Raw genomic sequence first — 42,473 nt, 5'->3', positions numbered from 1 at the left:
TTTTTGTGGTGATTACATTATACACGAAATAGGGGGGTCATTGCTATTTTATTTGTAAAAGTGGATATAACCCTTGAAAATAAAAGGTTTTAAATAAAAATAGGGCTGTAAAACTTTACAGTACCATCAATCAGATGGAGGGTGTGAGATGAAAACCTTATATATAGAATGTAATATGGGAGCGGCAGGTGATATGCTTATGTCGGCGCTGCTGGAGCTGCTGCCTGAACCGGAGGAGTTTATTGACAAAATGAACAACCTGGGTATTCCCGGCGTCCGCTTAGAAAAAAAGATATCCGTTAAATGTGGTATTACAGGCACACATGTTTCGGTATATGTAGGAGATGCAAAAGAGGAAAGCTATGACATATCTCCCGGCCATGTCCCCGTACACTCACATCATGAACATGCACAAAACCATGGCGCACACAGTCATACGCATACACATCATGAACATGGCCACGCCAGTTTGGAGAAGATACAAAGCCTTCTGAACTCCCTGCCTGTATCGGATAAGGTAAAAGAAGATGCTGTAGCAGTGTACAGCCTGATCGCAGAGGCGGAAGCTAAGGCACACGGAAAACCCGTGGAAAACATTCATTTTCATGAGGTGGGGACTATGGATGCAGTGGCCGATGTTGTCGGTGTCTGTATGTTGCTGGATATACTTGCCCCTCAGAAAATTATTGTTTCCCCGGTACATACCGGAAGCGGTCAGGTCAGATGCATGCATGGTATTCTGCCGGTCCCTGCCCCGGCAACTGCATATATTCTCCGGGGTGTACCGACTTATGGAGGGGAGATTCATGGGGAACTTTGCACACCCACCGGCGCTGCCCTCCTCAGACATTTTGCAGATGAGTTCGGCAGCAGGCCGGTTATGGTGACCGATAAAATTGGATATGGGATGGGGAACAAGGACTTTCCCATTGCCAACTGTGTACGTGTTTTCTGCGGCGAAACAAATCAGCAAAATACAGATATTGTTGAGATTGACTGCAATCTTGATGATATAACAGGCGAACAGCTTGGCTTCGCTCTCGAAACCTTAATAGAAAAAGGAGCACTGGATGTATATACGGTACCAATCCAGATGAAAAAAAGTCGTCCGGGATACAAACTGGTATGCCTGTGCAAACCGGCTGATGAAGAGTCAATGGTACAGTTAATCTTACAACATACGACTACCCTTGGAGTGAGATGCAGCAACCGGCGCAGATATACGATGGAACGTCATATTGAAAAAATGGAAACAGAGTATGGAACGATCCATATTAAAAAGGCAGAAGGTTTTGCAGTAAAAAAAAGTAAATTTGAATATGAGGATCTTGCGGAAATTGCGCGTAAAAACGGAATATCACTGGCAGATGTGAGAAATAATATTTAATTTTAATGGAGGGTTATATTTATGGCAAGCAAAGAACAGAACAAAAAATTGAAAGATACAAAAGAATATCTAAAAAGTCTGGGCAGTGTGGCAGTTGCATTTTCCGGCGGAGTTGATTCTACATTTTTACTGAAGACAGCCCATGATGAGCTTGGAGAAAAGTGCATTGCAATAACGGCGAAGTCCTGTTCATTCCCAAAACGTGAGCTGGACGAGGCAAAGACATTTTGCAAAAGTGAGGGAATTAGACATATCGTTGTGGAGTCTGAGGAACTGGAAATTGATGGGTTCCGGAAAAATCCAAAAAACCGGTGCTATTTGTGTAAAAAAGAGTTATTTGAGAAGATATGGGATATCGCCAGACAGAACAATATTGACGCAATTGTAGAAGGATCTAACCTGGATGACAACGGAGATTACCGTCCGGGCCTCCAGGCGGTGGCAGAGCTGGGAGTTAAAAGTCCGCTTCGTACATGCAATTTGTCTAAGGATGACATTAGAGCATTGTCAAAGGATATGGAATTGCCAACGTGGGATAAACAGTCCTTTGCATGCCTTTCTTCAAGATTTGTGTATGGAGAGACTATTTCGGAAGAAAAACTGTCAATGGTGGATAAAGCAGAGCAGCTTCTCTTGGACCTGGACTTTCATCAGGTCAGAGTAAGAATCCATGGAACAATTGCAAGAATCGAAGTCCTGCCCGAAGAATTCACAAAACTGATAGAGGAAAAGACTCGTGAAAATATCGTGAAATCCTTTAAGGAATATGGATTTACTTATGTTGCGATGGATTTGACAGGATACCGCACCGGAAGTATGAACGAGACATTATAAATAAATTAAGATATGCCTGCCCCGCGGTAATGGGGCAGGCATATCTCATACCGTAACAAAGATTTTTAAGTACCGGATGGTCATATATTATTCTAAAAAATGCTTATAATGTAGATTGTAGGGAGGTATTTTTTATGGATAAAAATTTGAAGAATTATTTACAGCTATTCAGGTCTACTTTCTTTTTGAGTGCTTTCACCTTTGGCGGCGGATATGTCATTATACCACTGATGAAGAAAAGATTTGTAGATGAATTAGGATGGCTGACGGAAGAAGAAATGCTGAATATGGCGGCAATTGCACAATCTTCCCCGGGAGCGATGGCGGTCAACGCATCCATATTAGTAGGTTGGCGGCTCATGGGCTTCTCCGGGGCACTAATAGCTATCCTTGGAACAGTACTGCCGCCGTTTATTATACTCTCTGTTCTCTCATTATTCTATACGGCCTTTCGAGATAATCAAGTTGTGAGTGCCGTACTCAAAGGCATGATGGCCGGCGTGTCAGCAGTAATCTTTGATGTAGTAATCACAATGAGTGGAAAGATAATTAAGACAAAAAAATGGCTGCCTATTGTCATCATGACCGGAGCGTTTTGCGTTTACTATTTCTTTCATATCAATATCATTTACATCATTTTGTTTTGCGGTGCTCTGGGCATACTGGTCAGCATGTGTGACAAGCACACTGGAAAGGAGCATATATAGAACATGATTTACTTACAACTATTTTGGAGCTTCCTACAGATTGGTATGTTCAGTTTTGGCGGTGGTATGGCGGCCATGCCGTTGATACAAAACCAGGTGGTCGATTTACATGGTTGGCTTTCGCTTACTGAATTCACAGATCTTATCACCATTTCGGAAATGACGCCGGGGCCCATTGCAATCAATTCTGCAACCTTCGTGGGAACGCGAATTGCAGGTGTGGGAGGCGCTTTAGTCTCCACTTTAGGGTGTTTCCTGCCCTCCTGTGTCATTGTGTCAGTATTGGCATGGCTGTACAATAAATACAGTAATATGCTATTCATTAAGGGTATGCTCGCAGGACTGCGCCCCACTGTGGTTGCTCTAATCCTTTCAGCGGGACTGTCCATTCTTGTGCTGTCATTCTGGGGAACAGAGGGATTTACAGGAAATATATCTTCTACTGATCTTATTGCTGTAGCTTTATTTGCAGCAGGGCTTTTACTGCTTAGAAAGTTCAAATTGAATCCTATCTTCATTATGATGGGGAGTGGTGTAATTGGCGGGGTCTGTTATCTGTTAAAATAATATGAAGGACTTTTTTGTCCTTGCGTCTTCTCTTGTTATATATGGCTTCCCTGACTAATTAACAGATTACCATGCTACGGAAAGAAATTCATTCAGTTTGTAACACAATAAAGAAGTGTATACTGCTTTTATACAAAAAGATTTACATTTGCTTCCTCTGCATTTCCGAGATAGGAAATCACCCCGGCGAACTCTACGCCGTCGATGAGTTCTTCTTTTTTAATACCCATAACCTCCATGGACATGGTACATGCAACCAGTTTTATGCCGCTCGCCATGGCTTTTTTCATTAATTCTTCCAGGGAACTTACGTTCTTATCCCTCATGATCTTTTTCATCATTTTTGTACCCATGCCACCTATATTCATTTTAGATAGCTTCAATTTACTTACGCCCCTTGGCATCATGAACCCAAACATTTTTTCAACAAATGTTTTGGAAACATGCTGTTTTGATTTCTTCCGGAGTGCATTCAGCCCCCAGAAGGTAAAAAACATTGTGACCGGACGCCCCATAGCGGCGGCTCCGTTGGCAATAATGAAGGAAGCGAGAACTTTGTCTAAATCTCCGCTGAATACAATTAAAGTTTTTCCCTGAGGAAATGAGGCGGTAAGAGTGGACTCTGCTTGGGGTACATTACATTCGCAGGAATCCGCCTCTTTTTTAATGTAAACAATGTTCTCGCGGCCTTTTTTCTCTGTTTTTAGGAGAATATTTCCGGTTCTTCTGCACCAGGCCTCGATATCTCTCGTAAATCCCATATCTGTTGCCGATACCTGCAATATCTGGTCTTGTTTTAATGAAGAGAGTTCCTCGTGTACTTTCATAATCGGACCGGGGCACTGCAAACCGCAGCAGTCTATGATTTTTATCTCTTTACAGTCACATGGCGGGACACCCTCCAGGTCACCTTGGTTAGGTGTTTTTTTCTCGTTTTCGGAAGTACTGTCATTGTGCATGGATTTATAAAATGATGTTCCGGCTGAAAGCACTTTCACCTGAGTGAAACCATTTTGCATAAGTATACGGGCCGCATTATAGGAACGGACACCTATGGAACAGTAGGGGATGATGAGACAGCTTTTGTCAAGTTCTCCCAGGTGGCTGCGTAGTTTCCCGAGAGGAATATGGACAGATCCGGGGATGGAGAATACCATTCGCTCTACTTCCTCTGTGACATCCAGGATTGTATAAGTATCTTTTTTACTCTGATCCGCTATCATAGAATCCATTTCATTGTATTCTATAAATGACACTAATCCTTCCAGTACATTTTGTGCAGTGAAGCCCAGCATATTTACCGGATCTTTAGCGGAGGAATAAGGTGGCGCATAAGCAAGCTCTAATTCCGCCAGATCATTGACGGTGCCTTTCAGTCGCATTGTGACGGCTATGGTGTCTATCCGCTTATCCACCCCATCCTGACCGATAATCTGTGCGCCATATATACTGCCGCCACGGTCGAAAATTAGCTTTAAGGTAATGGGGGCGGCGCCTGGATAGTAACCGGCGTGGGATTTTTGGTTAATAAGCACGGTTTCGTAATCCCGGCCTTTTTGTTTTCCGGCAGCCTTAAGTGCTTTTTCATTCAACCCTACAGCGGCTGCGGTTAAATCAAATACCTGGGCTACAGAGGTTCCCATTGTACCCTTATACGGAACCTGATTACCGGTTATATTATCAGCACAGATGCGTCCCTGCTTATTGGCCGGCCCTGCCAGGGGAATCATTGTTTTGTCACACGAAATAGAGTGATTTACCTCAATTACATCGCCCACAGCATAAATATGTTCGTCCGAGGTTCTTAAAAACTCATCTACCACAATCCCGCCTCTGGCATTTAACTCTAAGCCGGCTTCTTTGGCTAGTGAACTGTTGGGACGTACTCCAATGGAGAGAAGTACCATATCTGCAGTAACCATTTTACCGCTCTTAAGATGTATGACTGTATGATTATCAACTTCCTGGAAAGAGTCTACACCGTCTTTTAAAATCAGTTCCACTTGGTTCGCTCTAATATTTTCATGGAGCAGCTGTGCCATCTCATAATCTACGGGTGCCATGACTTGATCCAGCATTTCTATAATGGTCACATCGATACCTGCTTTTCGAAGGTTCTCTGCCATCTCAAGTCCGATAAATCCCCCGCCTATAACAGCAGCTCTTTTGGGCGATTCCTTTGATACTACTTCTTTAATAGCATCTGTGTCAGGAATTGTCCACAGGGTGTAAATATGACTGCCTTTAATTCCCGGAATAGGTGGTTTCAGTGGTGAAGAACCGGTGGCTATAATTAAAGTGTCATAAGTTTCTTCATATTCCTCTCCAGTTTTTAGATTTTGTACCCTAAGGGTCTGCTCGTTTCTGTTAATCTTTTGTACTTCAGAGGAAGTACGGACATCTATGTTAAATTTTGCTTTCATAGCTGCAGGTGTCTGCAAAAGCAGCGCATCCCGGCTCTTAATTACATCTCCGATATAATAGGGGAGGCCGCAGTTGGCATAAGAAATATACTCTCCTCTTTCAAACATGATAATTTCCATAGACTCGTCTTTTCTTCTCAATCTCGCAGCAGCAGTCGCGCCTCCCGCCACGCCGCCGATGATTACCGTTTTTGACATCACTATACCCTCCATTTTGTAAAATTACGGATTTTGATTTATGTACTTCACTCTACAGAAGACGGAGGGGAAATTCAGTGATTTAGTCACATAAATTTACCTTTCCTTTTGATAGTGGCTGAGATATAATATAATAAGTCACATCAAGTCAAAGCCTAATCTCCAGACAGAAAGGGAACTTTTATGCTAAAGGATGAGCAATCGTTATGAAGGTAAGTATAAAGAAAATCAGTGAACTCACAGGTTTCTCCCCTGCCACGGTTTCTAATGCACTGAATCACAAGAAAGGGGTAAACCGTGAAACTTCAAAGAAAATCCTAAAGACGGCGGAAGAGCTGGGATATCGAACGGATGATAAGATTAAGAAAATCTGTTTTGTCATTTTCAGAAGAAACGGGTTGATTATAGATGACAGTCTTTTTCATCCAGCGGTGATAGAGGGTGTGGAGCATCAGGCGAAGGAAATGGGATATGAAACTGTGTTTTGCCGTGTGGATATCAGCGACCCGGGGTATGGAGATCGAATAGAAGAAATTATGACGGACTCAGAGAGCGCAGTGGTTCTTCTGGGAACGGAGATGATGGAAGAAGATTTTGAACCGTTTCTTCGTGCTCAGAATAAAGTGATACTGCTGGATGGGTGGAGTGACAGATATTTCTTTAACAGTGTTTTGATAAGCAATACAGATTCTGCGGTGAAGGCAGCCGAGTATTTGCTGCATAAAGGACACCGGGATATAGGGTATATTCAGGGGGATTTTAGAATACAGGCTTTCAAGTACCGGGAAATCGGACTTCAGAGGGTGCTGTCCAGAGAAGGAATATCCCTAAAACCTGAATATATCGCTACTGTTGGGACCAGGATTGAGACGGCGTATGAAGGAATGAAACAATATCTGGATAAAGCTCCGGGCCTTCCCACAGCTTATTTTGCTGATAATGATACCATTGCCATAGGAGCAATGCGGGCGCTAAAAGAGTATGGGTATGATATTCCCGGGGATGTATCCATTGTGGGGTTCGATAATATAAGCTTCGGAGCAATTTCAGATCCGCCCTTGACAACGATCAACGTATATAAGCAGGAAATGGGAGAGATGGCGGTGCGTCAGCTGGCACTGGCCATGGAGGAGCCGGAAAAGATAAAAATGAAAATACAGGTCTGTACTGACTTCGTGGAGCGGGGAAGCGTGCGGGAGATATAAAGAAAAGAGCATCGGTTGATTCAACCATCCTCTTTTCTTTATTGCATTATGAATTAAATCTTGATAAAAATGACTGAAGTCTTGGCGTCTGTGGGTTGTTAAACAATTCCTCCGGTTCGCCTTGTTCTGCGATAACGCCCTCATTAAAGAATGCTATTCTGTCTGCAATTTCCCTCGCAAAGTCCATTTCATGGGTAATTAGCAGCATGGTCATGTCGCTTCCAGAGGCGATTTCCTTAATCACATCCAGAACTTCACCTACCAATTCGGGATCCAATGCAGAGGTGGGCTCATCAAACAACATGATATTGGGTTTCATAACCAGTGCTCTGGCTATGGCAACTCTCTGTTTCTGCCCCCCTGACAGCTGCGCCGGATAAACATCCAACTTATCCGATAATCCGACCTTTTCCAGCATTTCTTCCGCCTGTTGTTTAGCCTTTTTCTTTGAAAGCCCCAAAACTGTAATAGGAGCTTCCATGACATTTTTTAAAACGTTCATATGAGGAAACAGATAAAAATGCTGGAAGACCATACCTATACTTTTCCGTATTTCTCGAAGGTGCTTTTCCTTTGCCTTCACAAGTTCCCCATTAACTTCTTCCTGCCATAAATTCTGGTTTTCTACTTCTATAATTCCGGAATCAGGTTCTTCTAGTGTCATTAACAAACGTGCCAAAGTGGTTTTTCCCGAGCCGCTAGGGCCTATAAGAGCTACTTTCTCTCCAGGATAAATATTAAAATCTATATCTTTTAAAACTTCCAGATCTCCATAAGTTTTCGTGACATTTTGATAACTTACAATTGGTGTCATAATACGCTCCTTTCTGTACGAATCAATTTCTGTCTCCCAGGCGTACTTCCAGTTTTTTGATTAGCTGTGATGATGGATAGCTTAACAGGAAAAATATAATTCCAACAATAGTAAAGCCTTCCAGATACCTGAAAGAGCCGGCCCCGAGTATCTTAGCTGTCTGCAGTATTTCGACAAGAGTTATAGCAGATAATAAGGGCGTTTCCTTAAACATGGTAATCAGGTAGTTGCCGATAACAGGGATGATGGGTGGAATAACCTGAGGTAAAATTATTTTCGTCCACGCCTGGATATGCGAGAAATTTAAAGCTTTTGCGACTTCCCACTGTCCTGCGGGGACGGCCTCTATTCCACTCCTGAATACCTCTGACAAATAAGTACTGTAGTGTATTCCCAACCCCAGAATTCCAGCGGTAAAAGGCTTTAAGGATATTCCGATTTTGGGGAATACATAAAAAATAAAATACAGCTGTACCAGAAGCGGCGTATTTCTTATAAACTGTACGATTCCTCTCACAGCCAGAGATATGATCTTAACTTTTGATCGAGCCAGAACTGAAAAAATCAGTCCTAGGAACAAAGCCAGTATAAATCCAACAAAAGTTGCACTTATTGTTACTTTTAAAGCCGATAAAATTGAGGGGAGTATAGAAAAAGCGTAATCCCAGTTCCACATATTACACTCTCCCTTCTGAAACTTTTGCTTCCAATAATTTCATCCCTTTGGATAATGGCATACCAATTATAAAATAAATAACCAGAAGCATTGTGTAAACCTTTGTGGTTTCAAATGTGGTGGCATTCAAAATATTGGCTTGGTAAGTTAAATCTGTTAATGTGATCATGGAAACCAGGGATGTACTTTTTAGCAGCTCTATCAGCTGATTCCCTAAATTGGGGAGCATCATTACAAATGCCTGGGGTATGATGACTTTTACCATACGCTGAGTTTTCGTCATATTCAGCGCAATGCAGGCTTCTGTCTGCCCCACAGGCACATTTTGTATGGCACTTCGTACAACCTCAGAACAGTATGCTCCGTAATTCAGCCCTATAGCTAAGACCCCTGCAGTAAGCGCCGAAAGCCTTATTCCCATCATGGGGAGTGCAAAATAAATCCAAAAGAGCTGAACCAGAAGAGACGTCCCTCTGAATATTTCTAAATACACACCTGAAATGAAACGTACTATTTTATATTTGGACATTCGCGCAAGACCGGATATAAAGCCCAGCACCAGGGCCAGTATGGCTGCAAGAAATGTAACTTGTAAAGTAACCTTCAGTCCGACCTTGATCAGAGAGATAAATATTTCATATGTGGTCAAGCGTTCCACTCCCTTTCTTCCCATGTATGCATCACTTGATCACCTCTTCCAGTGTTACATCTCCGGGCAGCTCTTCTTCCGTAAAGCCAAATTCCTGTATGATTTCGAGTAATTCTCCTGAATCCTGTAATTTTTTTAGTTCATTATTAAACGCTTCAACGAAATCCGTATCTTCATTTCGAAACGCTGTAGCACCATAGCCTCTCACGCTTTCGCCATCTACAGTGGGCTGTGCAAAATCGGTAACCCTTTCAAAATCGGAATTTTTTGATGAATCCAGTGTATTTTGCAAAGACGGGCCTGTGGCGGTGATGACATCCACCCGTCCCGCTTCCAGGGCAGCCAATGCAGCAGGCATATCGGGAACCGTAATAATCCGGTCCTTTGGAACACCGACTGCAATCAGATAATCGTATTCAATTGCTCCGCCCGGCACGGCTACTGTGGCAGATTCATGGGCAGCGATATCTTCATAGCTGTGCAGATCCAGAGGATTCGCCTTATTAACTGCAATTGCTTCGCCTATGCTATATTCGGGATTGGCAAAACTTACATCCTTTGCCCGCTCCGGTGTAATGAACATGCCGGCAGTAACCATATCAAACCGCTTTGCCTGTAGTCCGGGAATTAGAGAACCAAATTCAGTCAACACTCCTTCCATTTCATCGATGCCCATATTTTTAAGAACTGCACGGGCGACTTCAACCGCTTCACCGGTCAGCTCTCCGTCGGCATTTTGGTAGGCGTAAGGCTTTTCGTTGGCGAACCCAATAGTGACACCCCCTTTTTTCTGCGCCTTCTGGAGTGTGGTTTTTCCAGACCCTCCACCATCTCCTGAGTTGCCGCATCCCCCGATGGAGAGGACAAGTATTGCTACTAACAGTATAAGACTAATTTTTCTTATGTTTTTTTCCTTCGAGTTGAAAAATTTCATGACATATCTCCCTTCTGATATCCTGACACAGAAAAGTCGTGCCTGCGCCGGACATAAAAATTAAGAGCAATTGCTAGATGTTTACAGCACGTATTTAATTTGAATTAATTATGTTGGGTTTTGATACATAAACAGGGCTGTAAGGCCCAAAAGAAAAACAAACGTATTTGAGTAACAGTTTAGTGGAATCAAGCTGATGGATGAACTGTTACGACTAAATTTGAGTAAAACAGACCGCAACTATTCAGAAAAATAAGTGAACGCTTACTTCTTTCCCTGCGTAATTACGAAAATTCTATGTAATTTTGTTTCACACGCTTACGAGGTTAGCTGACGGGTTCGGTCAGAAACTGCCCTATGGCCTGCTCTTACACAGGCTAATTCACCCCAGGAAATGGTTCCCCCGTTTTCCTTTTGGAAATTCAGCAAAAATTAATTCACTGAGTCTTTTATGCTCTGATAAAAGGGTACCATACATGAAAAATCATGTCAACCGCCAATACTGAATTGAAATAATCAGGTAATATAAAGGCAAAAATCATATGCTGTATGCGGTTTTTAATGTCGATAGAACAGCATGCATATAGCATATAATAGGAGAGATATAATTTATATAAATATTTAAATACGATAAAGGGGATTGACAACAATGTGGTTATGAAAAACTTAAAAGTAATGTTAATGTTATACAAAAGTATTAATTAAATACTGTGAAAATCATACAAAACATAAATTATGCAAATAAAATACAATAAAAGGTATTGAAATATTTATATAAATGTTTATAATCGAATATAAATAAATAAGAGGCGGTGAGAGATTGAGGGCCAGCATAAAACAAATAAGCCGGATTACGGGTTTTTCTCCTGCTACAGTTTCAAATGCTTTGAACCACAAAAAGGGCGTAAATGTAGAAACTGCTGAAAAGATATTCCAGGCAGCTGAAAAATTGGGGTATCGGACGGAGAGATCAAGTTCTAAACTGCGTTTTGTGACTTATAGAAAGAATGGACGAATTATTGATGACAGTCAAATATTTCCTGCCATGATAGAAGGTGTTGAACGGCAGGCGAAAGCCATGGGATATGAGACTACATTCAGTCATTTAAATTACTGCGCCCCTGACTTTAAAGACCGCTTGCGGGAAGTGACAGATGACACGAGTTCTCCTTTGATTCTTCTTGGCACCGAGATGCTGGAGGGCGATTATAAACTGTTCGTGGATTATAGAGGGTACATTATTATACTGGACGGCTGGTGCGAGGAGATGACCTTCGATGCAGTGCTGATCAATAATACGGATGCCACCTGCAATGCAATGGAGTATTTGGTGAAAAAGGGGCACAGGAAGATTGGTTACCTCAGAGGTGACTACAGAATAAAATCGTTTCAGTACAGGGAATATGGATATCATCGGATACTGGCGGTACATAACTGCCTGGAGAAACCTGAATATGTAGTGACGCTTGGAACCCGTATAGAAACTGCTTATGAGGACATGAAGCATTTTCTGGAAAGAAAACCGGAACTCCCTACTGCATTTTTTGCAGACAATGACATTATTGCCCTGGGAGCAATAAGAGCTTTGGAGGAAAACAACATTAGAGTTCCGGAACAGGTTTCTATTGTGGGATTCGATGATATTCACTTTGGAGCGGTATCCGGGCAGGGGCTCACAACGATACATGTGTTTAAACGGGAAATGGGGGAGGTGGCAGTTAGGAGGGCACTAGATCATATCAAATATCCCGGCAGACAGATAAAGACGAAAATCCAAGTTGGCACAGAGTTCCTTGAAAGAGGAAGTGTCAGGGATTATAGACATATGGAACGCGAGGAAGAAGAAAGAATGGAGGACAAAAATGGCAACGATTAAACTAGGGTATGCTCCCACAAGAAGAAGCATTTTCAGCGCGCCGGATGCAATCAAATACAGAGGACTGACAGCTGACAGACTAAAGGAACTGGAAATTGATTTTGTGGACATCGATGACATTAATGAAGAGGGACTTCTCTATGATGACCATGATGTAAAGAAAATAGCGGCTAAATTTAAAGCAGCCGGGGTTGATGGATTATTTCTCCCGCACTGTAATTTTGGCACGGAATATGTCTGTGCCAGGCTAGCGAAAGAACTGAATGTTCCCGTATTGCTCTGGGGGCCTCTGGATGAGAGGCCGGATGAGAATGGTGTGAGACTCAGAGACACACAGTGCGGTCTGTTTGCAACCGGAAAGGTACTTAGAAGGTTCCGGGTTCCATTTACATATATGACAAACTGTAGGCTAAATGACCCGATATTTGAAAGAGGAGTCAAGGATTTTCTTGCAGTGTGCAACGTAGTAAAGACATTCCGCAACATCCGCATTCTTCAGATTTCGACCAGGCCCTTTGATTTCTGGACTACTATGTGCAATGAAGGAGAGCTTTTGGAGAAGTTCAACATTCAGCTGGCGCCCATACCCATGACCGAGCTGACAGAAGAAATTAAAACCGTCAAGGCAGAAGGCGGGAAAATGGCAGAAATGATTACATATATCAATGAAAATATGGAAGTAGAGATTCAGGAGAGCCAGGTGGAAAGTGTAGCGGCCCTGGAAGTAGCTACGGAACAGCTGCTCGACCGTTACGGATGTAATGCAGGCGCGATCCAGTGCTGGAATGCACTGCAGACGGAGCTGGGGATTATGCCCTGTGCTGCCAACTCTATTTTAAATGAAAAGGGAATTCCGATGGTCTGTGAGACGGACATCCACGGGGCTGTCACGGCACTGCTTGTTGAGGCAGCGGGAATGGATGAGACAAGAGGATTTTTTGCCGACTGGACGATTCGTCATCCGGATATTGAAAATGGTGAACTGCTGCAGCATTGCGGACCATGGCCTATTTCTGTGGCAAAAGAGAAACCAAGGCTTACCTATCCTCTGGCGTTTGATCATCCCGGCAGCCTAACTGCCGAGGCAAAACATGGGGACATTACTCTGTGCCGTTTCGACGGAGACAATGGCGAGTATTCCCTCCTTCTGGGCAATGCAAAGGGCGTGGACGGACCTCAGGGGATGGGCACTTACCTTTGGATAGAGGTGGACAATATTAAGCGTCTGGAGGCCAAGATTGTGGAGGGTCCTTATATCCACCACTGTGTGGGTATTCACAAGGATGTTGTTCCGGTCTTGTATGAGGCATGTAAATATATCGGCGTAAAACCGGATTTCTATGACCCTATTGAAGAAGATGTAAAAGCGTATCTAAGAGGAGAATGATAATGGGAAATCTGAAAGCATTGGCTTACGAATTAAGAGAAAATGTAATCGATATGATCGTGGAAGGCAAAGGCGGGCACACCGGCGGCGATATGAGCGTGATGGAAATATTGACAGAAATCTATTTTGACCAGATGAATATAAGCCCTGAAACAAAAGACGACTCGGACCGGGACAAATTTATCATGAGTAAGGGGCATTCTGTAGAGGCATACTATGCGGTTCTAGCTGCGAAAGGGTTTTTTGACATTAAGGATGTTATCGCTCAGTTCAGCAAATTTGGCTCAAAGTTCATTGGGCATCCGAATAACAAGCTGCCGGGTATAGAAATGAATTCCGGGTCTCTGGGACACGGACTTCCGGTCAGCGTTGGGATGGCTCTGGCGGGTAAGATGGAGGAACGTGATTACAGAGTCTACACAGTGATGGGTGACGGGGAACTGGCAGAGGGTTCTGTTTGGGAAGGAGTTATGGCTGCCCATCAGTATAAGCTGGATAACCTGTGCGCGGTTGTGGACAGGAACCGCCTGCAGATTTCGGGAAACACAGAAGATGTGATGGGACACGATGACCTTCATGAAAGGTTCTCGGCTTTTGGGTGGCATGTTATTGATGTGAAGGATGGTAACGATATCGATCAGCTAAAGGAAGCTTTTGAGGAAGCGAAAACTATAAAAGAAAAACCCACCGTACTGATTGCCAATACCATAAAGGGAAAAGGCTCTCCGGTGATGGAGAACAAGGTAAACTGGCACCATAAAGTTCCCATAGAACAGGAACTGGTACAGATTAAGGCTGATCTCGCAGAAAGGAAGGAGGCGGCACTTCGTGGCTAAAATAGCGAATAAACAGGTTATATGTGAAGTATTAATGAAAGCAGCAAAGACAGATAAAGATGTGATGGCGCTTTGCAGTGATTCCAGGGGGAGCGGCTCCTTTACTCCCTTTGCAGATGAGTTCCCGAAGCAGTTTGTTGAAACCGGGATTGCGGAGCAGAACCTGGTAGGCATTTCTGCAGGACTTGCGAAATGTGGTAAGAAACCCTATGCGGTATCCCCAGCATGTTTCCTTTCTACCAGAAGCTATGAGCAGGCAAAGGTTGATGTAGCCTATTCGAACACTAATGTAAAACTGGTAGGAATAAGCGGAGGCATCAGTTATGGCGCTCTGGGTATGAGCCACCATTCTGCTCAGGACATTGCAGCAATGTCAGCAATACCGAACATGAGAGTTTATCTTCCAAGCGATAGGCTGCAGACCGAATGCCTCACGAAGGCGTTATTGGATGACAATAAGCCGGCTTACATACGCGTGGGGAGAAATGCAGTGGAGGATGTGTATGAAGAAGGAGCTGTACCTTTTGAGATGGATAAAGCAACAGTGATAACACAGGGGACGGATGTGGCGATTATTGCCTGTGGAGAGATGGTAAAACCCTCGGTGGAAGCGGCAAAACTTTTGAAAAAACGGGGAATCACCGCTACGGTTGTGGATATGTACTGTGTAAAGCCATTGGACAGAGACACCATTGTCAAGGCGGCATCTAATGCTAAAGTAGTATTGACCGTGGAGGAACACTCACCTTTTGGAGGCCTGGGATCTATGGTCAGCCAGGTTGTGGGAAGCGAGTGCCCGAGGAAAATAATCAACATGGCCCTGCCGGATGCCCCTGTGATCACCGGAAACTCCAAAGAGGTGTTTGATTATTATGGATTAAATGCAGAGGGAATTGCCCAAAAGGCGTCTGCGATTGTCAGTTAGGGAGGATATTGACAGGAGACACCTGTTAATATAGACGTTTTGTTACAGTATTAACCCATAAGGAGGAAGGGAAAATGAAAGGATTCAAAAAGGTATTAGCAACGACACTTGCAGCTGCCATGGTAACAGTTGTGGCAATCGGATGTGGCTCCGACAAAGAAGTGAAAGACACAGCAGACAAGAAAACGGAGGATACTTCTGACACAGCGGACTCTAAGGCTGAGGATACTGCAGAAGTATTAAAGGGAGGCGGTTCCAACCTGATTTATATTATTACACCGTCAGTGTCAAATCCGGCATTCAAAGCGGAAGCTGATACAGCATCTGCAAAAGCAAAAGAACTTGGATATGATGTAAAGACAGTCTCTCACGATGACGATCCAACTAAACAGACAGAACTTTTTGACAGTGCGATTGCTGACAAGGCAGCAGCAATTATCTGTGACAACGCAGGTGCGGATGCGACAGTAGAAGCTGTTCAGAAAGCACGAGATGCCGGAATTCCTACTTTCCTGATTGACCGTGAAATCAATGAAGAGGGTGTTGCGATTTCTCAGATTGTTGCCAACAACTACCAGGGCGCAAAAGCGATTGCTGAAAAATTTGTAGAAGATATGGACGAAAAAGGAAAATACGCTGAACTGTTAGGGAAAGAGTCTGATACAAATGCCGGTGTTCGTTCTTCCGCATTCCATGAAGTAATCGACCAGTACCCGGATATGGAAATGGTGGCACAGCAGACGGCTAACTGGGAAAAAACTGAAGCATATGACAAAATGGAAGCAATTATTCAGGCAAACCCAGATCTAAACGGTGTTGTCTGTGGCAACGATACGATGCTGGAAGGCGTCTGTGCAGCACTTGCAGCTCACAATATGTCACTCCCGGTTATCGGAGTGGACGGCTCTGATGAAGCTGCAGCTTTGATTAAATCAGGTCAGGCTACGGGGACAGCGCTTCAGCAGTTTGCAGTTATTGCTGAGATGGCAGTCACTCAGGCTGATGATTACTTAAAGAATCAGACAACGGGGTTGGATGAAAAGCAGCTGGTAGACTGCATTGCGATTACATCTGACAATGTGGATAAACTATCTGGTTTTATTTACACAGAATAGCCTGACGTAAAAGAGGCATCAAACTGTAACAAAGGACAGGGAGGCATGTAAAAGTGCTTCCCTGTAATCAAACGCGGCCCTTCACGACAAAGGGCTTGAAGGAGGACGCTATGAAAAAGCGTATGGCAGTTCTTGGACTTACGGTGGCGCTTGCTGTATCTGTGCTGCTGACAGGGTGCCAAGTTGTGAAAGTCGTCAAAATAGGGGAAGAGGGAAAATATACTGGGGAGACGGAATTTAATGCAGGAGATGATGTGGCGGCTATATGGGAATCTTCGGCCCTCCCGGAATTGAATGAAACAGCAGTGGATCTAAAGGATTTTCTGACAGAATCAAAAGGGGAACTGACCAAACTGGCTGATAAATATGGGAAATATTCTATGGGCGTTTCCGGAGAACTAAGTTATGTGGTAAAAGGAAGCGGAACGGTGGAAGAAGTAAATAATGAGTCTCAGGCAGGCTGTCTAGCCTTGAAATTGGATGGATATACAGGGGCAGAAAGCATAAAGCTTCAGATAGGGCCTGTATATAAGGGCTCCTCTATTCGAGATACTTTAAGTTTTATTAAGTTTGGTGATTATAAGAATCAGGAGGAATGGGCGGCAGTATCACAGAGCATTAATCAAGTTGTGGCAAAAGATGTTGTAGAACCGGCAAAGCCTGAATCTCTGCAGGGTAAGACTATTTCTTTTGTGGGTGCATTTACGGTATCGGCGGGAAGCACGGATGTGCTGATTACCCCTGCTGTTCTGGAAGCAAAGTAAATCACTGCTAAGTCAAATACCCCGCGGCAAGCTGACGGGGCATCAAACTTGTAGCGCAGCAAGCTGCGGGGTATTTGACCCTGGCGGCAATAAAGGAGAAGATGAAATATGGGCGAAAATTATAAATGCAGAGATGATGTGTTTCTCCATGCGGAAAAAATAAGTAAGATTTACCCGGGTACAAAAGCCCTGGACCAGGTATCCTTTGACTTGCTTAGAGGTAAGGTGAATGTACTCATCGGAGAGAACGGAGCCGGGAAATCCACCCTCATGAAAATGATTGCAGGAATTGAACAGCCAAGCGGAGGAAAGATGTATATAGATGAACGAGAAGTATGTTTCAAAGATACGACAGAGGCAAGAAAATACGGGATAGGTATTATACACCAGGAGCTGAGTCTGTTTCCGAATCTGAATGTTTTCCAGAATATTTATATGAATAAGGAGAAAACGAAAGGCCGGGTTGCGCTGGACAATAGGGCGCATATGGAAGGGGCCAGAAAGGTTTTGGAACGGCTTGAGCATCCCCTGAATCTGGAGGCAAAGGTTGAAGAACTCAGGGTGGGACAGCAGCAGATGATTGAAATTGCCAGGAATCTGGTGGAAAATGATCTGAAGGTACTGATTATGGACGAACCGACGTCTTCGCTGAGTGAGCAGGAAGTGAAAGTACTTTTTAAAATCATGCGGGAACTCACGGCACAGGGGATCTCTATCGTATATATTTCCCATAGGCTGGAAGAGATTATGGAAATCGGCGACCACGTAACCATACTTCGGGATGGGAAATATGTGGCTGATGCTGATGTGGAGGAAATTGATGTACCCTGGATTGTGAACCGGATGACCGGTGCCTCTAAGTCTTATCCCAAGAGAAACAGGGATGTGAATTGGAGCAGCATTGATACTGTATTGGAGGTAAAAGACTTGTGTCTGCCGAAAGCAGGCGGCGGATATCTGGTTGACCATTTGAACTTTCATTTGAAAAAGGGAGAAGTACTGGGAATATACGGCCTGATGGGGGCCGGAAGAAGTGAAGTGTTTGAATGTCTAATGGGGCTTCATCCGGAACACACCGGACAGGTGTTTATGAACGGCAGGGAAATGAACATAAAATCTATTTCACACCAGATCGATAATGGATTTGCCCTGATTCCTGAGGACAGACAGAGCCAGGGGCTGGTGCAGACCCTCGATGTTGAAAAAAATTGTGCGCTTTCAGCCTTAAAGCGCTATAAAAAAGGTCCTTTTCTTGATGATAAGCTGGAGGAGCAGAAAGTAGATGGGCAGATTAAAGATATACATATTAAAGTGGCAGACAAGAAGCTGCCGATACTCTCCTTATCGGGGGGCAATCAGCAGAAAGTAGTTATTGGAAAAGGGATTTTGACTGAACCTAAGATCTTACTGATGGATGAGCCCAGCCGGGGCATTGATATAGGTGCAAAGACAGAGGTGTTTGATATAATCAGCCAATATGCCGAACGGGGACTGTCGATTATAGTTATTTCTTCGGAGCTGCAGGAAATTGTTTCAATTGCAGACAGGGTGATTGTCTTGTCAAACGGTTTGAAAACAGGAGAATTTTACGGTGATGAGATACGGCAGAACACTCTGGTAATGGCTTCCTATAAAGGTCATCATAAAGAGAAAAAGGAGAGTTAAATATTATGGCAGCGAAACAAAAATCAGGGAATAATAAATTAGCAATGACTCTTTTGAAGGGCCGCACATTTATTGTATTAGTCGTTCTGCTTATATTTTTCAGTATTACGGCAAATAATTTTTTAAGTGCGGGAGCACTTCTGACAGTGGCAAAACATGTGGCACTATATGGGATTCTTGCTATCGGGATGACATATGTTATTATTACCGGAGGAATAGACCTATCGGTGGGTTCAATAGCTGGTCTCGCAGGAATGCTTGCAGGAGGTCTGATTGAGGAGGGATTTACACTAAAAATTTTCGGAGTGACATTATACTTTAGTATACCGATGATTGTAATGATTACAGTACTCCTCGGAGCGCTTATGGGGATGATTAACGGAATTGTCATCACAAAGTTTAATGTAGCTCCGTTTATCGCAACCCTGGGTACGATGTATATTTGGAGAGGCTTTGCAAACCTTCGCTCGGACGGTAAAACTTTCTCCAAACTGGCAGGCAGTGAAGGACTTGGGAATACCGGTTTTGAAGTGTTTGGACGGAATATAGTGGGAACCCCGATTCCCGCAGGTGTGGTTATACTTGTGCTGATTGCTGTTGCGGCTGGCCTGATTCTGAAAAAAACACCCTTTGGATGGCATGTATTGTCCATTGGGGGCAATGAGAGAGCTTCTAAGCTGTCGGGTATCAAGGTGGACAGAGTAAAAATCTGGGTATATGCGTTTTCAGGATTCTGTTCAGCGGTTGTGGGCATTATTGCCACGTCCCAGCTGGTATCGGCCACCCCGAAAACCGGGGAGTCATGGGAAATGAATGCCATTGCCGCATCGGTACTTGGAGGAACCTCCATGGCAGGCGGCGTAGGGACAATTGGCGGAACCATTGTCGGTGCGTTTGTCATCGGTGTCATCAATGACGGTATGACCATGTGCGGCGTGACAGAATTCTGGCAGAAAATTATCAGAGGCCTCGTAATCATCCTCGCCGTAATCATTGATCAGGTGCAGAGAAATATGCAGGCAAAGATGGCCCTCCAGGCACGCAATGAAAACAAGTAAAAAGTAAAAGAAGTAAAAGGGGTCAGTCCCTTTTGACAGCCATATTCAGAATATTCTGGCAAAAAGAAGGGCGTCTGTTTTGAAAGGTGATATTATGAAGGTATTAAATTTTGGATCATTGAATTTGGATTATGTATATTCTGTCGACCATATGGTGAAACCTGGGGAGACTATGGCCTCCTTTGGCATGAATACATTTTGTGGCGGAAAGGGCCTGAATCAGTCTATTGCACTTGCCAGGGCAGGGGTAGCTGTATTTCATGCCGGGATGGTGGGGGAAGGAGGGAAACTTCTTCTGAAAACCTGCAGAGAGAGTGGTATAAAGACGGATTATATCCGTACAATCCCGGGTAAATCCGGTCACACTATCATTCAGGTGGATAAAAACGGCCAGAACTGCATTCTGCTGTATGGCGGTGCAAACAGGAGCATTACGAAGGAATACGTGGATGATGTACTGGGATGCTTTGAATCGGGAGATATCCTTCTTCTCCAAAATGAGGTGAACCTGCTGGACTACATCATAGAGCAGGCCTATGATCTGGGTATGATGATCATTTTGAACCCGTCACCCTATGACAGTGCATTGGATACCTGTGATTTCAGCAAGATTTCTATGTTCCTGCTCAACGAAATTGAGGGGGAGCAGGTGACGGGAGAGGGAAATGTAGAGAAGATGCTAAGAAAACTGAAAACGATGTATCCGGATGCCCGGATTGTGCTGACTTTAGGCGCAGAGGGATCTGTCTACCAGTACAAGGAAGAGCAGTATCACCAGGGGATTTACAAAGTAAAGGCGGTGGATACCACGGCAGCAGGAGATACGTTCACTGGGTATTTTATTTCTTCGGTTATTGAAGGAATGCCTGTGCAAAGAGGGCTGGAGCTGGCGGCAAAAGCAGCCGCAATTGCAGTATCCCGACAAGGTGCTGCGGATTCCATACCATTAAAAGAAGAAATTGTGGGGGAATAGTCGATGGCGGAACAGTATATTATCAGCATTGACCAAAGTACCCAGGGAACAAAGGCACTGTTATTTGATGAGAAGGGGAGTTTGATTAAACGCACAGACAGACCACATAAACAGTTTATTAATGCACAAGGATGGGTATCCCATGATCCTAGCGAGATTTATACAAATGTTATCAATGTGGTGAACAGGCTCACGGAAGAAATTGATAAGACGAAGGTTGTAAGTGCTAGTATCAGCAATCAGCGTGAAACTTCCCTGGCCTGGGACCGGGCAACGGGGAAGCCTCTAGGAAGTGCCATTGTATGGCAGTGTGCCAGAGCGGCGGACATTTGTGAACGGGTAGAAAAGCTTGGCGAGGCTGAAAATATCCGCCGTAGGACGGGACTGAATCTGTCTCCTTATTTTCCTGCGTCCAAAATTGCGTGGATTTTGGAAAATGTGAATGGAGCGAAAGAAAAGGCCGACAGAGGGAGAATCTGCCATGGAACTATAGATAGCTGGCTGGTGTTTAAACTGACTGGAGGAAAACATTACAAGACTGATTATTCCAATGCCTCCAGAACACAGCTTTTTAATATTTTTGATTTGAAATGGGATAAGGAGATATGCAGTCTGTTTGGGGTTGAACCTAAGAATATGGCGGAAGTCTGTGATTCGGATTCCAATTTTGGGGAAACGGACTTTGAGGGTATACTGCCTCATTCGGTTCCCATTCACGGGGTCCTTGGAGATTCCCACGGTTCCCTGTTCGGACAGGGCTGCCTTAAGCCGGGAATGACAAAGGGAACCTACGGTACTGGTTCCTCTATAATGATGAATATTGGTGAGACGCCAGTTTTAAGCACTCATGGGGTGGTGACCTCTCTGGCATGGGGGATGGGAGGAAAGGTTAATTATGTACTGGAGGGAAACCTAAATTATACAGGGGCGGTTATCACATGGCTTAAAGAGGATTTGAAACTGATTCGTTCTCCCGGCGAGACAGAAGCTTTGGCCCAGGAAGCAATTCAGGATGATTGCCTCTATCTGGTTCCGGCGTTTTCAGGGCTGGGAGCCCCTTATTGGAACAGCCGTGCCACAGCTTCTATTGTGGGGATGACCCGGACTACCAAAAGAGCGGAAATAGTGAGAGCAGGCGTGGAGTGTATTGCTTACCAGATTACTGATATTGTCAGAGCTATGAGTCAGGATGCGGGAGTGAAAGTGGGAGAACTCCGCGTGGACGGAGGCCCTACCAGAAATAAATATTTGATGCAGTTTCAAAGTGATATCGCGGACGCTATCGTACAGGTACCGGACTCTGAGGAACTTTCCGGTATCGGCTCAGCATATGCGGCCGGGCTGGCACTTGGGATATGGGATGAAACGATATTCGAAAACATGAACCGGACAAAATATGAACCACGAATGAAGAAAGCACTGAGAAAAGAAAAATGCGAGGGCTGGAAGGCTGCAGTAAAGTCGGTGCTGACAAAATAGTATAAAAACCCATATGGCTGGCAGGCTTTGGCTAGAAAGCCCGTCGTCTGCATGGGCTTTCAATCTTATGTGATTTATATGCCGATTTTATACAAAAAGATTTACATTTGCTTCCTCTGCATTTCAGAGATAGAAAGTCACCCCGGCGATTCCTTTCGAAGTGCATTCAGTCCCCAGAAGGTAAAAACATTGTGACCGGGCGCTCCATAGCGGCGGCCCCGTTGGCGATAATGAAAGGTCCATTTTGCATAAGTATGCGGTCTGCGTTATAGGAACGGACACCTATGGAACAGTAGGGGATGATGAGTAGTACGTTCTGTGCAACGAAGCCGAGCATGTTTACCGGATCTTTTGCAGAGGAATGGGGAGGCATATAGGCAAACTCTAATTCTGCCAAATCATTGACGGTGCCCTTCACCCGCATTGTGACGGCTATGGTATCGATCCGCTTATTCACTTTGTCCTGCCCGAAGATCTGTGCACCATATATGGTGCCGTCACGGACGAAAATCAGCTTTAAGGTAATGGGGATGGCTTCGGGATAGTAATCGGCGTGGGACTTCTGGTTGATGAGTACGGATTCGTGATCCTGGCCTTTTTGCTTTCCAGCAGCTTTAAGCGTCTTTTTATTCAATCCTACAGCTGTGGCGTGTAAATGTGAAGAACTCCGTTTTTCCATATACCGCACCGCCATGTTCGAAGATGCTGGACTGATAATAACCAGGCTCTAAACCAGCACAAGAAAGCATCTATGACGGTAAAGTGAATTTAGATAAATTACCGTATTCGGAGTAGATTGCAGCTGTTGATAATGGTCCGATACCGACAAAGTATATGATAAGTACCTCCAAAAAAATATTTTACACTGTTGTTTTTATGTTTGTTAAGGATATGAATTACCTTACTAATGATAACTTTGTCTGCAGTATCAACCGACATGCTAATATCTTGCAAAAGATTGCTGACATAATCAAGCAGGGAATTTGCTTTTGATATGGAGCAACAGATTTTGTAAGTTAAAAAAACAGCCCAATATATCAGCAGGTGACGATCTGCTTAGATGTGGCAGACGGACGGTATAATATAACTGGGGCGGATGCCATAACAGATGGTAAAGTGGTATTCCTTGGGCTAGAAATAGACCGTCAGGAGATTCTTCGTTATTTTCTACGGAAGATAATGTGCAGTTCCGGTAAAAAGACTGACAGTTCACAGCAGGAGAGTGTTATGTCTCGTCCATTGAATAAGAAAAACGATACTCACTGGGCGTTATTCCTTCACGTTTGCGGAAGGTGGTGCAGAAGATGCTTTCACTGGTAAAGCCGCAGGAGAATCCAATTTCCTTAATTGGAAGTGAGGTTGTTTTTAGTAAAAATTTTGCAGAGTTCACCCGCATGGTAATCAGATACTGATGAGGAGTCATACCTGTTTCTTTTGCAAAGAGGCGGGTAAAGTAATAAGGACTTAGAACTGCAAGAGCAGCGAGACGATCTAAAGTAATTGGTTCCGCAAAATGTTCATTAATATAAGAAATAGCTTTTGAAAGAGACAGCTGAGCTTTTGGCGCTGTCTCTTTTTCTGTCCCGGAAAGCATAAGTTCCGTTAGTATATCTGTAATATACCGGGAAATGTCTGCTTCTAGTATTCTGGTATTTGTCTGAAACATGCTGTAAATACTTTTGAGAGCGTGTTTTACCGCAGGCGCTTTTCTTGGCGTCAGCACATTGCCAAAATGCTCTGCTATATACTGGTAATAGTTTCTGCATAACTGCCCGTCAAAATGAAGCCAGTAGGATTCGTATCCAGTCCTGCTTTCATACTGATGTGGTGCATAACAGTCCAGAAAAACAACATCACCAGGTCCTGCTTCAATCTGAACTTCATTTAAAGTGACGGTACACTCCCCTTTGGTAACCAGCATTACCAGAAAGCTGTCATAGCTGTCCCGTTTAAGAAAATATCCGGGTTCATAAGTAAAATAGCCTGTACAGACCGGATAGAAAAACAAAGTACGTGCAAGTGCGCTTGGAGTATAGACATAGTAATCGGAATCACCTGATACGTGAGGTTCTAATGTTAGCATAAAAAGACTCCTTTAAGATCATTTTATACAGTATAACACTTGCCCTCAACTATCACAAATAAAAATAGCAATTTTTATAAATGAATAAGCAAAATACAGTAATGATAAAACATTTTTTATGGATTATAATCAATTTTGAAAAAGCAAATTATAAAAGGAGATGCCAATATGAAAGAAGCAAGAATCTGGGAAGAAGAAGTGGCGATCCCGACTTATGAAGTGGGTGAACCTGATAAAAATCCAATGTTCCTTGAGAAACGTGTATATCAGGGAAGTTCAGGAAAGGTATATCCTTATCCTACTACTGAAAAAATCAGTCATGAAAAGAAAGACAAGGTGTATCGTGCAGTATATCTTGAAAATGAATATATCAAAATTATGATTCTGCCGGAACTCGGAGGTCGTATACAGAGAGCTTATGATAAAACAAACGACTATGATTTTGTATATTATAATCATGTAATTAAGCCGGCACTTGTAGGGCTTGCCGGACCTTGGATTTCAGGGGGAATAGAATTTAACTGGCCCCAGCATCACAGACCGACTACATTTATGCCGGTGGATTATTTACTTCAGGAAAATGAAGATGGAAGCAAAACGCTTCTGGTCAATGATGTTGATCAGATGTATGGAACAAAGGGAATCGCAGGGTTCACACTGTATCCGGGGAAAGCGTATATAGAGATCCGGGGACAGCTTTACAACCGTACAGCAATGCCTCAGACATTTTTGTGGTGGGCGAATCCTGCAGTTGCAGTTAATGACCATACACAATCTGTTTTTCCTCCGGATGTACACAATGTATATGATCATGGTAAAAGAGCTGTATCCAGATTTCCAATCGCCAAGGGTGAATATTACAAACATGATTACAGCGAAGGTGTAGATATATCCCGGTATAAAAACATACCTGTTCCTACATCCTATATGGCTGAAACGTCTAAATATGATTTTGTAGGTGGATACGACTATCAAAAAGAAGCCGGGCTTTTACATGTGGCAGATCACCACTTCTCTCCGGGAAAGAAGCAGTGGACATGGGGATGTGATGATTTTGGCCACGCATGGGACCGCAATCTGACCGATGAAGATGGCCCTTATATTGAACTGATGACCGGCATTTATACTGAAAATCAGCCGGACTTTACCTGGCTGAAGCCATTTGAGGAAAAAACGTTTAAACAGTATTTTATGCCATACAAAAATGTTGGCACAGTAAAAAATGCAACAATTCATGGAGCATTAAATGCAGAAATCACTGAAGAGGGTATTACTCTCATTGTTTATGCAACAGAAGAATATACAGATGCAGAGATAATTGTGACAAAAGCAGGACAGGAAATTTTCCGTGACACTGCAGTAATCTCACCGACTAAGGTGTATAAGCAGTCTGTCTCACAAGGAACAGATAAGCCGGAAGAAATCAAAGTATCTGTCCGTGCAGGCGGCAAAATACTTGTTGAATATCAGCCGGAGGAGGTAAAGATTCCTGAACTGGCAGAACCTGCAGAAGCGGCAAAGGATCCACAAGAAATTAAGACAAATGAAGAATTGTTGTTGACGGCTCAGCATATTGAACAGCACAGACATGCAACTTACCTGCCTGATCCATATTATCTCGAAGGACTGAAGCGTGATCCAGAGGATATTCGTATCAATAATGCATATGGAATGCTTCTCTTTAGAAGAGGTGACTTTAAAGGAGCTGAAGATCATTTCCGAAAAGCAGTTAAGCGGCTGACATGGAGAAGTCCGAACCCTTATAACAGCGAAAGTTATTATGATCTTGGTCTGGCACTGTTCTATCAGAATCGTAAAGAAGAGGCTTATGATGCATTTTACAAGGCTACATGGAGTAGTGAGCAGCAGGAAATGTCCTTTTATTATCTGGGAGCAATTAAGTCAGAAGAAGGGAATTATCAAGAGGCACTGGAGCTTGTTGAAAAAGGACTGGTCAAGAATGTACACAATATTAAGGCAAGAGGCTTGAAAACTGTTCTTCTAAGAAAGCTTGGCAGAATTCAAGAGGCGAAGAGCTGGTGTGAAGAAAATCTTGAACTTGATAAGTTTGACTACGTTTCCAGATATGAGCAGTTTATTTTAGAAGACAAAGACCCGGAAAAACTTTTGCTGATGAATCGTCTTATGCGTAATTTCCCGGAAAATTATCTGCAGGCTGCGAGAGATTATGCAGAGTCTGGACTCTATGCAGAAGCAGAGACCATATTAGAGCAGTGCAGTTTAGAATATCCACTTCTTTCTTACTATAAGGCCTATTATCTGGGCAAGGAAAACAAAACAGAAGAAAGTATACAGGAATATAAAAAAGCTGATACTTTAAAACCAGACTGCTGTTTCCCAAATAAACTTGAAGATATTGCAATTCTTGAAGATGCAGGCAAAAAAAATCCCAAAGGGGCTAAGTCATATTATTATCTTGGAAATCTTTTCTACGATAAACTTACATTTAAAAAAGCAGTGGAATTGTGGGAGAAGTCAGCTGCATTAGATGACAATTATCCTACCGTACACCGGAATCTTGCACTGGCGTATTTTAATAAAGAAAATGAACCGCTAAAAGCCAAAGCAGAACTTGAGAAAGCATTTGCTTTAGACAAAACAGATGCAAGAATATTCCAGGAGCTTGACCAGCTGTATAAAAAGCTTGGGACACCATTTGAAATAAGACTGGCTAATTATGATCAACATCTCGATATTTTGACAGAGCGTGATGATGTTATGCTGGAATACGTGACATTATTTAATCTTGCGGGAATGCATGAAAAAGCTTACGAGACAATCATGTCTCATACATTCCGCCCGTGGGAAGGTGCAGAGGGGCGTATCTCAGGTCAGTACAAAGTAGCGCTTCTTGAGATGGCAAAACAAAAAATCAGCGATAAAGATTATGCAAAAGCAAAGGATTTACTTGAGAAGGCTCTTGAATATCCACTGAACCTGGGTGAAGGAAGATTAGAAGGAACGAAAGATAACCACATCCATTATTATCTTGGTGTGGTAAAAGAAGCACTTGAGGAAAAGGACATTGAGACAGAATATAAAAAAGCAGAAACCGGAGACAATGAACCAGCAGGAGTAATGTACTATAATGATCAGCCGGCCGATATGATCTTGTATAAAGGATTGGCTAATCAGAAGCTGGGAAATCATCAGGAGGCATGTGCATGCTTTAATAAGCTGATGGATTATGGAGAAAGACATCTTCGTGATAAGATGAAAAATGATTTCTTTGCCGTATCACTCCCTGACTTTCTGATTTTTGAAGATGATATGGATGCCAAAAATCAAGCCCACTGCTATTATCTGATGGGTCTCTCAGAACTTGGATTTGGAAATAAGGAAGAGGCTAAGCGATTATTTGAGCAGGCACTTAACATTGATTATAATCACCAGAATTGCAGAATTTACCTGAAAATGTGCTAAAAATAGAAATGTTCGAATTTTGAAACAATTGACTGTATCTTACAACTGAATACCACAGTCATTCCTGTTATGCTGAAAATAAAAGATAATGTGAAAGCGGCAGAATTTTCAGGAGGATGTTAATGTTGAAAAAAGTAAAAACAGCAGTAGTTGGCTGTGGTATGATCAGTGATATTTATTTGAAAAATCTCCGCAGTATGTTTTCTATTATAGAACTGGCGGGGTGCAGCAGCCGGAGTATGGAAAAAGTAGAACAAAAAGCTGCACAGTATGGTATCAAGGCAATGACAATAGAGGAAATCATGGCGGATGATTCCATTGAACTGGTGATCAACTTAACTACACCCACCGCCCATTATGCAGTAACAAAAGAGTTACTGGAGAGCGAAAAACATGTGTATACAGAAAAAGTGCTTGCGCTGGAATTAGATCAGGCAGAAGATTTGATTCAGACAGCAAAAAGAAAACAGTTGTATCTTGGAGCAGCACCGGATACCTTTTTGGGAAGTGCCGCACAGACAGCAAGATTTATTCTGGATAGCGGCATTATAGGGGAACCTACCGGGTTTACTGCAGTGCTGAACAGAGACAATCGAGTGGGAGCGGAATTTATCCCCTATTTGGCTGAAGCAGGCGGAGGCATAGGTTTTGATGTTGGTATCTATTACATCAGCGTACTGAATTTTATTCTCGGGCCGGCTCGACATGTGTCAGGTATGATGAAGACAAGGAATCCGAAAAGGACGCATTTTCTTCCTTCCAAGGAGGATTACTGCAATACGTATGAAATGAAATGTGAAAATCAGATGGCGGGGAATATTGAGTATAGTAACGGAGCAGTGGGAACCGTATTATTTAATTCTGAGTCAATTATGAATCCTTATCCAGAATTGGCCATTTACGGCACACAGGGGATAATGTATCTGTCCGATCCTGATGCTTTTGGAGGAAATGTAAGGGTTCTGCAGAGAGGGCAACAGGAAATGATAAATTTTCCTTCCAACTATGGTTTTTCGGATAATTCAAGAGGTGTTGGAGCGGCAGATCTGGCATGGGCAATACGTCAGGGAAGAGAACCAAGAGCTTCTAAGGAAATGGCTTATCATTCTCTTGAAATTCTTCATGGAATTGCAGGCAGCAGTAAGTCTGGCAAAGTATATGAGATGAAATCAGGTTTTATTCAGCCGGCACCTTTGCCTCAGGGCTATCAGAAGCAAACACATTTTGGTCACTTTGAGGCTGATGAAGAAGCTGCTTTGGCATATCTCAGATAAGGAGGAGGGGAAACATGAACATTTTTAGTATGGATAGTGTTTTTTACCGATTCATCAGTAAACTGGGTGATCTGATGATTTTGAACATCCTGTTTCTGATCTGTTGCCTTCCGGTATTTACCGTAGGTGCATCAGTAACAGCTCTGTACAACATGTTATTGAAATTGGTAAGAAATGAATCTGGATATGCGGCAAGAGGGTTTATTCAGGCCTTTAGGGAGAATTTCAAACAATCTACCATAATCTGGGTCATTATGGCAGCTATCGGATGTGTATTTTATTTTGATATCCTCCTGTCCCATGCAATGGGAGGTATTTTAGGCAGTACGCTGAAAGTGATATTTCTATTTTTAGGCATTTTGTATTTAAGTGTACTTTCCTATGTGTTTTCGTTGTTAAGCAGATTTGAGAATACCATATGGAATACCTTGAAAAATGCTTTTTGGATGGCAGTGGGATATTTGCCGTTAACGGTGTCTATACTTGTTTTAGAGGTGCTGCCACTATTTATTATTTATATGAGACCAAAAGCATTCTGGTATCTGCTCCCAATTATGGGGGTGTTAGGATTTTCCGGACTTGGATATTTCTGTACCATAATCTTTAATTATATTTTTAAAAAATACATGAAAGACGAAAATTAAATGATGATAAAAAGCGGATGGGCAGGTGGCAAATCCGCTTTTTTATAAGACTGGAGGATGAAATGAAAAAAGTAATAGATTTAGGCGGGCAATGGAATGGTTATGCAGATAATCTGGGAAATTTTACTGTAATGCTGCCGGGAACTCTAGACACCAACAAAATAGGGGTTAAGGACGAGAAAAATCTGGCAACAAGACTGACCAGAGTCCATACATATGAAGGACAGGTATCATACTCCAGAAAAATTTATGTATCTGAATGCTCGCAGGGAAAAAGATTATTCCTGAAAGTAGAAAGAACTCGGGAATTGTCCTTAAAAATTAACGGAGAAGAGCAGATACCTTATGAAGCAGGAAGCTTAAGCACTCCTTTTCTTTTTGAGGTGACACGGTTTGCGGGCAGAGAGGCAGAATATGTTTTTACTGTAGACAATGTATATACAAAATGGCCCAGAAAATCCATTATTGGTTCTTCTGCTGCTACGGATGAAACACAGACAAACTGGAATGGTATCTTGGGCGACTTTTATATTTATGAAGAAAATGAAGTTTTTATTTCTTCCATTAGTGTATATCCAAATGAAATCGGAGCTGACGTATGTATAGAGGTAGATGGTATTAACGAAAAATCCAACAAAAATCTTCTCCTCACCATTGAATCGCCGGCTTTTTCAGAAGATAAAACAGTTCTTGAATCAACAGAGTGGAAGAAGGATTTAGATGAAACAGAAAAAAATAGAATGGCATGCCGGGTTATCGGTATTCCGTATGACCAATCAGTCAAAAGGTGGGATGAAGGAGAAGGAAATCAATACCAGGTCACCGTATCCATTTTGATGCAAAATGAAAAGGTTACAGAAAATATTGATGAACGTATCATCTATTTTGGTATCAGGACTTTCGGGAAAGAGGAGAGTCAGCGTCTGGTAATTAACGGGAGAAAATTCTTCCTTCGGGGAGAAGCAAATTGCTGTGTATTTCCTGAAGAGGGGCATCCGCCGGTAACCGAAGAAGCCTGGACAAAAGTACTTGAAGTTTACGAATCTTACGGGGTAAACTGTATGCGCTTTCATTCATGGTGCCCTCCCGAAGCGGCTTTTGACGCAGCGGATAAGATGGGAATGATGATGCAGCCGGAGTTGTCTCAGTGGAATTTTAAGGATGCTTTCGGGGATGAAGATGCAAGAAAATATTACCGCCATGAACTGGAATCTGTATTAAAAAATCTGGCCAACCATCCGTCTTTTCTTATGCTTACTTTTGGAAATGAACTGCAAAATACGGAAGAAGGAGATATTTATGTAGCCGAACTTCTAGATTTGGCAAGGGAATTGGATTCTACCAGAATGTATGCAAAGTCATCTAATTATCATTATGGCGAGTTGGGAACAGATGACGAAAGTGATTTTTATACCTCTATGGCATATTTTGAAGAAATGCTCCGTGCCACCAGTTCACCCATGATTGGGCATCTAAATCACGAATATCCATCCACAAAGCATAATTATGATGAAACAGTAAATAAAGTGTGCGGTAAAGGAAAGCCTGTCTTTGCATTTGAAGTGGGACAGTATGAAATACTACCTGATTTTGACGAAATACCGGAATTTAAGGGGGTTACCCGTGCAGTAAACTTTGAGTTAATCAAGAAAAAGGCAGAGCAGGAAGGGATATTGCCTGTATGGAAAAAATATGTGGAAGCCACAGGGGAACTGTCGTTACTTTGCTACAAGGAAGAAACGGAGGCAGCACTTAGAACGGGTGGGATGAGTGGTCTTTCTCTTTTGGGACTTCAGGATTTTCCGGGACAGGGTACCGCTCTGGTTGGAATGCTTAATTGCCATCTTGAACCTAAGTCTTTTAATTTTGCTAAGCCTGAGCGCTTCCGTGAATTTTTCAATGATGTGGTTCCGCTGCTTTATCTGGACAAGTTTACATACTGGAGCGAGGAAAAACTGTCTGCACAATTCTGTCTTGCCAATTATGGAAAGAAAAACCTGAAGCTAAAAGCAGGGTGGAAGCTGACAGAAAATGATAAAATTATAGCTTCTGGCGAATTTGAGGAATCTGATTACCTTTGTGGAGAAGTAATTTCTGGCGGAGTGATCGAAGTGACTGTTCCCCAGACAGAAACAGCATTAAGAATGAATCTTGAACTATATGCAGGAGAGTATAAGAACAGCTATCCAATATGGAGCTATGCAAAGAAAAAAGAAGTTGCTCCTTCCGAAATGGTAAATACAGTATTGACTGAAGCGCTGATTCAAGAAATAAAAAAAGGAAAGACAGTATTTCTGGAACCTTCTCCGACAAAGGAAAATTTTCCGGAGTCTATTGGCGGGCAATTTACCACAGACTTTTGGTCAGTGGGAACATTCCCCATGCAGGAAGGTGGAATGGGGATGGTGATTGAAAAAGAACACCCAGCTCTGGCCGAGTTTCCTACAGAAATACACAGCAATTACCAATGGTGGTCTATGGCATCAAAAAGACCAATGATACTGCCTTCACAAATAATGCCAATTGTTACCGTGCCTGATAGTTACAGCAGGATGAAACATATGGGACTTTTGTTTGAAGCATCATTGGGAAAAGGCCGGGTCATGATTAGTTCAATGGGCTTACTTGAAAATCAGAAGTATCCAGAATGCCGGGGCCTGCTTTACAGTTTGCTGGATTACCTTGAACAAAATGAAGAAAAGGTAAGTCAGATGATAGATGAAGATGAACTGAAAAGAATAATATCTGTTCAAACAGATGGAGAGATGAATGGAAATGAGGATAAAGAAAAGCTTCAGGGAGAAAAAAAATAAACAGGAGTACAGTATATCAACAGGGGAAAGGGTGAGTTTTGGGCTTGGTGACTTTGCGTTAAATGGAACATTTACGCTGGTTTCCTCTTATCTTTTGTACTATTATACAGATGGCGCCAAAATTAGTCTTAGTACAGCCGGAGTGATTTTGCTTCTTGGGCGCGCAGCGGACGCATTGACCAGTATTTGGGCAGGTGTTATGGTAGATAAGGTACAAACAAAGATGGGAAGGTGCAGACCTTTTCTTTTAGCAGGAATTGTACCAATGATGCTATTGATGTGCATGTTATTTTATATGCCGGACTTTTCCGAAACACAAAAGTTGATTTACGGATGTATCAGCTATATCTTATTCAGCTGCTTTTACGCATTTCTCAATGTGCCATATTCCACGATGCTTTCTGTGGTCACAGATAAAGCAGAAGAAAGAATCTCATTTAATATTTACAAGAATTTTGGAGGGAATGCAGGGGCGGTTTTTGTTACCCTGCTGACCTTCTCAATACTTGGAATAATGGGCACGGATGATAACAGTGGGTATCTAAAAACTGCGGGGTTCTACGCAGTTTTCTTTTTACTTAGTATGATGATTTGCATTCGATACACGAAAGAACGGATATGTGAAATAAGTAATACTGTAAATAATTGGAAAGATTCCGCTATGGCGGCGGCAGGAAATAAAAGCTGGCTTATGTTCATTGGAATCCAATGTCTTGGTATGCTATACATGATTATCCATAACCAAGGGACCTTTTACTATACCAAGTACTATCTTGAAAAAGAGTACCTTAATACTATATTACTTACAATGACGCCTCTGACCTGTATTTTTTGTGCGTTTATACTTCCTGCTTTTGCAAAGAAAATTAAAGTGAGAAATATTTTGACTGCGGGTCATTTTATTGTCCTTTTGTCTTTGGGCGGAACTGTAGCAGCAGGGAAAAACACTGCAGTAGTTATTGTGTTTGCTTTCTTTACCAGTCTGGGATGGAGCATAGCTACGGGAATGATATTTGTTATGCTTTCACAACTGATTGATCGTACAGAAAAACAAAGTAACAAGCGCCCTCAGGGACTGATGACCTCTGTAATGACTTTTCTTATGAAGATGGGAGTAGCCATGGCGGGTTATGCAGCTCCGGCAGTATTAAAAGCGGGGGGATATGCGGCTGATACTAAGGCGGAAGCAGGAGCACTTCTGGCCATTCAGTCAAATTTTATCTATATACCGGCAGCAATTTCTATAATAGTAATCATTATGAGTATTGGCTATTCAAGAATGGAAAAACGTGAAGAGGTATACTGGGAGGTATAGATTATGTTTGAGGGAAAGAAAAAAGCAGTTACATTTAGTTACGATGACGGCGTAAGGCAGGATATCAGGCTGATTAAACTAATGGACAAGTATGGAATCAGAGCTACATTTAATTTGAATTCAAATTTGTTTGGCGTAGAGGGTGATGATGTACGCAAAGGAACTTATATTCGTGCAGATCGATTAAATAAAGAAGATGTCAGGTATGTATATGAAAATCATGAAGTGGCAGCTCATACGTTAACTCATCCTAATCTTAATCTGATTTCAGATCAGGAAATCATAAGGCAGGTGGAACAAGACCGGCAAAATCTACAGGATATAATAGGGCGTCAAGTCAAAGGTCTTGCATATCCGGGTGGGGGCATAAATTATAATACTCATGTTGCACAGGTAATAAAAAAATATACAAAGGTAGAATATGCAAGAACTACGATTAATACAGATTCTTTTTTCAGGCAAAAAAACCTCTTTGAGCTAAAGCCCAATGTTTACCATACCATGAACAAAAATCGACTTTTTGAGATGGGAAAGCAATTTCTGGAAAGTAAAGGTGAGCAGGATTTAGTATTGTATGTCTGGGGACATAGTTTTGAATTGGATATAGCAGATGGATGGACACATCTGGAAAAGTTTCTTCGTATGATAAGCGGACATAACGATATCTTTTATGGGACAAATAGTGAAGTTCTGCTGAACGGAAAATAAGAGTCAGATAGAGATGTTCGAAATTCTTAAAATATGATTGGAATTGATTTGCTCAATCCGGAATATGCAATGCTAGAATGAATATAACAAAAACAGGAGGGAATAAAATGAAAAAGAAAATCATTAGTGTACTATTGGCAACAGCAATGGTTGCAACCCTGGCAGCAGGATGCGGAGCAAAAAGCGACAGCAGTTCTTCCAAAGATTCTGAAAAAAGTGCTGATGGAGAGGTTACAATTTCTTACTGGGGATGGGATTCAAACTATTATGAGCCATTATTTAAAGCTTATGAAAAAGAACACCCAAACGTAAAATTTGAGCCGACGGCAGTAGAATGGGGCGATATGCTGACAAAGGCTCAGCAGGCATTGGCATCAGGATCGGAACTTCCTACCATTATTGCAATGGACAACACCCTGGTAGAGAACTGGAAAGACCTTGATATCTGTGAAGATTTGACTCAATATGGCTTTGACAACAGCAAGTTCGTTGAGAGTCTTGCGGAGAAAGCGGTAACAGATGACGGAGCAGTAATCGGAGCACAGGAATCCATCAATCCAGCTGGTATTGCTTACAAGAGAGATCTTGCAAAAGAGTATTTTGGAACTGATGATCCGGATGAACTGTTTAAGATATTCAACAGTTATGATGCATATGCTGAAAAGGGACAGGAAGTCTATGACAAGTCAAATGGAGAAGTACATTTATTCCATTCAGGACAGGCAGTTGCAGAATGGTTGTATTTTGCAAGTGATGTTCAGAATATGAACGATGCTACTTTGGAATATACAGATAAAATGACAGATGTTATGTCAACGCTTGTAAAATTGCGTGATGCAAATGCAGTAGATACATACCAGAATGGTACACCTGAAGCAAATGCAACATATGCAGATGATTCACATATTTTTTATCCCTGCCCGAACTGGAGCCTTTCCTATTACATAGAAGGAAATGACCCAGATGGATCAGGAAACTGGGGTCTGATGCATGCACCTGTTGATTACAACCACGGTGGAGCATCACTTGGTATCACAAAAGATTCTACTGATGAGCAGAAAAAGGCAGCATATGATTTCATTGAATGGGCTGTTCAGGGAGACGGAGCAACAGTTGCAAGAGATGAGACCGGTTATGTTACACCATACAAAGAACTCATGGAAGATTCAGAATGGGTTAAAATGAGCGATAAAGATGTTGAATTCTTTGGAGGAGAAGATATCGGAAAAGTATTCTATCAGGATATTGCTCCCAATATGGCAAGCGTACCATCATCTGCATGGGACAACTCAATTGTTAATGTACGTAATGATGTGGCTCAGCAGTTAATGGATGATAAGTCAATGACACTGGATCAGGCAATCAGTATTGGTAAAGATCAGATTGAACAGCTTGTAACAGATGACAGTGTTACGATTAAATAATTGTAATATTTAATCATTTGTATGAAGGAATGGCTTGCTGTTCCTTCATTCTTTATAAAGGAGCATTTTATGAATAAAGGAATACATAATAAATATAAAAGCACTTGGCCAACGCTTTTTCTGGCGCCGTTTTGTGTTAGTTTTCTCATGTTCAATCTATTTCCTATTTTATACTCTTTCTATATGAGTGTACTTGACTGGAATGGATATAGTGAAAAAACATTTATCGGATTACAGAACTATATTGACATCTTTACAAAAGATACCACTTTCTGGGCATCTCTCTGGAATACAGTAAAAATTGGTGTTATCGGATTTCCTATAGCAATACTTTTAGGATTACTGTTCGCAGCAATGATCAGTGATTTGACAAAGTTTAAAAATGTCTTGCAGACTGTAAACTTTTTACCTTATATTACAACACCTGTTGCAATCGGGATGATTTTTACATTTATTTTTGAAAAGCATATTGGATTTTTAAACAAACTTATTGTTGCTCTTGGAGGAGAAGCAATTAACTTTACCGGAAGTCCCACATGGGCACCGTTTGTAATTGCCTTCATGATTATTTGGAAATGTACGGGATATTATATGGCTATGTATCTGGCTGGTATTACATCAATATCAGAAGATGTCTATGAGGCAGCGAGAATTGACGGAGCAAGCAGGGTGCAGACTTTTATGAGGATCACGATTCCGCTGTTAAAGCCTGTAACTATTTTCCTTGTTATAACAAGTGCTATTTATGCATTCCAGTTGTTTGATGAGCCAAACCTTTTGTTCTCAAATCAATCTTCATCTACGGTCGGAGGTCCCGGACAGAGCTGTCTGACTATGGTATGGAACTTCTATAATCAGGCATTTGGTGCAAATCCGAGACTTGGATATGCTTCAGCCTTATCTTCTGTTCTGTTTGTTATTATTGTAATTGTTTCATTGCTTGGTTTGAAATTTATGAATGGAAAGGAGGAAAAATAAATGTCTAAAAAAGTAAAAGGTATTTTAACAGGTATAGTTCTTGTTATAATATCGTTCATCTCCTTGGTTCCGTTCTGGTTTATGTTTTCAATGTCAACCTATAAGAGTGAATCAATTTTTCAGGGAACACCGATATTTCCATCTAATTATATGATGGAAAATGTTAAGACAATATTAGCATCCAATTTCGTGGGTGCTTATGGAAACAGTTTATTTATCTCTTTGGTTTCTATGGCAGTATCTGTTATAATATGTGCAATGGTAGGATACGGTATGAACGTATATAACTTCCGTTTAAAAAAAGCACTGAATGTTTTCATCATGATGACGATGATGGTACCAACACAGATCGGGATTATCGGATACATGATTGAAATGAGAAATATTGGTCTTAATACCACACTATGGCCAATGATTTTCACATGGTTTGCAAATGGATTTGGAGCTTACTGGATGATTTCCTTCATTCAGGGTTCTCTTCCTATAGAATTGGTGGAAAGTGCGAGAATTGACGGTGCAGGAGAAATAAAGATTTTTCGTTCCATAGTTTTGCCATGTATTAAGCCGGGGCTGCTTACCTTGTGCCTGCTTATTTTCCTCTGGTCATGGAACAATTATATGATACCTTTAGTGTTTATTAATAAGCCTGCTAATTATACCATTCCTATTTTTATCAAAAGTTTGGCCAGTGCCTATAGAACAGATTACGGTGCTCAGCTTGCTGGTCTTACATTGGCAACAATACCTCTTTTAATACTTTTTATTATTGGTTCCAAGAATTTCATTAGAGGACTGACAGCTGGTGCAGTAAAAGGGTAATGGAGCTTTTTGAACAGCAGCTGCTCAAAGCGAAAAGGTACTGCCAAGGCATAAAAGAAAGGACAGGATCTTATTGTGAAATTGACAGTATATATAGTAGATGATGAACCTATGGCAATTCAGTATCTGGAGACAATTCTGCAGGGAACTTCTCTGGATATTCAAGTCATAGGTACTGCACAAAATGGTGTTAAAGCAATTCCGGAGATAGCAAAGCTGCATCCGGATTTTGTTTTTGTAGATATTAGTATGCCTGTTATGGATGGCTTGCAGATGTCAGAGGAAGTATTGAGGCAGAATCCTTCACAAAAAATTTTTATGCTGACAGCTTATCGAGACTTTGCTTATGCCCAGAGAGGAATAAGTCTAGGGATAACACATTATTTTCTGAAAAACGAATTATCCGAGGAGCAATTGGAAGAAGTGATGCGGAAAAATGCAGCAGATCTGGAAAAAGAGAGGCGGGAACATCACAAAATACTGGAGACAAATATTCGTGATTTTTTCCGTGAGGACACTCTTGGAAGCATGCGTGAATGGGCGTATCAGGACAAGCCGTTTCAACGATATGTTTTGTTCTATATTGCTCAGCGTCCTCAAATCGTTTTGCGGCATTCAGAGAACAAAAGAGAAGCATATGTAGACTGTTATGCCATGGAGAATGGATTCCAGGATGATGAGCTTTTATTACGTGCGTTTGTGGAACTTTTTAGTAATGAATACTGTGGTATTTTTTTTACCCAGAAAGAAATACCGAATGTAGAGTGGAAATGCAGGGAAACAGCAGAGTATATTATGAATAAGTATTTAAAAAATATGGAAGATTATATCTGTCTTATATCATCTCCAGTGATGAAATTTGATATGCTTCCGGATACTTATTACAGCCTTCGTAAAAAAATGAAGTATTTATATGCGGATCAGGAGAAAATATATACTGAAGGTAAGTTGTCTAATAGCGGATTGTCTGATGAAAATGTTGAAATAAATAAAACGTTTTCTATTTGGAAAGAACGAATTGCAGAGGAAGATGAAAAAGAATCAAAGTTGCTGCTTGACAGACTTATGAATGAAATGAGCAGAAATAGAGATGTTTGGGAATTTTCCGATGGTATGCACGAGTTATGCCATTTTTTGTCCGCTCAGGTTAGAAAAAACAAACTTAATCCAGACCTATTTAAAATGTCGGATTACTATACAGATATAAAAATGCTGAGAGCTGATTTATCGAGGAACCAGGATAATCTTTTAGCTGAAATGCATAAACGAAGAGAGAAACAGTATTCCCGTCATGTCATTCTTGCCCAGGAGTATATTTATCAGAATTTTATGAAGGATATATCGGTGGCAGATATTGCTAAGGCTGCAGGAATTTCTGAAGGTCATCTTAGGAGATGCTTCAAGAAGGAGATGGATGACAATGTGGTAAACTATCTTACCGATTTTAGGTTAGACCGTGCAAAAAAATGTATGGAAGAAGGAATGAAAAGTATTGATGAGATATGGAAACAAATCGGATTTACTTCTGCTCAGTATTTTAGTTATGTATTTAAAAAAAAGGAAGGGATGTCTCCAAGAGAGTATTTGAGAAAAGTAAATCATGAGAAGGTGGATAAACAGGATTAGGCAGAGGATTCAGAGGAGAATCACAGTGAAACTGCAAAAAAAACTTACAATACCCGTTTTACTTACCATAACTGTTATATTTATGGTCATGCTGTTTATTATTATTGGTTATTATCATAAGAGTTATAAGGATAGGGAAATCAAAAGCCAGAGAGCACAAATGGATCAGGCAATTGCATCTATATCTATGACACAATCTACTGTAGAGAACATTGCAAAGCAGATTGCGGTAAGCACGGTCGTGCAGAATGATATAAATGTACCCGAGCAGGCAGTGGCTAACAATTATGTTTCCCAGACTTCAGCAAAAAATGCTTTGCGTACCTATACCTATGTTATGGACTATATTCAGGAGATTATGATTTACACCAATACGAAACGTACTTACAGCAGTATGCAGTCCAGAGATAAATTTTATCCGGAAAAGGAAGAATGGTATGCTGAATTTAAAGCAGACGGAAAAACAAAAGGATATACGAATGTGCATATGTCGGCGCCAACCCAGAACGGACGTACAAGGAAGGTAATCAGTTATATACTGACCTATTACTCAGTTGAAAATTATGAGCAAAAATTGGGGAATCTGATTATCAGTCTGGATTATTCATATTTAGAAAATTTGGCTACACGGGATATGTCACTTCTAGAAGGGTATGCAGTCTACGATGATGAGGGAACATCTGTTATACAAAATGGAAGAATTGGTTTGGATTATGAGACCCTAAAGGATAATATGGATGGAAAAATTACAGATAAATATGGCAATATCTATCTGGTATCTAAAGGAATGAATCAGGGGTGGATTATGGTGACTGAAATTTCAAGTCATTTAATGCAGAAAAAGATCATCGTTGTTGAGGTATTTCTGATTTTTATTTTTGTTATTTTAATGGTGCTGATTGTTGGGATACTTTCTACAAGTATAAAAAAAGTCGTACATCCCATTAATCGCTTAAGTGAGGCGGCCGCACAGTTTGGAAAAGGAAATTTTGATGTGTCGGTGGATGTAAGAACAGGGGATGAGATTGAGGTTCTGGCTAATGTTTTCAATAAAATGGTGCAGGACGTGCAGCATTATACAAAAATGTCGCTTGAACATGAAAAAGCAATCCGAAGAAGTCAGGTGGATCAGCTTCTCTTACAGATTAACCCACATTTTATTTACAATACCCTCAATTCTATAGTTTATATGGCTAAAATCAAGGGAGACTCAGAAATTATTGAGTTTACAAATGCATTTATCTCTTTGCTTCAAGGGACCTTGCGGGTGGAAAATGCAGTGTATATATCCTTGGAGGAAGAACTGAAAAATGTAGAGAATTATCTTGTGCTTCAGAAATACCGGTATATGGACAAGTTTGATGAAAAAATAGAATGTCCGGACAGGTTGCTGCATTGTATGGTTCCTAAGGTCATCCTGCAGCCCATTGTGGAAAATGCAATTTTTCATGGTATAGCGTCAATGGATGGACGTGGACTTCTTAGCATTATTGTTACACAGCAGGAGAAAAATCTACAGATTGTGGTGGAAGACAGCGGAGTAGGCATGTCAAAAGAAGCAGCGGCTGAACTGCTGAATGGCCATCAGGAAAACCGGGGTGGAATGAGAAAGATTGGAATAGCCAATGTTTATCGAAGAATTAAGGAAATATGCGGCGAAGAATATGGTTTTATGGTACAAAGCAACGTAGGTGAGGGGACACGTGTTATCATCACACTACCAATGAAGGAGAAATAAAAAATGGCAGATATTCCAAATGTTTACGCAGCATCAAAGGACAGATACGAAAAAATGGTCTACAACAGAGTGGGAAAGAGCGGCTTGAGATTTCCGGCTGTATCTCTTGGATTCTGGCATAACTTTGGTACCAAGGATAATTATGACAACATGAAGGCAATGTGCAGAACCGCATTTGATGCAGGAATCACACAATTTGATCTTGCAAATAATTATGGACCGGTATATGGTAGTGCAGAATCAAATATGGGAAAAATATTTCTGGAAGATTTTCGTCCTTACAGAGATGAACTGGTGATTACAACAAAAGCAGGATATGACATGTGGGACGGACCTTATGGTGACGGAGGGAGCCGAAAGTATTTAATGGCCAGTATTGACCAGAGTTTGAATAGAATGAATCTGGAGTATGTGGATATTTTTTACCATCACAGAATGGATATAGAAACACCATTGGAAGAAAGTATGCAGGCCCTTGCGGATATCGTAAAAAGTGGTAAGGCGCTTTATGCGGGTGTTTCTAACTACGATAAGGAATACACCGAAGAAGCAGTAAAACTACTTAAGGAAATGAGGTGCCCTTTTGTGGTTAATCAGAGAAGATATTCTATGTTCGACAGAACAATAGAGGAGGACGGTGTTAAAGATTACTGTAAAGAGGCAGGTGTTGGTATTATTGCCTTCAGTCCTTTGGCACAGGGATTGCTTACAGACAAATATCTGCATGGTATACCCTCTGACAGCCGTGTGGCCACAGACCATAGATTTCTGCATGCAAGTGATCTGACAAAAGAGAGGCTTGGACAGATAGCAGAGCTTAATGAAATCGCAGTACAAAGAGGGCAGACACTGGCGCAAATGGCACTTTCCTGGGTACTCAAAGATGATGAGGTGTGTTCTGTTTTAATCGGTGCGTCAAAGCCGGAGCAGATTCTTGAAAATATTTCTGTTGCAGATTATACCAATTTTACAGAAGAAGAGTTGGCAAGAATCGAACGGATCTGTGCAAGAAAATAAATGTGAAGATAAATTAGTTTAATACAAGCGGAGGAAAACGATGAGTGAATTAAAAGGTGGCTTTACTCTGCCGGGTGAAGCAGGATACGAACAGTTGACATTAAAAATGGCAGAAAAG

35 protein-coding genes and 1 riboswitch (1 of these 36 only partly in view) are annotated in these 42,473 nt (G+C 41.8%); of the genes, 28 read left to right on the top strand and 7 right to left on the bottom strand.

All coding sequences use genetic code 11. The features are described from left to right. The first annotated feature begins 148 nt into the window (after positions 1-148). The 4 genes from larC to BN3456_RS08615 all read left to right on the top strand — a co-directional run bounded on the left by larC (position 149) and on the right by BN3456_RS08615 (position 3,495). Positions 149-1,387 carry a nickel pincer cofactor biosynthesis protein LarC gene (larC, locus tag BN3456_RS08630; protein ID WP_089983735.1) on the top strand — a complete coding sequence of 413 codons (1,239 nt, stop codon included), beginning with the start codon at positions 149-151 and terminating at the stop codon, positions 1,385-1,387. Positions 1,388-1,408: 21 nt separating this feature from the next. Then, entirely contained in the window at positions 1,409-2,221 is an 813-nt protein-coding gene (gene larE, locus BN3456_RS08625) for an ATP-dependent sacrificial sulfur transferase LarE (protein ID WP_089983734.1), read from the top strand. Positions 2,222-2,355: 134 nt separating this feature from the next. Further along, positions 2,356-2,928 (top strand): chromate transporter, encoded by a 573-nt coding sequence (locus tag BN3456_RS08620; protein ID WP_089983733.1) that lies wholly within the window; start codon positions 2,356-2,358, stop codon positions 2,926-2,928. Positions 2,929-2,931: 3 nt separating this feature from the next. After that, positions 2,932-3,495, top strand: a complete 564-nt coding sequence (locus BN3456_RS08615) for a chromate transporter (protein ID WP_089983732.1) — start codon at positions 2,932-2,934, stop codon at positions 3,493-3,495. A gap of 128 nt (positions 3,496-3,623) precedes the next feature. Here BN3456_RS08615 and BN3456_RS08610 read toward each other — a convergent pair whose 3' ends face one another. Beyond that, on the bottom strand, positions 3,624-6,116 hold the full coding sequence (locus BN3456_RS08610; RefSeq protein WP_089983731.1) for an FAD-dependent oxidoreductase: 2,493 nt from the start codon (positions 6,114-6,116) through the stop codon (positions 3,624-3,626). Positions 6,117-6,322: 206 nt separating this feature from the next. Here BN3456_RS08610 and BN3456_RS08605 point away from each other — a divergent pair, with 206 nt between their 5' ends. After that, on the top strand, positions 6,323-7,321 hold the full coding sequence (locus tag BN3456_RS08605) for a LacI family DNA-binding transcriptional regulator (RefSeq protein WP_089983730.1): 999 nt from the start codon (positions 6,323-6,325) through the stop codon (positions 7,319-7,321). 46 nt (positions 7,322-7,367) lie between these two features. On the opposite strand, the gene ehuA is transcribed toward BN3456_RS08605, so the two are convergent. Genes ehuA through ehuB form a run of 4 tightly spaced genes read right to left on the bottom strand, consistent with a single transcriptional unit; the run spans position 7,368 to position 10,364 of the window. Next, positions 7,368-8,135, bottom strand: a complete 768-nt coding sequence (gene ehuA / locus BN3456_RS08600) for an ectoine/hydroxyectoine ABC transporter ATP-binding protein EhuA (protein ID WP_089983729.1) — start codon at positions 8,133-8,135, stop codon at positions 7,368-7,370. A gap of 22 nt (positions 8,136-8,157) precedes the next feature. Continuing rightward, on the bottom strand, positions 8,158-8,811 hold the full coding sequence (ehuD, locus tag BN3456_RS08595; protein ID WP_089983728.1) for an ectoine/hydroxyectoine ABC transporter permease subunit EhuD: 654 nt from the start codon (positions 8,809-8,811) through the stop codon (positions 8,158-8,160). Position 8,812: 1 nt separating this feature from the next. Beyond that, on the bottom strand, positions 8,813-9,484 hold the full coding sequence (ehuC, locus tag BN3456_RS08590) for an ectoine/hydroxyectoine ABC transporter permease subunit EhuC (protein ID WP_089983727.1): 672 nt from the start codon (positions 9,482-9,484) through the stop codon (positions 8,813-8,815). Positions 9,485-9,491: 7 nt separating this feature from the next. Continuing rightward, on the bottom strand, positions 9,492-10,364 hold the full coding sequence (gene ehuB / locus BN3456_RS08585) for an ectoine/hydroxyectoine ABC transporter substrate-binding protein EhuB (RefSeq protein ID WP_089983739.1): 873 nt from the start codon (positions 10,362-10,364) through the stop codon (positions 9,492-9,494). A 330-nt stretch (positions 10,365-10,694) separates the two neighbouring features. Next, positions 10,695-10,832, bottom strand: a riboswitch (cyclic di-AMP (ydaO/yuaA leader). A gap of 382 nt (positions 10,833-11,214) precedes the next feature. Between ehuB and BN3456_RS08580 the strand changes: the two genes are divergently transcribed. The 10 genes from BN3456_RS08580 (at position 11,215) to BN3456_RS08535 (ending at position 22,472) form a co-directional block, all read left to right on the top strand. Further along, positions 11,215-12,270, top strand: coding sequence for a LacI family DNA-binding transcriptional regulator (locus tag BN3456_RS08580; protein WP_089983726.1), 1,056 nt, complete (start codon positions 11,215-11,217; stop codon positions 12,268-12,270). Continuing rightward, positions 12,257-13,657, top strand: a complete 1,401-nt coding sequence (locus BN3456_RS08575) for an L-fucose/L-arabinose isomerase family protein (protein ID WP_089983725.1) — start codon at positions 12,257-12,259, stop codon at positions 13,655-13,657. The genes BN3456_RS08580 and BN3456_RS08575 overlap by 14 nt, the downstream gene beginning before the upstream one ends. 2 nt (positions 13,658-13,659) lie before the next feature. After that, the gene (locus tag BN3456_RS08570; RefSeq protein ID WP_089983724.1) at positions 13,660-14,493 is read left to right on the top strand and encodes a transketolase; all 834 of its coding nucleotides are present in this window, start codon (positions 13,660-13,662) and stop codon (positions 14,491-14,493) included. Further along, positions 14,486-15,418, top strand: a complete 933-nt coding sequence (locus BN3456_RS08565; protein WP_089983723.1) for a transketolase family protein — start codon at positions 14,486-14,488, stop codon at positions 15,416-15,418. Before BN3456_RS08570 ends, BN3456_RS08565 begins: the two co-directional genes overlap by 8 nt. 74 nt (positions 15,419-15,492) lie before the next feature. Next, positions 15,493-16,533, top strand: coding sequence for a D-ribose ABC transporter substrate-binding protein (locus tag BN3456_RS08560; RefSeq protein ID WP_089983722.1), 1,041 nt, complete (start codon positions 15,493-15,495; stop codon positions 16,531-16,533). A 110-nt stretch (positions 16,534-16,643) separates the two neighbouring features. Then, the gene (locus BN3456_RS08555; RefSeq protein WP_089983721.1) at positions 16,644-17,297 is read left to right on the top strand and encodes a DUF2291 domain-containing protein; all 654 of its coding nucleotides are present in this window, start codon (positions 16,644-16,646) and stop codon (positions 17,295-17,297) included. A 108-nt stretch (positions 17,298-17,405) separates the two neighbouring features. Next, entirely contained in the window at positions 17,406-18,962 is a 1,557-nt protein-coding gene (locus BN3456_RS08550) for a sugar ABC transporter ATP-binding protein (protein ID WP_089983720.1), read from the top strand. 5 nt (positions 18,963-18,967) lie between these two features. After that, entirely contained in the window at positions 18,968-20,020 is a 1,053-nt protein-coding gene (locus tag BN3456_RS08545) for an ABC transporter permease (RefSeq protein WP_089983719.1), read from the top strand. A 94-nt stretch (positions 20,021-20,114) separates the two neighbouring features. Then, positions 20,115-20,993, top strand: coding sequence for a ribokinase (locus BN3456_RS08540; RefSeq protein ID WP_089983738.1), 879 nt, complete (start codon positions 20,115-20,117; stop codon positions 20,991-20,993). A gap of 3 nt (positions 20,994-20,996) precedes the next feature. Further along, positions 20,997-22,472, top strand: coding sequence for an FGGY-family carbohydrate kinase (locus tag BN3456_RS08535; protein WP_089983718.1), 1,476 nt, complete (start codon positions 20,997-20,999; stop codon positions 22,470-22,472). A gap of 166 nt (positions 22,473-22,638) precedes the next feature. On the opposite strand, the gene BN3456_RS08530 is transcribed toward BN3456_RS08535, so the two are convergent. Then, complete coding sequence (locus BN3456_RS08530) at positions 22,639-23,151, bottom strand: hypothetical protein (protein WP_347458030.1); 513 nt, start codon at positions 23,149-23,151, stop codon at positions 22,639-22,641. Between the two features lie 546 nt (positions 23,152-23,697). Beyond that, positions 23,698-24,555 (bottom strand): AraC family transcriptional regulator, encoded by an 858-nt coding sequence (locus BN3456_RS08525; protein ID WP_089983716.1) that lies wholly within the window; start codon positions 24,553-24,555, stop codon positions 23,698-23,700. A 168-nt stretch (positions 24,556-24,723) separates the two neighbouring features. On the opposite strand from BN3456_RS08525, the gene BN3456_RS08520 reads away from it, so the two are divergent. The 13 genes from BN3456_RS08520 to gnpA form a co-directional block, all read left to right on the top strand. Then, a complete protein-coding gene (locus BN3456_RS08520; protein ID WP_089983715.1) occupies positions 24,724-27,999 on the top strand; it encodes a DUF5107 domain-containing protein in 3,276 nt (1,091 codons plus the stop codon). A gap of 122 nt (positions 28,000-28,121) precedes the next feature. Continuing rightward, positions 28,122-29,273: a Gfo/Idh/MocA family protein gene (locus BN3456_RS08515; protein ID WP_176699150.1), complete on the top strand. Its 1,152-nt coding sequence runs from the start codon at positions 28,122-28,124 to the stop codon at positions 29,271-29,273. Between the two features lie 14 nt (positions 29,274-29,287). Further along, the gene (locus BN3456_RS08510) at positions 29,288-29,917 is read left to right on the top strand and encodes a YesL family protein (protein WP_089983713.1); all 630 of its coding nucleotides are present in this window, start codon (positions 29,288-29,290) and stop codon (positions 29,915-29,917) included. Positions 29,918-29,979: 62 nt separating this feature from the next. Further along, positions 29,980-32,730 carry a glycoside hydrolase family 2 TIM barrel-domain containing protein gene (locus tag BN3456_RS08505; RefSeq protein WP_089983712.1) on the top strand — a complete coding sequence of 917 codons (2,751 nt, stop codon included), beginning with the start codon at positions 29,980-29,982 and terminating at the stop codon, positions 32,728-32,730. After that, positions 32,687-34,045, top strand: coding sequence for an MFS transporter (locus tag BN3456_RS08500; RefSeq protein WP_089983711.1), 1,359 nt, complete (start codon positions 32,687-32,689; stop codon positions 34,043-34,045). The genes BN3456_RS08505 and BN3456_RS08500 overlap by 44 nt, the downstream gene beginning before the upstream one ends. A gap of 3 nt (positions 34,046-34,048) precedes the next feature. Continuing rightward, the gene (locus BN3456_RS08495; protein WP_089983710.1) at positions 34,049-34,753 is read left to right on the top strand and encodes a polysaccharide deacetylase family protein; all 705 of its coding nucleotides are present in this window, start codon (positions 34,049-34,051) and stop codon (positions 34,751-34,753) included. Between the two features lie 107 nt (positions 34,754-34,860). Beyond that, positions 34,861-36,177: an ABC transporter substrate-binding protein gene (locus BN3456_RS08490; RefSeq protein ID WP_176699149.1), complete on the top strand. Its 1,317-nt coding sequence runs from the start codon at positions 34,861-34,863 to the stop codon at positions 36,175-36,177. 69 nt (positions 36,178-36,246) lie between these two features. After that, positions 36,247-37,155: a carbohydrate ABC transporter permease gene (locus BN3456_RS08485; protein ID WP_089983708.1), complete on the top strand. Its 909-nt coding sequence runs from the start codon at positions 36,247-36,249 to the stop codon at positions 37,153-37,155. Continuing rightward, positions 37,156-37,974 carry a carbohydrate ABC transporter permease gene (locus tag BN3456_RS08480; protein WP_089983707.1) on the top strand — a complete coding sequence of 273 codons (819 nt, stop codon included), beginning with the start codon at positions 37,156-37,158 and terminating at the stop codon, positions 37,972-37,974. 75 nt (positions 37,975-38,049) lie between these two features. Beyond that, entirely contained in the window at positions 38,050-39,600 is a 1,551-nt protein-coding gene (locus tag BN3456_RS08475) for a response regulator transcription factor (protein WP_089983706.1), read from the top strand. A 25-nt stretch (positions 39,601-39,625) separates the two neighbouring features. Then, positions 39,626-41,338: a sensor histidine kinase gene (locus BN3456_RS08470; RefSeq protein WP_176699148.1), complete on the top strand. Its 1,713-nt coding sequence runs from the start codon at positions 39,626-39,628 to the stop codon at positions 41,336-41,338. Positions 41,339-41,341: 3 nt separating this feature from the next. After that, a complete protein-coding gene (locus tag BN3456_RS08465; RefSeq protein ID WP_089983704.1) occupies positions 41,342-42,355 on the top strand; it encodes an aldo/keto reductase in 1,014 nt (337 codons plus the stop codon). 40 nt (positions 42,356-42,395) lie between these two features. After that, positions 42,396-42,473, top strand: partial view of a 1,3-beta-galactosyl-N-acetylhexosamine phosphorylase gene (gnpA, locus tag BN3456_RS08460; protein WP_089983703.1) — the 5' portion only. 2,073 nt of this gene lie beyond the right edge of the window; the window shows 78 of its 2,151 coding nt (coding positions 1-78); the start codon lies at positions 42,396-42,398; the stop codon falls past the right edge of the window.

The organism is Clostridium sp. C105KSO13 (genome assembly GCF_001517425.1).
Classification (GTDB): Bacteria; Bacillota; Clostridia; order Lachnospirales; family Lachnospiraceae; genus Muricomes.
The sequence above is the reverse complement of the archived record's forward strand: the minus strand, read 5'-3'. Positions and strand labels throughout refer to the sequence as shown.

What these genes read in the sequence shown, in the direction of transcription:
- larC (WP_089983735.1), top strand. Translation starts at nt 149, where the DNA reads ATGAAAACCTTATATATAGAATGTAATATGGGAGCGGCAGGTGATATG.
- larE (WP_089983734.1), top strand. Translation starts at nt 1,409, where the DNA reads ATGGCAAGCAAAGAACAGAACAAAAAATTGAAAGATACAAAAGAATAT.
- BN3456_RS08620 (WP_089983733.1), top strand. Translation starts at nt 2,356, where the DNA reads ATGGATAAAAATTTGAAGAATTATTTACAGCTATTCAGGTCTACTTTC.
- BN3456_RS08615 (WP_089983732.1), top strand. Translation starts at nt 2,932, where the DNA reads ATGATTTACTTACAACTATTTTGGAGCTTCCTACAGATTGGTATGTTC.
- BN3456_RS08610 (WP_089983731.1), bottom strand. Translation starts at nt 6,116, where the DNA reads ATGTCAAAAACGGTAATCATCGGCGGCGTGGCGGGAGGCGCGACTGCT.
- BN3456_RS08605 (WP_089983730.1), top strand. Translation starts at nt 6,323, where the DNA reads ATGAAGGTAAGTATAAAGAAAATCAGTGAACTCACAGGTTTCTCCCCT.
- ehuA (WP_089983729.1), bottom strand. Translation starts at nt 8,135, where the DNA reads ATGACACCAATTGTAAGTTATCAAAATGTCACGAAAACTTATGGAGAT.
- ehuD (WP_089983728.1), bottom strand. Translation starts at nt 8,811, where the DNA reads ATGTGGAACTGGGATTACGCTTTTTCTATACTCCCCTCAATTTTATCG.
- ehuC (WP_089983727.1), bottom strand. Translation starts at nt 9,484, where the DNA reads ATGGGAAGAAAGGGAGTGGAACGCTTGACCACATATGAAATATTTATC.
- BN3456_RS08575 (WP_089983725.1), top strand. Translation starts at nt 12,257, where the DNA reads ATGGCAACGATTAAACTAGGGTATGCTCCCACAAGAAGAAGCATTTTC.
- BN3456_RS08570 (WP_089983724.1), top strand. Translation starts at nt 13,660, where the DNA reads ATGGGAAATCTGAAAGCATTGGCTTACGAATTAAGAGAAAATGTAATC.
- BN3456_RS08560 (WP_089983722.1), top strand. Translation starts at nt 15,493, where the DNA reads ATGAAAGGATTCAAAAAGGTATTAGCAACGACACTTGCAGCTGCCATG.
- BN3456_RS08555 (WP_089983721.1), top strand. Translation starts at nt 16,644, where the DNA reads ATGAAAAAGCGTATGGCAGTTCTTGGACTTACGGTGGCGCTTGCTGTA.
- BN3456_RS08550 (WP_089983720.1), top strand. Translation starts at nt 17,406, where the DNA reads ATGGGCGAAAATTATAAATGCAGAGATGATGTGTTTCTCCATGCGGAA.
- BN3456_RS08545 (WP_089983719.1), top strand. Translation starts at nt 18,968, where the DNA reads ATGGCAGCGAAACAAAAATCAGGGAATAATAAATTAGCAATGACTCTT.
- BN3456_RS08540 (WP_089983738.1), top strand. Translation starts at nt 20,115, where the DNA reads ATGAAGGTATTAAATTTTGGATCATTGAATTTGGATTATGTATATTCT.
- BN3456_RS08535 (WP_089983718.1), top strand. Translation starts at nt 20,997, where the DNA reads ATGGCGGAACAGTATATTATCAGCATTGACCAAAGTACCCAGGGAACA.
- BN3456_RS08530 (WP_347458030.1), bottom strand. Translation starts at nt 23,151, where the DNA reads ATGGAAAAACGGAGTTCTTCACATTTACACGCCACAGCTGTAGGATTG.
- BN3456_RS08525 (WP_089983716.1), bottom strand. Translation starts at nt 24,555, where the DNA reads ATGCTAACATTAGAACCTCACGTATCAGGTGATTCCGATTACTATGTC.
- BN3456_RS08520 (WP_089983715.1), top strand. Translation starts at nt 24,724, where the DNA reads ATGAAAGAAGCAAGAATCTGGGAAGAAGAAGTGGCGATCCCGACTTAT.
- BN3456_RS08515 (WP_176699150.1), top strand. Translation starts at nt 28,122, where the DNA reads ATGTTGAAAAAAGTAAAAACAGCAGTAGTTGGCTGTGGTATGATCAGT.
- BN3456_RS08510 (WP_089983713.1), top strand. Translation starts at nt 29,288, where the DNA reads ATGAACATTTTTAGTATGGATAGTGTTTTTTACCGATTCATCAGTAAA.
- BN3456_RS08505 (WP_089983712.1), top strand. Translation starts at nt 29,980, where the DNA reads ATGAAAAAAGTAATAGATTTAGGCGGGCAATGGAATGGTTATGCAGAT.
- BN3456_RS08500 (WP_089983711.1), top strand. Translation starts at nt 32,687, where the DNA reads ATGGAAATGAGGATAAAGAAAAGCTTCAGGGAGAAAAAAAATAAACAG.
- BN3456_RS08495 (WP_089983710.1), top strand. Translation starts at nt 34,049, where the DNA reads ATGTTTGAGGGAAAGAAAAAAGCAGTTACATTTAGTTACGATGACGGC.
- BN3456_RS08490 (WP_176699149.1), top strand. Translation starts at nt 34,861, where the DNA reads ATGAAAAAGAAAATCATTAGTGTACTATTGGCAACAGCAATGGTTGCA.
- BN3456_RS08485 (WP_089983708.1), top strand. Translation starts at nt 36,247, where the DNA reads ATGAATAAAGGAATACATAATAAATATAAAAGCACTTGGCCAACGCTT.
- BN3456_RS08480 (WP_089983707.1), top strand. Translation starts at nt 37,156, where the DNA reads ATGTCTAAAAAAGTAAAAGGTATTTTAACAGGTATAGTTCTTGTTATA.
- BN3456_RS08465 (WP_089983704.1), top strand. Translation starts at nt 41,342, where the DNA reads ATGGCAGATATTCCAAATGTTTACGCAGCATCAAAGGACAGATACGAA.